At 73.6% G+C, this 55,497-nt stretch carries 53 protein-coding genes (2 of these 53 running past the window's edge); 31 read left to right on the plus strand and 22 right to left on the minus strand.

What is annotated here, in order from left to right; genetic code table 11:
* A protein-coding gene (locus tag AC3RJ6_RS01845; RefSeq protein ID WP_491425157.1) for a hypothetical protein crosses the window boundary here: on the minus strand, positions 1 to 397 show its 5' portion. 335 nt of this gene lie to the left of the window's left edge; only the first 397 of its 732 coding nucleotides appear in the window; it begins with the start codon at positions 395 to 397; its stop codon lies beyond the left edge, outside the window.
* Positions 398 to 654: 257 nt separating this feature from the next.
* On the opposite strand from AC3RJ6_RS01845, the gene hemE reads away from it, so the two are divergent.
* Both hemE and AC3RJ6_RS01855 read left to right on the plus strand, forming a co-directional pair.
* The gene (gene hemE / locus AC3RJ6_RS01850) at positions 655 to 1,830 is read left to right on the plus strand and encodes a uroporphyrinogen decarboxylase (RefSeq protein WP_491425158.1); all 1,176 of its coding nucleotides are present in this window, start codon (positions 655 to 657) and stop codon (positions 1,828 to 1,830) included.
* The gene (locus AC3RJ6_RS01855; protein ID WP_491425159.1) at positions 1,827 to 3,374 is read left to right on the plus strand and encodes a protoporphyrinogen/coproporphyrinogen oxidase; all 1,548 of its coding nucleotides are present in this window, start codon (positions 1,827 to 1,829) and stop codon (positions 3,372 to 3,374) included. Before hemE ends, AC3RJ6_RS01855 begins: the two co-directional genes overlap by 4 nt.
* A 54-nt stretch (positions 3,375 to 3,428) precedes the next feature.
* On the opposite strand, the gene AC3RJ6_RS01860 is transcribed toward AC3RJ6_RS01855, so the two are convergent.
* A complete protein-coding gene (locus AC3RJ6_RS01860) occupies positions 3,429 to 3,989 on the minus strand; it encodes a GNAT family N-acetyltransferase (protein WP_491425160.1) in 561 nt (186 codons plus the stop codon).
* Positions 3,990 to 4,147: 158 nt separating this feature from the next.
* On the opposite strand from AC3RJ6_RS01860, the gene AC3RJ6_RS01865 reads away from it, so the two are divergent.
* Genes AC3RJ6_RS01865 through AC3RJ6_RS01880 form a run of 4 tightly spaced genes read left to right on the plus strand, consistent with a single transcriptional unit; the run spans position 4,148 to position 6,037 of the window.
* The gene (locus AC3RJ6_RS01865; protein WP_491425162.1) at positions 4,148 to 4,606 is read left to right on the plus strand and encodes a hypothetical protein; all 459 of its coding nucleotides are present in this window, start codon (positions 4,148 to 4,150) and stop codon (positions 4,604 to 4,606) included.
* A 33-nt stretch (positions 4,607 to 4,639) separates the two neighbouring features.
* The gene (locus AC3RJ6_RS01870; protein ID WP_491425163.1) at positions 4,640 to 5,047 is read left to right on the plus strand and encodes a phage holin family protein; all 408 of its coding nucleotides are present in this window, start codon (positions 4,640 to 4,642) and stop codon (positions 5,045 to 5,047) included.
* Positions 5,031 to 5,339, plus strand: a complete 309-nt coding sequence (locus AC3RJ6_RS01875) for a DUF3618 domain-containing protein (protein ID WP_491425164.1) — start codon at positions 5,031 to 5,033, stop codon at positions 5,337 to 5,339. Before AC3RJ6_RS01870 ends, AC3RJ6_RS01875 begins: the two co-directional genes overlap by 17 nt.
* A gap of 26 nt (positions 5,340 to 5,365) precedes the next feature.
* Complete coding sequence (locus tag AC3RJ6_RS01880) at positions 5,366 to 6,037, plus strand: GntR family transcriptional regulator (protein ID WP_491425165.1); 672 nt, start codon at positions 5,366 to 5,368, stop codon at positions 6,035 to 6,037.
* On the opposite strand, the gene AC3RJ6_RS01885 is transcribed toward AC3RJ6_RS01880, so the two are convergent.
* Genes AC3RJ6_RS01885 through idi form a run of 7 tightly spaced genes read right to left on the minus strand, consistent with a single transcriptional unit; the run spans position 6,027 to position 11,668 of the window.
* Positions 6,027 to 6,914 carry a prenyltransferase gene (locus AC3RJ6_RS01885; protein ID WP_491425166.1) on the minus strand — a complete coding sequence of 296 codons (888 nt, stop codon included), beginning with the start codon at positions 6,912 to 6,914 and terminating at the stop codon, positions 6,027 to 6,029. The two genes, AC3RJ6_RS01880 and AC3RJ6_RS01885, sit on opposite strands and share 11 nt — an antisense overlap.
* Positions 6,904 to 7,209 (minus strand): lycopene cyclase domain-containing protein, encoded by a 306-nt coding sequence (locus tag AC3RJ6_RS01890; protein ID WP_491425167.1) that lies wholly within the window; start codon positions 7,207 to 7,209, stop codon positions 6,904 to 6,906. Before AC3RJ6_RS01890 ends, AC3RJ6_RS01885 begins: the two co-directional genes overlap by 11 nt.
* Positions 7,206 to 7,538: a lycopene cyclase domain-containing protein gene (locus AC3RJ6_RS01895; protein WP_491425168.1), complete on the minus strand. Its 333-nt coding sequence runs from the start codon at positions 7,536 to 7,538 to the stop codon at positions 7,206 to 7,208. The genes AC3RJ6_RS01890 and AC3RJ6_RS01895 overlap by 4 nt, the downstream gene beginning before the upstream one ends.
* The gene (gene crtI / locus AC3RJ6_RS01900) at positions 7,535 to 9,127 is read right to left on the minus strand and encodes a phytoene desaturase family protein (RefSeq protein ID WP_491425169.1); all 1,593 of its coding nucleotides are present in this window, start codon (positions 9,125 to 9,127) and stop codon (positions 7,535 to 7,537) included. The genes AC3RJ6_RS01895 and crtI overlap by 4 nt, the downstream gene beginning before the upstream one ends.
* Positions 9,124 to 10,050: a phytoene/squalene synthase family protein gene (locus tag AC3RJ6_RS01905; protein WP_491425170.1), complete on the minus strand. Its 927-nt coding sequence runs from the start codon at positions 10,048 to 10,050 to the stop codon at positions 9,124 to 9,126. The genes crtI and AC3RJ6_RS01905 overlap by 4 nt, the downstream gene beginning before the upstream one ends.
* Positions 10,047 to 11,099: a polyprenyl synthetase family protein gene (locus AC3RJ6_RS01910; protein WP_491425171.1), complete on the minus strand. Its 1,053-nt coding sequence runs from the start codon at positions 11,097 to 11,099 to the stop codon at positions 10,047 to 10,049. The genes AC3RJ6_RS01905 and AC3RJ6_RS01910 overlap by 4 nt, the downstream gene beginning before the upstream one ends.
* A gap of 8 nt (positions 11,100 to 11,107) precedes the next feature.
* A complete protein-coding gene (idi, locus tag AC3RJ6_RS01915) occupies positions 11,108 to 11,668 on the minus strand; it encodes an isopentenyl-diphosphate Delta-isomerase (protein WP_491425172.1) in 561 nt (186 codons plus the stop codon).
* A 77-nt stretch (positions 11,669 to 11,745) separates the two neighbouring features.
* On the opposite strand from idi, the gene AC3RJ6_RS01920 reads away from it, so the two are divergent.
* The gene (locus AC3RJ6_RS01920; RefSeq protein ID WP_491425173.1) at positions 11,746 to 12,348 is read left to right on the plus strand and encodes a MarR family winged helix-turn-helix transcriptional regulator; all 603 of its coding nucleotides are present in this window, start codon (positions 11,746 to 11,748) and stop codon (positions 12,346 to 12,348) included.
* On the opposite strand, the gene AC3RJ6_RS01925 is transcribed toward AC3RJ6_RS01920, so the two are convergent.
* On the minus strand, positions 12,339 to 12,797 hold the full coding sequence (locus AC3RJ6_RS01925; protein ID WP_491425174.1) for a pyrimidine dimer DNA glycosylase/endonuclease V: 459 nt from the start codon (positions 12,795 to 12,797) through the stop codon (positions 12,339 to 12,341). The genes AC3RJ6_RS01920 and AC3RJ6_RS01925 overlap by 10 nt on opposite strands.
* A 73-nt stretch (positions 12,798 to 12,870) precedes the next feature.
* On the opposite strand from AC3RJ6_RS01925, the gene hemQ reads away from it, so the two are divergent.
* The 16 genes from hemQ to AC3RJ6_RS02005 all read left to right on the plus strand — a co-directional run bounded on the left by hemQ (position 12,871) and on the right by AC3RJ6_RS02005 (position 35,626).
* Complete coding sequence (hemQ, locus tag AC3RJ6_RS01930; protein ID WP_491425176.1) at positions 12,871 to 13,608, plus strand: hydrogen peroxide-dependent heme synthase; 738 nt, start codon at positions 12,871 to 12,873, stop codon at positions 13,606 to 13,608.
* Complete coding sequence (locus AC3RJ6_RS01935; RefSeq protein WP_491425177.1) at positions 13,608 to 14,690, plus strand: ferrochelatase; 1,083 nt, start codon at positions 13,608 to 13,610, stop codon at positions 14,688 to 14,690. Before hemQ ends, AC3RJ6_RS01935 begins: the two co-directional genes overlap by 1 nt.
* Positions 14,687 to 15,643, plus strand: a complete 957-nt coding sequence (gene hemC / locus AC3RJ6_RS01940; protein ID WP_491425178.1) for a hydroxymethylbilane synthase — start codon at positions 14,687 to 14,689, stop codon at positions 15,641 to 15,643. The genes AC3RJ6_RS01935 and hemC overlap by 4 nt, the downstream gene beginning before the upstream one ends.
* 14 nt (positions 15,644 to 15,657) lie before the next feature.
* Positions 15,658 to 16,458, plus strand: coding sequence for a uroporphyrinogen-III synthase (locus AC3RJ6_RS01945; protein WP_491426208.1), 801 nt, complete (start codon positions 15,658 to 15,660; stop codon positions 16,456 to 16,458).
* On the plus strand, positions 16,455 to 17,468 hold the full coding sequence (locus tag AC3RJ6_RS01950) for a DMT family transporter (protein ID WP_491425179.1): 1,014 nt from the start codon (positions 16,455 to 16,457) through the stop codon (positions 17,466 to 17,468). The genes AC3RJ6_RS01945 and AC3RJ6_RS01950 overlap by 4 nt, the downstream gene beginning before the upstream one ends.
* A gap of 9 nt (positions 17,469 to 17,477) precedes the next feature.
* Positions 17,478 to 18,473 (plus strand): porphobilinogen synthase, encoded by a 996-nt coding sequence (hemB, locus tag AC3RJ6_RS01955; RefSeq protein ID WP_491425180.1) that lies wholly within the window; start codon positions 17,478 to 17,480, stop codon positions 18,471 to 18,473.
* Positions 18,470 to 19,849 (plus strand): glutamate-1-semialdehyde 2,1-aminomutase, encoded by a 1,380-nt coding sequence (gene hemL / locus AC3RJ6_RS01960; RefSeq protein WP_491425181.1) that lies wholly within the window; start codon positions 18,470 to 18,472, stop codon positions 19,847 to 19,849. Before hemB ends, hemL begins: the two co-directional genes overlap by 4 nt.
* 137 nt (positions 19,850 to 19,986) lie before the next feature.
* A complete protein-coding gene (locus AC3RJ6_RS01965; RefSeq protein ID WP_491425182.1) occupies positions 19,987 to 20,367 on the plus strand; it encodes a hypothetical protein in 381 nt (126 codons plus the stop codon).
* Between the two features lie 204 nt (positions 20,368 to 20,571).
* Positions 20,572 to 21,708: a serine/threonine-protein kinase gene (locus tag AC3RJ6_RS01970; RefSeq protein ID WP_491425183.1), complete on the plus strand. Its 1,137-nt coding sequence runs from the start codon at positions 20,572 to 20,574 to the stop codon at positions 21,706 to 21,708.
* Positions 21,708 to 27,701 (plus strand): Ig-like domain-containing protein, encoded by a 5,994-nt coding sequence (locus AC3RJ6_RS01975; protein WP_491425184.1) that lies wholly within the window; start codon positions 21,708 to 21,710, stop codon positions 27,699 to 27,701. The genes AC3RJ6_RS01970 and AC3RJ6_RS01975 overlap by 1 nt, the downstream gene beginning before the upstream one ends.
* Positions 27,702 to 27,759: 58 nt before the next feature.
* Positions 27,760 to 28,725 (plus strand): AAA family ATPase, encoded by a 966-nt coding sequence (locus AC3RJ6_RS01980; RefSeq protein WP_491425185.1) that lies wholly within the window; start codon positions 27,760 to 27,762, stop codon positions 28,723 to 28,725.
* Positions 28,722 to 30,110 (plus strand): DUF58 domain-containing protein, encoded by a 1,389-nt coding sequence (locus AC3RJ6_RS01985; protein ID WP_491425186.1) that lies wholly within the window; start codon positions 28,722 to 28,724, stop codon positions 30,108 to 30,110. The genes AC3RJ6_RS01980 and AC3RJ6_RS01985 overlap by 4 nt, the downstream gene beginning before the upstream one ends.
* Positions 30,107 to 32,689, plus strand: a complete 2,583-nt coding sequence (locus tag AC3RJ6_RS01990) for a transglutaminase-like domain-containing protein (protein WP_491425187.1) — start codon at positions 30,107 to 30,109, stop codon at positions 32,687 to 32,689. The genes AC3RJ6_RS01985 and AC3RJ6_RS01990 overlap by 4 nt, the downstream gene beginning before the upstream one ends.
* Entirely contained in the window at positions 32,686 to 34,155 is a 1,470-nt protein-coding gene (locus tag AC3RJ6_RS01995; protein WP_491425188.1) for a DUF5684 domain-containing protein, read from the plus strand. Before AC3RJ6_RS01990 ends, AC3RJ6_RS01995 begins: the two co-directional genes overlap by 4 nt.
* Positions 34,152 to 34,991: a PP2C family protein-serine/threonine phosphatase gene (locus tag AC3RJ6_RS02000; protein WP_491425189.1), complete on the plus strand. Its 840-nt coding sequence runs from the start codon at positions 34,152 to 34,154 to the stop codon at positions 34,989 to 34,991. Before AC3RJ6_RS01995 ends, AC3RJ6_RS02000 begins: the two co-directional genes overlap by 4 nt.
* Positions 34,988 to 35,626: a hypothetical protein gene (locus AC3RJ6_RS02005; protein ID WP_491425190.1), complete on the plus strand. Its 639-nt coding sequence runs from the start codon at positions 34,988 to 34,990 to the stop codon at positions 35,624 to 35,626. The genes AC3RJ6_RS02000 and AC3RJ6_RS02005 overlap by 4 nt, the downstream gene beginning before the upstream one ends.
* A 7-nt stretch (positions 35,627 to 35,633) precedes the next feature.
* Here AC3RJ6_RS02005 and AC3RJ6_RS02010 read toward each other — a convergent pair whose 3' ends face one another.
* The 6 genes from AC3RJ6_RS02010 to AC3RJ6_RS02035 form a co-directional block, all read right to left on the minus strand.
* Positions 35,634 to 36,017 (minus strand): DUF1304 domain-containing protein, encoded by a 384-nt coding sequence (locus tag AC3RJ6_RS02010; RefSeq protein ID WP_491425191.1) that lies wholly within the window; start codon positions 36,015 to 36,017, stop codon positions 35,634 to 35,636.
* Between the two features lie 197 nt (positions 36,018 to 36,214).
* The gene (locus AC3RJ6_RS02015; protein WP_491425192.1) at positions 36,215 to 37,669 is read right to left on the minus strand and encodes an HNH endonuclease signature motif containing protein; all 1,455 of its coding nucleotides are present in this window, start codon (positions 37,667 to 37,669) and stop codon (positions 36,215 to 36,217) included.
* A 171-nt stretch (positions 37,670 to 37,840) separates the two neighbouring features.
* The gene (locus tag AC3RJ6_RS02020; RefSeq protein ID WP_491425193.1) at positions 37,841 to 39,007 is read right to left on the minus strand and encodes a winged helix DNA-binding domain-containing protein; all 1,167 of its coding nucleotides are present in this window, start codon (positions 39,005 to 39,007) and stop codon (positions 37,841 to 37,843) included.
* Positions 39,008 to 39,856 carry an ABC transporter permease gene (locus AC3RJ6_RS02025; protein ID WP_491425195.1) on the minus strand — a complete coding sequence of 283 codons (849 nt, stop codon included), beginning with the start codon at positions 39,854 to 39,856 and terminating at the stop codon, positions 39,008 to 39,010.
* A complete protein-coding gene (locus AC3RJ6_RS02030) occupies positions 39,853 to 40,752 on the minus strand; it encodes an ATP-binding cassette domain-containing protein (protein WP_491425196.1) in 900 nt (299 codons plus the stop codon). The genes AC3RJ6_RS02025 and AC3RJ6_RS02030 overlap by 4 nt, the downstream gene beginning before the upstream one ends.
* A 175-nt stretch (positions 40,753 to 40,927) precedes the next feature.
* The gene (locus tag AC3RJ6_RS02035; protein WP_491425197.1) at positions 40,928 to 41,698 is read right to left on the minus strand and encodes an isocitrate lyase/PEP mutase family protein; all 771 of its coding nucleotides are present in this window, start codon (positions 41,696 to 41,698) and stop codon (positions 40,928 to 40,930) included.
* A 116-nt stretch (positions 41,699 to 41,814) separates the two neighbouring features.
* On the opposite strand from AC3RJ6_RS02035, the gene AC3RJ6_RS02040 reads away from it, so the two are divergent.
* On the plus strand, positions 41,815 to 42,957 hold the full coding sequence (locus AC3RJ6_RS02040; RefSeq protein WP_491425198.1) for a serine hydrolase domain-containing protein: 1,143 nt from the start codon (positions 41,815 to 41,817) through the stop codon (positions 42,955 to 42,957).
* A 56-nt stretch (positions 42,958 to 43,013) separates the two neighbouring features.
* Entirely contained in the window at positions 43,014 to 44,456 is a 1,443-nt protein-coding gene (locus tag AC3RJ6_RS02045) for an LssY C-terminal domain-containing protein (RefSeq protein WP_491425200.1), read from the plus strand.
* A 21-nt stretch (positions 44,457 to 44,477) separates the two neighbouring features.
* Here AC3RJ6_RS02045 and AC3RJ6_RS02050 read toward each other — a convergent pair whose 3' ends face one another.
* Positions 44,478 to 45,731, minus strand: a complete 1,254-nt coding sequence (locus tag AC3RJ6_RS02050) for an FAD-dependent monooxygenase (RefSeq protein WP_491425201.1) — start codon at positions 45,729 to 45,731, stop codon at positions 44,478 to 44,480.
* 107 nt (positions 45,732 to 45,838) lie between these two features.
* Here AC3RJ6_RS02050 and AC3RJ6_RS02055 point away from each other — a divergent pair, with 107 nt between their 5' ends.
* Positions 45,839 to 46,426, plus strand: coding sequence for a TetR/AcrR family transcriptional regulator (locus tag AC3RJ6_RS02055; RefSeq protein ID WP_491425202.1), 588 nt, complete (start codon positions 45,839 to 45,841; stop codon positions 46,424 to 46,426).
* Positions 46,427 to 46,596: 170 nt separating this feature from the next.
* Here AC3RJ6_RS02055 and trhO read toward each other — a convergent pair whose 3' ends face one another.
* A complete protein-coding gene (gene trhO, locus AC3RJ6_RS02060) occupies positions 46,597 to 47,496 on the minus strand; it encodes an oxygen-dependent tRNA uridine(34) hydroxylase TrhO (protein ID WP_491425203.1) in 900 nt (299 codons plus the stop codon).
* Between the two features lie 69 nt (positions 47,497 to 47,565).
* On the opposite strand from trhO, the gene AC3RJ6_RS02065 reads away from it, so the two are divergent.
* Positions 47,566 to 48,123, plus strand: a complete 558-nt coding sequence (locus AC3RJ6_RS02065; RefSeq protein ID WP_491425204.1) for a YbhB/YbcL family Raf kinase inhibitor-like protein — start codon at positions 47,566 to 47,568, stop codon at positions 48,121 to 48,123.
* 191 nt (positions 48,124 to 48,314) lie between these two features.
* Here the strand turns inward: AC3RJ6_RS02065 and AC3RJ6_RS02070 are convergent, their stop codons facing one another.
* Positions 48,315 to 48,953, minus strand: a complete 639-nt coding sequence (locus AC3RJ6_RS02070; RefSeq protein WP_491425205.1) for a LysE family translocator — start codon at positions 48,951 to 48,953, stop codon at positions 48,315 to 48,317.
* A gap of 92 nt (positions 48,954 to 49,045) precedes the next feature.
* Positions 49,046 to 49,579, minus strand: coding sequence for an ArsR/SmtB family transcription factor (locus tag AC3RJ6_RS02075; RefSeq protein WP_491425206.1), 534 nt, complete (start codon positions 49,577 to 49,579; stop codon positions 49,046 to 49,048).
* Between the two features lie 113 nt (positions 49,580 to 49,692).
* Between AC3RJ6_RS02075 and AC3RJ6_RS02080 the strand changes: the two genes are divergently transcribed.
* Complete coding sequence (locus tag AC3RJ6_RS02080) at positions 49,693 to 50,742, plus strand: enoyl-CoA hydratase/isomerase family protein (RefSeq protein ID WP_491425207.1); 1,050 nt, start codon at positions 49,693 to 49,695, stop codon at positions 50,740 to 50,742.
* Positions 50,743 to 50,885: 143 nt separating this feature from the next.
* Here the strand turns inward: AC3RJ6_RS02080 and sufU are convergent, their stop codons facing one another.
* Positions 50,886 to 51,350 carry a Fe-S cluster assembly sulfur transfer protein SufU gene (gene sufU, locus AC3RJ6_RS02085; RefSeq protein WP_491425208.1) on the minus strand — a complete coding sequence of 155 codons (465 nt, stop codon included), beginning with the start codon at positions 51,348 to 51,350 and terminating at the stop codon, positions 50,886 to 50,888.
* Entirely contained in the window at positions 51,347 to 52,660 is a 1,314-nt protein-coding gene (locus AC3RJ6_RS02090) for an aminotransferase class V-fold PLP-dependent enzyme (RefSeq protein ID WP_491425209.1), read from the minus strand. Before AC3RJ6_RS02090 ends, sufU begins: the two co-directional genes overlap by 4 nt.
* Positions 52,661 to 52,785: 125 nt before the next feature.
* Here AC3RJ6_RS02090 and AC3RJ6_RS02095 point away from each other — a divergent pair, with 125 nt between their 5' ends.
* The 3 genes in view from AC3RJ6_RS02095 to prpB are tightly spaced (at most 55 nt apart) and all read left to right on the plus strand, a layout consistent with a single transcriptional unit that may run on beyond the window.
* The gene (locus tag AC3RJ6_RS02095) at positions 52,786 to 53,457 is read left to right on the plus strand and encodes a GntR family transcriptional regulator (RefSeq protein WP_491425210.1); all 672 of its coding nucleotides are present in this window, start codon (positions 52,786 to 52,788) and stop codon (positions 53,455 to 53,457) included.
* 35 nt (positions 53,458 to 53,492) lie between these two features.
* On the plus strand, positions 53,493 to 55,028 hold the full coding sequence (locus tag AC3RJ6_RS02100; RefSeq protein WP_491426209.1) for an MmgE/PrpD family protein: 1,536 nt from the start codon (positions 53,493 to 53,495) through the stop codon (positions 55,026 to 55,028).
* Between the two features lie 55 nt (positions 55,029 to 55,083).
* A protein-coding gene (gene prpB, locus AC3RJ6_RS02105; RefSeq protein WP_491425211.1) for a methylisocitrate lyase crosses the window boundary here: on the plus strand, positions 55,084 to 55,497 show its 5' portion. It continues 486 nt past the right edge of the window; 414 of the gene's 900 nt are visible here — the first part of the coding sequence; its start codon is at positions 55,084 to 55,086; the stop codon falls past the right edge of the window.

A 55,497-nucleotide genomic window follows, 5' to 3' on the forward strand; every position in this document is an offset into this window, starting at 1 on the left:
ACGCGACCCCGAGCTCGTCGGCGACGATCGAGTAGCGGCCGGCGAGGCGGATCGCACGCGGCTCGTCGACGCGCACCTCGTTGAGCAGCCCGACGAGCACACGGGTGCGGATGCCGCAGCTGACCCGGCCGCGCACGCTGGCCTCGAGGGCACGACGGCGCGCCCGGCCGCGGCCGGCTCGGGCGAGTCGCACGAGCAACCAGACGGCGCAGACCGCGGCGGCGGCGGCGATCACGGCGAGGGTCGCGTCACCCCCGGGAACGGCGGGCAGCCGCGGGACGAGCTCGTCGACGCGGGCGGCGCCGAAGACCAGCGCCGCCACGACGATCACCGCGAGGAACGCGATGAGGGCGGTCAGCTTGCGGCGGTGGGGCGCTTCGGACAGGGGGGACGACATCGTTCGGGACCTGCTCACTCCGTGGGGGCGGAGGCGCGCCGCGCTTCGGTGGTGGCGCGTCGTCGTGCGTGGGGGGCGCACAACGCCACCGACCTTACCCCCCTCGCAGCGGCGAACGGAAGAGACGGTGAGGGTTCCTTCGAATCCGCGGGCCGCGGCGATCGTTCTCCCCGCGAGGTGCTCACCGAGATCGACGACGCGCTTCGCTTCCACCTCTCGCTGGAGACACCGCAGCCCTCCCAGCCGGGTGCGAGACAATGTCGGGCGTGATCCTCTCCCCGCAGCATCCCCTCTCTGCCGGCCTCACCAGCGAATCGCGCCTCGTGCGCGCCTACCGGGGCGAGCGCGCCGACACGACCCCCGTCTGGTTCATGCGCCAGGCAGGCCGCTCGCTGCCCGAGTACCGCGACCTGCGGGTCGGCACCCGCATGCTCGACGCGTGCCTCGACCCGGCGATGGCGAGCGAGATCACCCTCCAGCCGGTGCGCCGCCACGGGGTCGACGCGGGCATCTTCTTCAGCGACATCGTCGTGCCGCTCAGGCTCGTCGGCGTCGACGTCGAGATCCAGCCGGGGCGCGGCCCCGTCTTCTCGAAGGGCTATGCGGATGCCGCGGCCGTCGCCGAGCTCACGGCGATCGACCCGGCCGGGCTCGACGCGGCCTCGGGCCCGATCGCCGAGGCGGTGGCGCTGACGATCGCCGAGCTGAACGCGACCGACCCTTCGGCCGGCTCAGGGCAGGTTCGTTCCGGAACAGCCACGCCGCTCATCGGCTTCGCGGGCGCCCCCTTCACGCTCGCCGCCTACCTCGCGGAGGGCGGCCCCTCGAAGGACCACCTCGCCGCCCGCACCCTCATGCACGCCGACCCCGGCGCCTGGCGCGCGCTCATGGAGTGGACCGCCGAGCTCACCGGCCGCTTCCTCCGCACGCAGATCGTCGCGGGCGCCTCGGCCGCGCAGCTCTTCGACTCGTGGGCCGGTGCGCTCTCGCTCGCCGACTACACGACCCACGTCGCCCCGGCGTCGGCACGGGCGCTGAGCTTCGTGCACGACCTCGAGTACGCGACGACGGACACCTCGGGGCAGGCGCAGCCCGCCCGCGCCGTGCCCGTCGTGCACTTCGGCGTCGGCACGGGCGAGCTGCTCGGCGCCATGAAGGAGGTCGGGGTCGACGTCGTCGGCGTCGACTACCGCGTGCCGCTCGATGTCGCCGCCGAGCGCGTCGGCGCGGGCGTGCCGCTGCAGGGCAACCTCGACCCGGCGCTGCTCGCGGCACCGTGGCCCGTGCTCGAGGCGGCCGTTCGCGACGTGCTGCGCGCGGGCCGGGTCGCGCCCGCGCACGTCTTCAACCTCGGCCACGGGGTGCCGCCCGAGACCGACCCGACCGTGCTGACCCGCGTCGTCGAGCTCGTGCACGAGGCAGGCGCGGCATGACCGACGGGGCCGAGCGCATCGAGGTCGAGACCGCCGACGTCGTCGTGATCGGCGGCGGCGTCGCCGGCATGGTGGCCGCGCTCGAGTGCGCCAAGATCGGCCTGCGCGTCACGCTGCTCGAGCGCCGCGACGCGCTCGGCGGATGCGTCGGCCGGATCGAGCTCGACGGGCTCACCCTCGATTCGGGCGCCGAGTCGTTCGCGACGCGCGGCGACACGGTCGCCGAGCTCGTCACCGCGCTCGGGCTCGACGACGAGGTCGTCGACCCGAACCGCGCCGGGGCCTGGCTCGTGTGGGGCAGCGCGCCGGGTGCGAAGGGTGCGGCCGATGCGCTCGACGCCGCCCCGCTCCCGAAGACCGGCATGCTCGGCATCCCCGCCAACCCGCTCGGCGACGACGTGCGCCGCATCATCGGGTGGAACGGCGCGATCCGGGCGTATGCCGATCGGCTCATGCCGATCCTGCGCATCGGCCGGGCGCACAGCCTCGGCGAGCTGGTGCGCTCGCGCATGGGGTCGGCGGTGCTCGACAAGCTCGTGACCCCTATCTCGGCGGGCGTCTACTCCGCCGACCCGAACCTGCTCGACCTCGACGTCGTCGCCCCCGGCCTCAACGAGGCGATGACCCGCATGGGCTCGCTCTCGGGCGGCGTCGGCCAGCTCGTCGAGCAGCGCCGGGCCGGCGGGGCGGTGCGCGGCCTCCGCGGCGGCATGCACACGCTCGTCGACGCGCTCGCGCGCGAGCTCGCGCGGTTCGAGGTGACCGTGCTCACGGGCGCCGAGGCGACCGCGCTCGAGCGCGTCGGCGACGCCGGGTGGCGTGTGCGCGCGACCCTGCCCGGCGACCAGGGCGCCCTCGCCGCGGGCGGCGCCGTCGCCGGTGGCGTCGCCGGCGACGAGTCGGCCGCCGAGCTCGACCTGATCGCCCCCGAGGTCGTGCTCGCCGCGCCGGCGCACACCTCGCTGCGCCTGCTCGACGACGCCGTCGAGGGCTGGGAGTCGACGAGCGACTGGCCGTCCGCGGCATCCGTCGAGCTCGTGACCCTCGTGCTCGACGCGCCGGCCCTCGACGACGCACCGCGCGGCACGGGCGTGCTCGTCGCCGCCGACACGGCCGGGGTCGCCGCGAAGGCGCTCACCCACTCGACGGCGAAGTGGTCGTGGCTCGCCGACCGGTCGGGCGGGCGCCATGTCGTGCGCCTCTCGTACGGTCGCGCCGGACAGCCGAACCCGCTCGACGGCCTCACCGACGACGCGGTCGCGGAGCTCGCGCTCGCCGATGCCTCCCACCTGCTGGGCGTGCCGCTCGACGCGACGATGCTGCGCGCGTCGGGCCGCACCGAATGGCGTGACGCGGTCTCACATGCGGCCATCGGCCAGCGCGACCGGGTGCGAGCGCTCGAGGACGCCGTCGCGGCGGAGCCCGGCATCGAGGTCACCGGGTCGTGGGTCGCCGGCACCGGGCTCGCCTCGGTCGTGCCCCACGCGCGCGAGGCCGCGGCGCGAATCCGCCATCGTGCGGTGGGCCGCCGCGAGCAGGGCTGACCGCTCGGCGGCTCGGCGGCTCGTCTGCTCAGCCGTCAGCCGCTCGGCGGCTCGTCAGGCGAGCGTCGCGGCGAGCTGCTCGCCCGTGAGCTCGCGGTCGGCGTAGACGAGCCGGATCGCCGCGGGGTCGGGGTTGCCGGCATCGGGTGCGCGGTGGCGCAGCTCGAGCCCGACCTTCTCGGCGACCCGCGCCGAGGCGCGATTGTGCTCGAGCAGGTAGGCGACCACGGGCAGCTCGGGGCGGCGCGCCCGCGCCTCGTCGATCGCGGCGACCGAGAGCTCGGTCGCGTAGCCGCGGCCGTGCGCCTCGGGGCGGAACCGGTAGCCGAGGTTCCAGAACGCACGGGCGTTCGTCGCCCCTCCGCGGATCGCGCAGCCGCCGTGGCCGATCACGGTCGCCGGGTCGTCGATCGTGCGCACCGTCCAGGCGGCGAACCCGGAGTCGCGCCAGTCGGCCAGCCACCGGCCGAGCACCGTGCGCGTGTCGTCGAGCCCGGCGTGCCGGCCAGACGGCAGGTGCCGCCACGTGCGGGCATCGCCGTAGATCTCGTGGAGCGGCTCGAGGTCGGACGCGACGGTCTCGTCGAGCAGCAGGCGGGCGGTGCGTCGGGTCATGCGAGGGAGTCTAGGTGCGACCGCCGACGCCGTCGTCGCGGCCGCCGCATCGCATAGCCGAAACGGAATATTTCGCCGCAACCCCCTTGCGCGCCTCGGCGCGGGGTCTACGCTGGAAAGGTCGCTGTGGCTCAGCAGCGGGGGAAGACGGGGTGCACATGAAGGGCAAGATCCTCTTCGTCGTGGGGCTCGGCGTCGGCTACGTGCTCGGCACGCGGGCCGGTCGCGAGCGCTACGAGCAGATCAAGCGCGCCGCCGAGGGCGTGTGGAACACGCCAGCCGTGCAGCAGGGCGTCGACCAGGTCAAGGGCTTCGCCGCCTCGAAGGTGGGCGACCTCTCCGACTCGGTGCTCGACGGCGTGAAGTCGTTCATCGGCAACGCGACGCGCGGCTCGGGCGCGACCAAGGGCGACGTCACCGATGCGGCCGCCAAGGCCAAGCGCGGCGTGTCCGACGGTGCGAGGGCCGCGAAGTCGGCGGTCGACGGCGTCGCCGACACGCTGAGCGACGCGATCGACTCCGCCGCCGAGGTCGCCGAGGGCGCGGCGAAGCCGTCGAAGCCCGCGCCGAAGCGCTCCACGTCGCGCGGCGCGAAGCCCGCGGCATCCGATTCCTAGCACGCTCAGGCACAGACGGGAGGCGACCGCGCGATGGCCGCACCGACCAACGACGACCGCTCGCTGTTCACGCTGATCGGCGAGCTGCCCGACACGATCTCGAACCTCGTGCGGGCCGAGATCGACCAGATCAAGGCCGAGATCACCTACAAGGTGAAGCACTTCGGCATCGGCTCGGGATTCTTCGTGGTGGCGCTCATCGTGCTGCCGTTCCTCATCTTCACCCTGCTCGCCTCGGCGATCTTCGCGCTCGCGCTCGTGATGCCGGCCTGGGCGGCAGCCCTCGTCGTGTCCGGCGTGCTCGTGCTCGTCATCGCCATCCTCGTCTGGATCGGCATCGTGAACTTCCAGCGGGGCTCCGAGCCCCTCGAATCGGTCGAGAGCCTCAAGGCCGACCTCGACGCCCTGAAGGGAACGGGTGACTATGACCGCCGCTACTGACGCGCCCCGTCCCTCGAAGCGCGAGTCGGCGCAGCGCGAGCGCAACCTCACCCGGGTGCAGGCGCGGGCCGCGTCGCGCCAGGCGCGCGACGAGTTCGCCCGCACGCTCGACGCCCTCGAAGACAAGCTCAACGTGCCGAAGCAGGTCGGCATCCGCGTCGACCGCGCGAAGGTCTCGCTCAAGCGGTTCTACGACGAGCAGCCGGGCGTCGCGATCGCGGCCGCCGTCGGCGTGGCCGCCGCCGTCGGCGGGCTCGTGTGGCTCGTCGTGCGATCGAAGCTCGGCGACTGAGCGGGCCGAAGCGAGGGGATGCCCCGGTGTCGACGTCCTCCACGGACACCGCCGTCGAACGGGTGACCGATGCCATCCGCTCGGAGATCCTGAGCGGCGCGATCGCACTCGGCTCGCCGCTGCGAGAAGAGGCGCAGGCGGCGCGGCACGGCGTGTCGAGGCACACCGTGCGCTCGGCGTTCCAGCGGCTCGTGGCCGAGCGGCTCGCCGAGGCCGAGCCGTACCGCGGCGTGCGCGTCGTGAGCTTCGACCGAGACGAGATCCGGGCGCTGCAGCAGCTGCGGGCGGCGCTCGAGGGCGAGGCCGTGCGCATCGTCGCCGAACGGCACGGCGACGCGTGGCCCGGGGAGGTGCTCGCGCCGGCAGAGGAGGTGCTCGCCGCGCTGAGCGGGCTGCAGAGCGAGCACGCCGAGGCCGACTGGCTCGAGGTCGAGCGGTTGCACGCCGACTTCCACCGCGCGATCGTCGCGGCATCGGCGAGCCCCCGCATCGTCGAGGCGCACGACGCGCTCGGCAGCGAGCTGCTGCTGTTCCTGCTGCACGTGCGGCCGCACTACACGCTCGAGTCGATCATCGACGAGCACCGGCAACTGCTCGCCGACGTGCAGACCCGCGGACCCGAGGCGATGCGCGAGCATCTCGGACACTCGACCGACCTGCTGCTCGACGAGGCGGCCGGCGACGCCCTCACGCCGTGATCGCGGCGTACCAGATGAGCAGCAGCGTCACGACGAACCCGACCGCGTAGTTGATGGCGAGGAACCGCTTCCAGCCGGCGTTGGCCCGGCCCGACGTCGCGTCGGTGACGTCGATGAACGGCGCCGCCGCCACGATGTAGGGCACGACGAGCACGGCGGCGAGGGGACCGGGCCACGAGGTGGCGAACATGAGCACACCGGCGACCGCCCAGAGCGCGATCGCCAGGCGCACGGTGCGTCGCGCGCCCATCGCCGTCGCGATCGACGCGATGCCGCCGGCCCGGTCGGGCACGATGTCCTGCACGGCGCCGAACGCATGGCTCGCCACACCCCAGGCGAAGAACGCGAGGAGCAGGGCGATGAGCGGCGGCGTGAACGCGGCGCCGGCGAGCACGAGCCCGTACACCGCGGGACCCACGAAGTGCGCGCTCGACGTGATCGAGTCGAGCCCGGGCACCTCCTTGAAGCGCAGGCCGGGCACCGAGTAGGCGGCGACCGCGAACAGGCACGCCGCGAGCACCGCCGACGCCGCGGCACCGCCGAGGAGCACGAGCACGACGACGAACGGCACGCAGGCCGCGATCGCGGAGACGATCGTCAGCCGGTGGCGTCCGGGCACGAGCAGTGCGCCCTCGGCCCCGCCCTTGCGCGGGTTCGCGGCATCCGAGGCGTAGTCGAAGACGTCGTTCACGCCGTACATCGCGAGGTTGTAGGGCACGAGGAAGAACAGCGTGCCGACGACGAGGGCGATGTCGACCTCGCGCGTCGTGAGCAGGTACGCCGCGGCGAACGGGAAGGCCGTGTTCACCCAGCTCAGCGGACGCGACGCCGTGATGAGATCGGCGAACGCGCTCCGTCGGCGCACGTCAGTCGGCATGGCGTCGTCCGTCGAACAGGTTCCAGAGCCCGCTGAGCAGCAGGACGCCGGCGATCGGGTAGGCGACGTCCTCCACGGGGGCGAGCCAGAGGCGCACGCCCCAGATGTGCGCGTCGCCGTACCCGAAGAGCCCCGCGGCGATCATGATCGAGTCGAAGACCACGGTGAGCACGACGAGGATGCCGCCGCTCGCGAGCACGGCCGCCCAGTGCCCCCGGGGCGCGCGCCGTGCTCCGGCCGCTCCGACGGCGATCGCCACGGCCAGGAACACCGCCGAGAGCACGAGGTAGGTCATCGGTCCACCTCCCGCCTCGACGCGAGGCGCAGCGCGGCCGTGTAGAGCACGAGGGTGAGGTAGCCGAGGAAGGCGAGGAACACGAGCTCCTCGACGGGCAGCTCGGGCGCGAGCAGGAGTCCCGTGCTGATCGCGTTCTCGGTGCGGTGGAAGATGCCGAGGGCGATGCCGGCGAGGTCCCACACGACGAAGAACACGACACCGGCCGCGAGCACGATGCCGGCGCGTCGCGCACGACCCGGTGCGGCGAAGACGAGGCGAAACCGCACGTCGACGAGCACCACGCACGCGATCGTGACGACGAGCGCTCCGAGGTAGAGGAGGCTCATCTCGTGAGCCCCTCGGGTTCGTGACGCGGCTCGGGGCGCGGCTCGGGCGCCGGCTCCGCCAGTCGAGCGGCGCCCCGCTCGCCGCGCACGGCCTTCGCCACGAGCTCGGCGCTGATGAGGCACATCGGCAGCCCGATGCCGGGCACCGTCGTCGCACCGGCGGAGTAGAGCCCGCGCACGGTCCTCGACCTCGTCCGACCGCGCAGGAATGCGCTCTGCCGCAGCACGTGGGCCGGGCCGAGCGCCGAGCCCTGCCACGAGCCGAACTCGGCGGCGAAGTCGCCCGGCCCGACGGTGCGGCGCACGACGACGCGGTCGGCGAGGTCGGCGATGCCCGCCCACGCGGCGATCTGGGCGATCGCGGCATCGGCGATCCGCTCGATCTGCGGATCCCCCCTCCCGTCGACGCCGCCGCGGCCGAGCTGCGGGTCGGCCGGCACGGGCACGAGCACGAACAGGTTCTCGTACCCCGGCGGGGCGACCCCGGCGTCGGTCGCGCTCGGCATGCACACGTAGAGCGACGCGGGGTCGGGCACCGAACGGTCGCGGCCGAGGATGCGCGCGAAGTTCTCGCGCCAGTCGGCGGTGAAGAGCAGGTTGTGGTGCAGCAGTCGCGGCAGGCGCCCCCGGATGCCGAGCATCACGAGCACGGCACCCGGGCCGGGGTCGACGCGGCGCCACGACGACTCCGATCGGCTCCGGTGCGCGCGGGGCAGCAGGTCGGCGTCGGTGTGGTGCTGGTCCGCCGCGGAGACGACGAGGTCGGCGGCGACGGTGCGGGCGACGCCGTCGCCGCCGCGCACGCGGATGCCTCGCGCCGACCCCTCCTCGACGAGGATGCCGGTCACGCGCTCGCCCGTCAGGATGCGTGCGCCGGCGTCTTCGGCGAGCCGGCGGATGCGGTCGACGAGCTCGCCGAAGCCACCGCGCGGGTAGCGCACGCCGTCGTCGAGGTCGAAGTGGCTCATCAGGTGGTAGAGGCTCGGCGCGGCGTACGGCGAGGTGCCGAGGAACACGGCCGGGTAGCCGAGCACCTGGCGCAGTCGCAGATCGTCGAATCGGCGCGCGATCAGCCGGTCGAGCGGTTCGAACAGCAGCCGGGCCAGCCGGCCGGCCTGCTCGAGCAGCGGGCGGCCGAGGAGCGACGACGGCGACGAGAAGTCGTTGTAGAGGAAGTGGTCGAGCGCGAGCCGCGCCGTCGACCCGGCCGAGTCGAGGTAGCGCTCGAGCTCGGCGCCCGCTCCCGGCTCGACGCGCTCGAAGGTGCGCGCCGCCCGCTCGCGGTCGGCGTGGAGATCGAGCGGCGCGTGCTGCTCGAAGAACACGCGATACGCGGGGTCGAGCGCGACGAGGTCGAGCTGCGCCGCGGCGCTCGTGCCCATGAGCCGGAAGAAGTGCTCGAACACCTCGGGCATGAGGTACCACGAGGGGCCGGTGTCGAAGCGGAAGCCGTCGACCTCCCAGCGCCCCGCGCGGCCGCCGACCTCGTCGCGGGCCTCGTGCACCGTCACGTCGTGGCCGTCGCGCGCGAGGAGCGCAGCCGTGGCGAGCCCCGCGACGCCCGCTCCGATGACGACGGCGCGGCTCACGGACGAGCCTCCCCGACGAGCGGGGCGGCCGGTGCGGTCGGCCCGGGGCGCGGCATCCGCCGGCCCGGTGCCACTGTCGCGCGGAGGAGCAGGCCCGCCTTCGTGGCGGCGGGAACCCTGATCCGTGCGGCGAGGAGCTGCTCGGCCGGCGTGCGCCGGAGTCTCGCCGAGAGCTCGGCGAAGAGCCCGTGCGCCGCGGCCACCGCTCGCCGGCACCCCGAGGGCAGCTCGCCGATCACCTCGCCCGCGATCGCGAGGTCGTGATCGATGTCGTCGAGCAGCCGTGCCGTCTGCGACTCGGTGAGGTGCTCGGGGTCGATGCCCGGCAGGTAGCGTCGGCCCCGGCCCTCGACGTCGTCGCGGAGGTCGCGCAGGAAGTTCAGCTTCTGGAAGGCGGCGCCGAGGTGGCGGGCTCCGCGCTGCCAGCGCGCGTCGCGCTCGGCGTCGGCCGGGAGTCCCTCGCTGAACGCGCGCAGGCACATGAGCCCGACGACCTCGGCCGAGCCGTAGACGTACTCGCGCAACTCGTCGTCGTCGAAGTCGACGGCATCGAGGTCGCGTCGCATCGAGGCGAAGAACGGGCGAGTCGACTCCTCGCCGAACCCGGTCGCGCGCGCCGTCTGCGCGAAGGCGTCGACCACGAGGTTCGCGCTGTAGCCGCAGCGCATCGCCTGCTCGGTCTCGGCCTCGAGCGCGTCGAGCATCCGGCGGCGCTCGGCGCGGTCGAGGCCGGCCGCCTCGGCGGGGCCGTCGACGACCTCGTCGGCGACGCGCACGAGCGCGTAGATCGCCGCGACGTGCGTGCGCACCCGGCGCGAGCAGAGCCGGCTCGCGAGTCCGAACGAGGTCGAGTACTCGGTGATGACCGTGGCCGCGCCGAGGCGCGCCGTGCGGTGGTACAGCTCGAGTCCCGTCGCCGTCATCGGACCCGCTCCACGCATCGCCGGGTCGTCGCGGTGAGCGCATCGCGCAACGGCGCGGGGAATCCGGCCGCCTCGATCTCGGCGACCGCCTCGTCGCAGCGCTCCTCGATGATCGACTCGACCCGGTCGAGCGCGCCGCTCGCCGTGATCGCCGCACGCAGGCGCAGGGCGGCCGGCTCGTCGAGGTCGGGCCGGCCGAACTCGTCGGCGACCACCGACCAGCCCGCGTGCTCGCGGGCGAACGCGATGAGCAGCGTCTGCTTGCCCTCCCGCAGGTCTCCCAGCACGGTCTTGCCCGTGACGGCGCTGCTGCCGAACACCCCGAGCACGTCGTCGCGCAACTGGAACGCGACGCCGAGGTGCCGGCCGACCTCGCCGAGTCGTGCGACCGCCCGCCCCGATGCCCCGCCGAGCAGCGCGCCCGATTGCAGCGGGGCGCTGAACGAGTACGCGGCGGTCTTGTGCTCGACCATCGCGATGATCTCGTGCGGTGTCGGCGCGCCGGTCGCCTGCCGGACGTCGGCGAGCTCGCCCGCGGCGGTCAGGAACACGCAGTCGTCGAGCACGTCGAGGAGCGCGACGCGGACCCGGCCCGGCGCGTCGATCCCGGCGACGATCCGATGCGCCGAGCTGATCAGCAGGTCGCCCGCCAGGACGGCGGCCGCCTCGCCGTACTCGCGGGAACGCGCTTCGCCGACGCCGCGCCCGCGGGCCTCGACCATGAAGCGACCCGTCACGTTCGGCACGCCGCGGCGCACGAGATCGTGGTCGATGACGTCGTCGTGCATGAGGAACGCGGTGTGCAGGAGCTCGAACGCGGCGGCGAGCCGGACCGCCTCGGCGTGCCCGGCCCCCGCGTACGCCGAGTACGCGGCGAGCACGAGCTCGGGCCGGAGGCGCTTGCCGCCCGTCGCGCTCTCGTGCGCCGCCGACCACAGCCGGGCGTACCCGTCGTCGCGCGCGGCCGCGCTCGCGATCCTGGCGGCGAAGAACGCATCGAGGAACGCGTCGACCTCGGCGGTGCCGAGCAGCGACGGACGATCGAGCACGGCGCCGATCATGAGGCGAGCACCCGCGGTTCGGTCGAACCGCCCAGGAACGGCAGCAGCCGTGCCTGGAGCACGAGCCACGGGCTGAACGCCCACGGGGCGACCTCGATCGCCGAGGAGAGGTCGGCCGGGTCGACCCACGCGACCTCCATCACCTCGTTCGGATGGGGATCGGGGATCGAGTGCGTCCGGGCCGTGTAGACGGGGCACAGCTCGTTCTCGACGATGCCCGACGCATCGACGGCGCGGTAGTGGAAGAACGGCAGCACGGGCTCGACGTCGTCGAGCTCGAGGCCGAGCTCGAAGTCGCCGCGCCGGCGGATCGCGTGGAGCAGCGTCTCCGACGGCGCGGGGTGCCCGCAGAACGAGTTCGTCCAGACGCCCGGCCAGGCCTGCTTCGCGAGCGCCCTGCGCGTCACGAGCAGTCGGCCGGCGGCGTCGAACACGTGGCACGAGAAGGCGAGGTGCCGGGCGGTGTCGGCGCCGTGGACGCTCGCCTTCGGTGCGCGCCCGACGGGGCGGTCGTCGGCGTCGAGCAGCACGACTTCTTCGATCGATGCGGCGGTCATGGAGAACTCCCGGTTCTTACTGCCTTGGCAAGAAACTAGCTTAGCGAACTATATGCCGCGTTGGCTAGAATCACGACATGGCAGATGAGCCCGCCTCGTGGCAGGACGTCGCGCGCGGCATGCACGATCCCCGCATCTCCGACCGCGACGGCCAGCTCGTCGACCGGTCGGGGCTCGACGACGCGGGGCTCGACCAGGTCGTGCGGGTCATGCAGAGCCTGCGCGGCTGGCACGAGACGCAGCGGCGCATGAGCGAGGCATCCCGTCGCTACATGAAGCTCAACGAGACCGACATGCGGGCGATCCGGTACCTCGTCGCGGCCCGCAACCAGGGCGAGATCGCCACGCCGGGGGCGCTCAGCGCCTACCTCGGCATCTCGAGCGCCTCCACGACGAAGCTGCTCGACCGGCTCGAGCACGGCGGCCACATCGTGCGCTCGCCGCATCCGACCGACCGCCGGGCGCTCGCGATCACGGTGACCGACGCGACCCGGGTCGCCGCCCGCGAGTCGGTCGGCCGGCTGCACGCCCGGCGGTTCGCCGTCGCCGCGGCGCTCAGCCCCGCCGAACGCGAGACCGTGATCAGGTTCCTCGACGCGCTGAGCGCGACCGAGTCCGACGACGGGCCCGACGGGGCCGACGACGGAGCGGCATCCTCCGACGGGCCCGCTCAGCCCTGACGGCCGCCGACCGAGTCGGCGACGGCCCGCTCCCACGGCGCGATCGGCCCGTCGACCACGACGAACAGCGGATGCGGTTGGGGCCGCGCGACGCCCGACCACCGTGCGGCGACGTCGGGGCTCCGCGCCGCGAGCTTCGCGCGGAGGTGCCGCCACTCGAGGTCGAGCTGGCCGCTCGCGACCTCGAGCCGCTCGCCGGCCCCGCGCCGGTGCACCTTCGTCGCGTCGAAACGGTAGCCCCTGGCCGCCGCCTCGTCGGCGACCGCGGCGAGGTAGTCGCCGATCGCCTCGAGCGGTCGCGGCGCCTCGCGGAAGCGCTCGAGCTGCGGATGCCGCGTGTAGCCGCGCGTCGCGCCCTCGAGCACCGCCTGCGCGAGCAGCGTCTCCCGCCAGCAGGCGGTGAGGCCCTGCCGATCGAGGTACCGGGGGTGCACCGACCAGATCCGCATGGCAGGCAGCCTATGCGCGAACGGGCGAGGTCCCGCTTTTGGCCGTTCGCCTCCGAGGGGGGAGACTGGAGGCATGTCTTCCCCCGCTGCCGAAGCGGCAGCCGACGCGTTCCAGACCGATTCCGACGCAGCGCAGACGCTCGAGGGGTACACGGTTTTCGCCGTGCTCCGCCGCGACCCCGCTCGTCCCGACGACCTCGACGGCCACGACGTCCCCCGCGTCGTGTCCGAGCTCGACGGCGTGATCTCGCTGATCGAGAACGAGGGCGTGACCCTCCGCGGCATCTACGACGTCTCGGGCCTGCGCGCCGATGCCGACGTCATGCTGTGGCTGCACGGCCCGACCGCCGAGGGCCTGCAGTGGGCGCTCCGCGAGCTGCGCCGCGCGCGCCTCCTCAAGGCCCTGCTGCCGACGTGGAACGCCATGGGCGTGCACCGCGACGCCGAGTTCAACAAGGCGCACGTGCCCGGGTTCCTGCGCGGGCTCGAGCCCAAGGGCTGGCTGACGGTCTACCCGTTCGTGCGCAGCTACGACTGGTACCTGCTCGACCCCGCCGAGCGCAGCCGCATGCTCGCCGAGCACGGCCGCAAGGGCGCCTCGTTCCGCGGCGCCATCGCCAACACGGTCGCCGCGTTCGCCCTCGGCGACTACGAGTGGCTGCTGCCGATCGAGTCCGACGAGCTCACCGAGCTCGTCGACATGATGCGCGAGCTCCGCGCGACCGACGCCCGCATGCACGTGCGCGAAGAGGTGCCGTTCTACACCGGTCGACGCATCACGACCGCCGAACTCGTGGAGGTCCTGCAGTAATGACGCACTACGACGCGATCCTGCTGTCGTCGTTCGGCGGCCCCGAGGGCCAGGACGACGTGATCCCGTTCCTGCGCAACGTGACCGCGGGCCGGGGCATCCCCGACGAGCGCCTCGAAGAGGTCGCCCACCACTACCGCCACTTCGGCGGCGTGAGCCCGATCAACGAGCAGAACCGGCAGCTGAAGGCCGCCCTCGAGGCCGAGCTCGCGAAGCGCGGCATCGACCTGCCCGTCTACTGGGGCAACCGCAACTGGGCCCCGTACTTCGGCGACGTCGTCGCCGAGGCGGAGCGCAACGGTCACACCGAGCTGCTCGGGCTCGTCACGAGCGCCTACACGAGCTACTCGGGCGTCGGCCAGTACCGCGAGGACTTCCAGAAGGCGACCGCGGGCACCGGCGTCGCGATCGACCGCGTGCGGGAGTACTTCGATCACCCCGGTTTCGTGCAGCCCTTCATCGAGGGCGTGCGGGATGCCACGGCCGAGCTCGCCGCGGAGGGCGTCGCCGCCGACCGCACCCACATCATGTACGTCACCCACTCGATCCCGACGCGCGCGTCGCAGGAGTCGGGCGTCGGCTTCGAGGACCGCGTGGGCACGGGCGAGGGCGGCGCGTACGTCGCGCAGCACCTGGCCGTCGCGCAGGCCATCAACGAGGCCCTCGAGTCGTCGTCGCCGTGGTCGCTCGTGTACCAGTCGCGCTCGGGCGCCCCGACCACGCCGTGGCTCGAGCCCGACATCAACGACGCCATCGAGGAGCTCGCGGTCGGCGGCCTCACCGACGCGATCGTGATCGTGCCGTTCGGCTTCGTCTCCGACCACATGGAGGTCATGTGGGACCTCGACAACGAGGCCGTCGAGACCGCGGGCGAGCACGGGCTCAAGGTGCGCCGCGTGCCCACCCCGGGCGTGCACCCCGCGTACGTCGCGGGCCTCGTCGACCTCGTGCTCGAGCGCGTCGACGACGTGCCCGACGCCGAGCGGCCCCACCTGACGGCGCTCGGACCGTGGCCCGACCACGCGCGCATCGCCGGCGGCGCGGTGCTCGAGGCTCCCGCCCAGGAGGCGACGACGCGATGACCGTCATCCGGGTCGGCACGCGCGGCAGCGCCCTCGCGATGGCGCAGACGCGCCAGATCTCCGAGCGCATCGCCAAAGCCGCGAAGGCCGAGATCGAGCTCGTGCCGATCACGACGCAGGGCGACACCTCGCGGGCGTCGCTCTCGTCGATCGGCGGCACGGGCGTGTTCGCGGCCGCACTGCGCGAGGCGCTGCTGGCGGGGGAGTGCGACCTCGTCGTGCACTCGCTCAAGGACCTGCCGACCGCCGAGCACCCCGGGCTGCGCCTCGGGGCCGTGCCGAAGCGGGTCGACGCCCGCGACGTGCTCTGCGCGCGCGACGGGCTCACGCTCGCCGAGCTGCCCGAGGGCGCCCGCGTCGGCACCGGTTCGCCGCGCCGCATCGCCCAGCTCCGCGCCGCCCGTCCCGACATCGAGGCGGTCGACCTGCGCGGCAACGTCGACACCCGGCTCGGCCGGGTGCACGGCGACGACGCCGATCTCGACGCGGTCATCCTGGCCGCCGCGGGCCTCGGGCGCCTCGGCCGGCTGGATGCCGCCACCGAGCACTTCTCGCTGAGCGACTGGCCGACCGCGCCGGGCCAGGGCGCCCTCGCGATCGAGGTGCGCCGCGAACGCGGCGACCGCGACCTCGAGCGGGCGCTCGAGACGATCGACCACCGCTCCTCGCGGGCGACCGCGCTCGCCGAGCGCCTCGTGCTCGCCGGGCTCGAGGCGGGCTGCGCCGCACCGGTCGGGGCCACGGCCCTCGTCGAGGACGAACTTCTGTTCCTGACCGCGAGCGTGTACAGTGCCGACGGGACGCGGCGACTCACGAGCTCGCACGCGGCCACACCTGACAGTCACTCGGCCGCAGATCTGGCGGTCGCAGCCCACGACGTCGCCGACCGCGTCGTCGCAGAACTCCTCGGCAACGGCGCCGCAACCCTCGTTCCCCCAGAGGAGCAGCCGTGAGCGAATTCGAACCGATGACGGGCGCGATCCACCTGCCCGCGTCGGCCGGCGGTGCCAAGCCGCTCGCCGGGTGGCGCGTGCTCGTGCCGCGCGGCGGCCCGTGGGGCGACGGCGTCGCCGCCGCGCTCCGCGACCGCGGCGCATCGCCCATGATCGCCCCGCTCATCAACTTCGCGCCCGCCGACGACCAGCCGGCGCTCGAGGCCGCGCTCGCGAAGCTCGCCTCGGGCGGCTTCGACTGGCTGACCGTCACGAGCGCGACGACGGTCGACGTGCTCTCGTCGTACGGCGCCGTGATCCCCGAGACGACGAAGGTCGCAGCGGTCGGCGAGACGACCGCTGCCGCGCTCGTCGCCGCGGGGTACCACGCCGACATCGTGCCGTCGGAGGACAACTCGGCACGCGGCATGCTCGAGGAGTGGGAGGCCGCGACGGGCGGCGCCACCGGGCTGCGCGTGCTCGCGCTGCGGTCGGCGATCGCGAAGCAGGTGCTCTCGATCGGCCTCGAGCGCATGGGCCACCACGTCGAGGCCGTCGTCGCCTATCGCACCGTCGGCGTGCCGGTGTCGGCGAAGGTCGCCGACGACGTGCGCGCGGGCCGCGTCAACGCCGTGCTGGTCACCTCGGGCAGCGTCGCCGAGCAGGTGCAGGAGCAGCTCGGGCCGCTTCCCGAGTCCACGCTCGTCGCGGCGATCGGCCCCCAGACGAAGAAGGACGCCGCGAAGGTGGGCCTGCGCGTCGACGTCATCGCGCGCGAGCGCACGGCCGAGTCGCTCATCGACGCCGTCGTCGACGCCGCGACCGCGCTGGCGTGACGCGGACCGACTCGTCCGAGGCATCCGCCTCAGCCTCGACCGCGCCCGCCCGCCGACGCCGCGTGCCCGTCGTCGGCACCGTCGGCATCGCGCTCGCGATCGTCGGGGCCGCCGCATTCGCCACGAAGGGCATCGTCGTCAAGCTCGCGCTCGCCGAGGGCGTCGACTCGCTCACCACGCTGACCTGGCGCATGATCGTCGCCGTGCCGGTGTTCGCCGCCGTCGGCCTGACCGGGGTGCTGCGGCACCGCGACGCCCGCACCGCGACGGGCGAGCGCGTGCTCGCGCCGGGTGCGGTGCTGCAGGCGGCCGGGGTCGGCATGATCGGCTACTACCTCGCGAGCCTGCTCGACTTCACGGCGCTCGAGTACATCTCGGCGCAGCTCGACCGGCTGATCCTGCTGCTCTACCCGTTCTTCGTGGTGCTGTTCGGCGTCGTGTTCTTCCGCCGCCGGGTGACCCGCGTGATGATCGTCGGGCAGGTGCTCAGCTACCTCGGCATCGCCGTCATCTTCTGGCGAGACCTGAGCTTCGCGGGCGAGCACGTGCTGCTCGGCGCGACGCTCGTGCTCGGGGCTGCGATCGCGTACGCCGTGTACCAGATCCTCGCGAAGCCCCTCATCGACCGCCTGGGTGCGGGGCTCTTCACCTCGATCGCGATGAGCGGGGCGGGCGTCGCGATCCTCGTGCACTTCGCGATCACGCACCCGGTCTCCGACCTCGCGGTGCCGGCCGAGGCGTGGCCGCTCGTCATCGCGATCGGGCTCGTCTCGACGGTACTGCCCGCGTACTGCATCTCGGGCGCGATCGGCATGATCGGCTCCGAGCGGACCGCCGTGATCGGCAACGTGTCGCCCGTCATCACGATCGTGTTCGCCGTGTGGCTGCTCGGCGAGCCGTTCACGATCTGGCACGCCGTCGGCACCGCCCTCGTGCTCGTCGGCGCCTGGATCTTCGCGATGCCGCGGCCGGAACGCGCTCCCGGACTGCGCCCAGCCGGGCGCGCGTAGGCTGGTCCGGTGAGTTCCGCGCCCCTTCCCCGCGTCCGACCGCGCCGGCTCCGCGAGACCCCGGCCCTGCGCCGCCTCGTCTCCGAGACCCGCCTCGACCCCGCCGACCTCGTGCTGCCGATCTTCGTGCGCGAGGGGGCGACCGCCCCCGTGCCGATCGGCTCGATGCCGGGCGTCGTGCAGCACTCGCTCGAGAGCCTGCCCGAGGCGGTCGACGAGGCCGCAGCGGCCGGGCTCGGCGGCGTGATGCTGTTCGGCGTCCCCGCGGTTCGCGACGCGCGCGGCTCGGGCGCGACCGACCCCGACGGCATCCTCAACGTCGCGACCGGCGTCGCCGCCGAGGCATCCGCCGGCCGCCTGGTGGTGCAGACCGACCTCTGCCTCGACGAGTTCACCGACCACGGGCACTGCGGCGTGCTCGACGAGCGCGGCCGCGTCGACAACGACGCGACGCTCGAGCGGTACACCGCAATGGCGCTCGCGCAGGCGCGCGCCGGCTCCGAGCTGCTCGGCCTCAGCGGCATGATGGACGGCCAGGTCGCCGCCGTGCGCGAGGCGCTCGACGACGCCGGCCGCCACGACGTCGCGATCCTCGCCTACTCGGCGAAGTACGCATCGGCGTTCTACGGCCCGTTCCGCGACGCGGTCGAGTCGACCCTCGAGGGCGACCGCCGCAGCTACCAGCTCGACCCCGGCAACCGTCGTGAGGGCCTGCGCGAGGCGATGATCGACATCGACGAGGGCGCCGACGTCGTCATGGTGAAGCCCGCGGGCGGCTACCTCGACGTGCTCGCCGACGTCGCCGCCGCGAGCGAGGTGCCCGTCTGGGCCTACCAGGTCTCGGGGGAGTACGCGATGATCGAGGCCGCCGCCGCGCACGGCTGGATCGACCGCAAGCGCGCCGTCGTCGAGTCGGTGCGCTCGATCAAGCGGGCCGGCGCCGACGCCGTGCTCACCTACTGGGCCACGGAGCTGGCCGACTGGATCCGCAAGGGAGACGCATGAGTGACGCGACGGGTTTCGAGACGGCTCCTTCGTCGCCTCCTCAACCCGCTCATACGAACGCCGAACTGTTCGCCCGTGCGCAGGCCGCGATCCCCGGCGGGGTGAACTCGCCCGTGCGCGCGTTCCACTCGGTCGGCGGCACGCCGCGCTTCTACGTCTCGGCGAAGGGCGCCTATCTGACCGACGCCGAGGGGCGCGAGTACGTCGACCTCGTCGCCGGGTGGGGGCCCGCGATCCTGGGCCACGCCGACCCGCGGGTCGTCGAGGCGGTGCAGGATGCCGCGGCGAAGGGCCTCTCGTTCGGCTCGTCGACGCCCGCCGAGACCGAGCTGGCCGAGCTCGTCGAGGGGCGCGTCGCCCCCGTCGAGCAGCTGCGCCTCGTGTCGACGGGCACCGAGGCGACGATGAGCGCGATCCGCCTCGCCCGCGGCTTCACCGGCCGCGACCTGCTCGTGAAGTTCGCCGGGCACTACCACGGCCACTCCGACGGGCTGCTCGCCGAGGCCGGCTCGGGTCTCGCGACGTTCGCCCTGCCCGGCTCGGCCGGCGTACCCGCCGGGATCGCCGCGCTCACGCTCGTCGTGCCGTACAACGACCTCGACGCGCTCGGTGCCGTGTTCGCCGAGCACGGTGCCCGCATCGCGGCCGTCATCGTCGAGGCGTCGGCCGCGAACATGGGCGTCGTGCCGCCCGCGCCGGGCTTCAACCGCGCGCTCGTCGAGCTCGCCCACGCCAACGGCGCGCTCGTCATCAGCGACGAGGTGCTCACGGGCTTCCGCGTCTCGGAGGCCGGCTGGTGGGGGCTCGAGGCCCGCGACGAGGCATCCGCCTACACCCCCGACCTCATGACCTTCGGCAAGGTCATCGGCGGCGGCATGCCCGTCGCCGCGCTCGGCGGCCGCGCCGAGATCATGCAGCGGCTCGCCCCCCTCGGCCCCGTTTACCAGGCCGGCACCCTCTCAGGGAACCCCGTCGCCGTCGCCGCGGGCATCGCGACGCTGCGCGCCGCCGACGCGGACGTGTACGCGAAGCTGGATGCCGCGGCCGAGACGATCTCGGGCGCCGTCTCCGCGGCGCTCGACGCCGAGGGCGTCGCCCACCGCGTGCAGCGCGCGGGCAACCTGTTCAGCTTCGTGTTCGGCGAGGCGCTCGCGGGCGCCGAGGTGCGCGACTACGCGACGGTGCAGCGGCAGGAGGCGTGGCGCTACGCGCCGTTCTTCCACGCGATGCTCGACGCGGGCATCTCACTGCCGCCGAGCGTGTTCGAGGCGTGGTTCGTGACGGCGGCGCACGACGACGCGGCGATCGGCCGCATCGTCGACGCGTTGCCGGCGGCGGCGAAGGCCGCGGCGGCGGCGACACCACCCGCTGGTTGAGGAGCGCCGACGCGGAGCGGCGACGCGTCTCGAAACCCGGTGAGACGGTCTCGAGAATCGGTCACCGGGTTTCGAGACGCGTCCTCCTTCGTCGGGCGCTCCTCAACCGGCAGGCAGTTTTCGGGCAGGATGGGTACATGGCGAAGCTCCGCGTGCATCACGACCGGGTCGAGGTCCACCTCACCGCGGCCGAGAAGTCGCTCGCGCTCCGTGCCGACGACCTCGTGGTGCAGCGCGACGACATCCGGTCGGCGACCATCACCGACGACCCGTGGATCTGGATCCGCGGCATCCGGCGGCGCGGCACCGAGGTGCCCCTCGTCGTCGCGGTCGGCGTCTGGAAGTACCACGGCGGCAGCGACTTCGTGATCGTCAAGGGCAAGCGCCAGGCCGTCGTGCTCGAGCTCGCGGGCGGCGAGTTCGCCCGCATCATCCTGAGCACGAACCACGCCGCCGAGCTCATCGACCGCCTGCGACTGACCCCGCTCGACGAGCCGGTCGAGGGTTCGGGCGAGTAGCGCGCAGCGGCCGGGCGTCACGATGCAGCCGCTCGATTCGGCGGCGTGACCGGCCTCGTTTAGGATGTCCCCCGGATGCCGCGGCCCGCCCGCGTCGCCGCACGGGGGAGTTCGCCTTCGCCGACGGTCCCGGCGAGGCATCCGTCACCCGAACCCGACCGGCCCCGCCGGCGACCCGATCAGCTGGCAGGAGGGGCGCAGCTCGTGGCGAAACGTCTGCCATCGGCACCACCCGTGCTGTCGGGTTACAGCTACGTGCGCCCGCTCGGCACCGGCGGGTTCGCCGACGTGTTCCTCTACGAGCAGGACCTGCCCCGCCGGGTGACCGCGGTCAAGGTGCTGCTCGTCGACGTCGTCGACGCCGAGGCGCGTCGCGCGTTCACGGTCGAGGCCGACTCGATGGCCCGGCTGAGCGCCCACCCGTCGATCCTGACCATCTACCAGGCCTCGATCTCGGCCGACGGCCGGCCCTACTTCGTCATGGAGTACTGCCCCGAGTCGCTCGGCGCCCGCTCGAAGCGCGGCCCCATGCCCGTGGGCGAGGTGCTCGACATCGGCGTGCGCATGGCCGGTGCGCTCGAGACCGCGCACCGCTCGGGACTCCTGCACCGCGACATCAAGCCGTCGAACCTGCTCGTCAACTCGCTCGGCGCGCCCGTGCTCGCCGACTTCGGCATCGCGGGCACGATCGGCGACGGCGGGGGCGACACCTTCGCGATGTCCATCCCGTGGAGCGCGCCCGAGGTGCTGGGCGAACGCACGACCGGCACCGTCGCGACCGAGATCTGGAGCCTCGGCGCGACCCTCTACACCCTGCTCGCGGGGCACAGCCCCTTCGAGCTCCCCGACCGCAGCCGCAACACCGTCGACCAGCTGTCGCGGCGCGTGCTCGGCGCGAAGTACACGCCGCTCGCCCCGCGCGGCGTGCCCGCCCGCATCGACACCGTGCTCTCGACGGCGATGCAGCGCGACCCCGCGCGACGCTACGGTTCGATGGCCGAGTTCGGCGAGGCGCTGCGCTGGGCGCAGTACGAGCTGGGCGTCGCGCCCACGAGCCTCGAGGTCGCGTCGCCCGAGTGGGCGGCCGCCGCCCCGCTCGATTTCACGGATACCTCGGAGCGCGGCCCGGTCGTCACGACCGTGAACCCCGACTCGCGCCGGGCGACCCGCGCGGCCGCGGTGGCCGCGGCGCGACCCGCCGGCCCCCGCATCGACGACGGCGGGCTCGCCCCCGCCCGCACCCGCGGCGGCGTGCTCAAGCCCCTGCTGATCGGCGTCGGCTCGGCCGTCGTCGTGATCGCGCTCGCCGCCGCCGGTCTCCTCATGTCGGGGGTGATCTGATGGCGCGGCGCCGGGGAGCGATCGTCGGCGCCATCGCGGGCGTCGCCGCCGTCGCGACCGTCGTCACCCTCGCGGTCACCGCGAACGGCTACGAGGCCCAGGAGGTGCCCCAGCTCGAGACCGCGATCTGGGTCACGCGCGACTCGGGCCAGTACGCCCGCGTCAACACCGACCTCGCCGAGATCGACCTCGTGCGCGACGTCGACGACCCGAGCACCGTCGTGCAGGCGGGGGCGACGGCGGCGGTCTACAGCCAGGGCCTGCGGCAGCGCTGGGCGATCGACCCGGCCGACCCCGTCGACCTCGTCTCGGAGGACGGCGGCGGCTCGGTGCCGACGCCCACGGGCACCCGCGACGTCGTCACGGCCGGCGACTGGATCGCCTACCGCACCGACACGGGCACCGTGCACGCCGGCCGCGTCGACATCGACGACGCCTTCCCCGTCGACCCGTACGCCGAGGAGCGCGGCGAGGGCGGCGACGACGAGACCTATGCGGCGACCGCGGTGGGCGTGTCGTCGGCCGGGCTCATCGCGATGTACTCGGCGCGTGAGGAGGCCGTGCGGCTGTTCGATGCGTCGACCGGGGAGTTCACGGGCGGCGAGGTCGCCGTGCCCGAGCCCCCGGCGGCCGACGCCCGCCTCGAGCTCACCGTCGTCGGCGAGCGGTGGGTCATGCTCGACCCCGCCGACGGGCGGGTCTGGGTGGCCGGGCGCGACGCGCCGCTGACCCTCGACGTGGCGGCCGACGCCCGCCTGCAGCAGGGCTCTGGCCCCGAGGCATCCGTGCACGTCGCCGACTCGGCCGGCCTCGTCGAGCTGCCGCTCGACGGAGGCGAGGCCGACCGCATCGTGGACGCGACGGGCGCGCCCGCCCAGCCGGTCCTCGTCGGCGACGAGCTCGTCGCGGCCTGGCTGTCGACCGACGGCGGCGCCGTCTGGACGTCGGACGGCGGCGAGCCCGTGCCGCTCGAGGTGCCCCAGGGGGCGGGCTCGGGCGACGGGCCCCAGTCGCTCACGCCCGTGCTGCGCGGCAACGGCGACCGCGCCGTGCTCAACGAGACCTCGTCGGGCCTCGTCTGGACGGTGCCCGACGGCCGCATGGTGCCGCTCGAGCAGTGGGAGCTCGACGACGAGATCGAAGACCGGGTGGGCACCGAGGAGGTCGAGGACCTCGCCCGGCAGGAGCCGCCCGTCGCCGTCGCCGACAGCTTCGGGGTGCGCGCGGGCCAGCAGGTCGAACTGCCCGTGCTCTACAACGACCACGACCCGAACTCGAAGGACGTGCTGACCGTCGACCCGGCGTCGGTCACGGGCGGCCTCGCCGACCCGGCGTTCGGCGAGCTCGCGCTCACGTCGAACGACCAGACGCCGACCGTGCGCGTGCACGCGAAGTCGGGGTCGACGACCTTCACGTACGCGGTGACCGACGGGTCGGCGAGCTCGGCGCCCGTGACCGTCACACTCACCGTCGTCCCCGCCGACGTGAACACCGCTCCGGTCTGGTGCGGCGTCGACGACTGCCTGCAGGAGTGGCCCGAGCCGCAGCTCATGCCGGGCGGCACGGCCCTCGTGTCGGTGCTGCCGGGCTGGGTCGACCCTGAGGGCGACGCGTTCGTGCTCGCCGACGCCCAGCCGGTCGATCCGAGCGCCCCCGTGAGCGTCGTGCCGATGGCCGACGGCCGCGTCGCGATCCGCCACACCGACCCCAACGCCGCGGCCGAGAAGGTGCAGGTGCGCCTCACCGTCGCCGACGTGAACGGCGCGACGGCCGAGGCGACCCTCGACGTGCGCGTCACCACGAGCGCGTCGCTCGAGGTCGCACCGGTCGCGGTCACCGCGGGCGCCGGCGAGACCGCGATCGTCGACATCGCCGAGCACGTGAGCGGCGGCTCCGGATCGCTGCGCCTGCTCGACGCCGTGCCGACCGCCGCCGCCGCGAGCGCCGGCCTCGTCGTCGTGCCGAACGCCGCCGCCGGCGAGGTCGAGCTCACGGCCGAGAAGCCCGGCGCGTACCTCGCGACGTTCACCGTGCAAGACCTGGTGACCCGTGCCGAGCAGACCGCGACGATCCGCATGACGGTCGCGGCGGCCGGCGCACCCATCGCGCTCGCACCGATGACGGCGTTCGTGCGCGCGGGCGAGGACACCATGGTCGACGTGCTCGGCGCCGCGCAGAACACGAGCGGACGCGTGCTCGTCGTGACCGGCGCCGTCTCGGCCACCCCCGAGCTCGGCGTCGGCGTCGTCGCCCAGTCGCAGGTGCGCGTGACGGGGGTCACCCGCAACGGCGAGCCCGGACTCGTCGGCCGCGCGAAGGTGACCGTCGCCGACGGCGCTGGTGCGACCGCCACGGGCGACCTGAGCGTGTTCCTCGTCGCGCCGTCGGCGGGGCTCAGCCCGATCGCCATGCCCGACACCGTGACGATGCGCGTGGGCGAGCTCATCTCGATCCCCGTGACCGACAACGACGTGAGCCCGCGCGCCGAGGCGCTCGTCGTGCATCCCGAGGTGACGAACTCGGGGGCCGACGGCGAGCTCGCGTTCGCGTCGGGCGACGAGGTGCGCTACCTCGCGCCGAAGACCCCGGGCACCTACGAGCTCGGCTACGCGGTCGGCCTCGCGCAGGCGCCCGAGCGGCTCGACCACTCGACCGTCACCGTGACGGTGCTGCCCGACGGTGCGAACCGCGCGCCCGAGCCGCACCCGCTCGTGGCACGCGTGCTGAGCGGCCAGAGCGTGCGCATCCCCGTGCCGTCGACCGGCATGGACCCCGACGGCGACCGCACGGTGCTCGTCGGGGTCGCCCAGCCGAAGCCCGGCCTCGGCATCGCGACCATCTCGGCCGAGGGCGACGCGATCGTCTACACGGCGCCCGAGAACGGCACGGGCGACGGGCAGCCCTCGTTCGAGTACACCGTGCGCGACGCCTCGGGCTCGGAGGGCAAGGGCCGCGTTCGCGTGGGCGTGCTCACCGCGGCCGTCACCGACGCCGCGCCCGTCACGTTCAGCGACTACGTGCGCGTGCAGCAGTCGGCGCCCACGCCCGTCACGGTCGAGCCCGCGGGCAACGACCTCGACCCCGCGCAGGGCGAGCTCGAGCTCGTCGACGTCGTGCCGAACGCCCCCGAGGGAACCCCCGCGTACGACCGGCTCGCGAAGCTCATCGACTCGTCGACCGATCCAGCGACCGGTCGCGTCGTGCTGCATCCCGGCGACGTCGCCGGATCGAACTCGTACCGCTACACCGTGCGCTCGGTGAAGACCTCGTCGACGGCCGAGGGGCTCATCGTCGTGAAGGTCACCGAGGGCGAGTCGCCCGACGCCCCGGTCGTGAGCGACACCGTCGTCACCGCCCGGTCGCGCGCCGACCTGCCCGAGAAGGGCCTCGACGTCGTCGCCGGTCACGTCACCTGGGCGTCGGGCGACCTCTCGGCGCTCGAGCTCGAGCTGTGGGGGGCGGCGCCGTCGGGCTTCCGCGTCGAGGGGCACCGCATCATCGGCCCGCTCGACGACGGCGGCGCCCTCGTGCCGTTCCGGGTCCACGGCACCGACCGGGCCGGGCGCGACGCCGAGGCGTTCGGATTCCTCGTGGTGCCCGCGACCGACGACCTGCGCGTGCAACTGCGGAGCGACCTCGACGAGCTCGAGGTCAAGGAGGACCAGAAGGTCGCGTTCGACGTGCGCGACCTGCTCGACCTCGCATCGGGCGACTCGGCCGAGGTCGGCACCGAGGGCTACACGGTGCAGCGCGCGAACGCGACCTGCCGCCCGGTCTCCGGCGGCGAGGCCGAGTACGCGGCCGGACGCGACGCCCCGTGGAGCGACCACTGCCTCGTGCCGGTCAGGCTCGACGGCCAGAAGAGCTGGTCGTGGGTCGGCGTGCCGATCTCGATCGTGCCGCGCGACCCGCAGGCGATCCTGTCGGCGGTCAGCCGCACGGTCGCGCCGGGCGCCTCCGAGAGCGTGAAGCTCTACGACGAGATGACGACCTGGGAGGGCGGTCGCGAGGGCGATCGGGCCAAGCTCGACTACTCCGTCTCGTACTCGGGCAGCGCGTTCACCGTCGAGCAGAAGGGCGACACGGTCACCTTCGTCGCGCACGCCGACGCACGCCCCGGCACGCGCGAGACCGCGACCATCGGCGTCAGCGCCTTCGGCGGGCTCACCTCCGCCATCACCCTCGTCGTCGGCCAGGCGCCGCCCGACACGCCGCGCGGCGCGGTCTTCACGCAGCAGTGCTCCGTCGGCGAGGGGGCCTCGTGCACGATCGCCGTCGTCGGCGTGGCGGGCGAGTACGACCCGTTCGCGGGCAAGACGGGTGCGGGCCTCAAGCTCGCGGGCCTCTCGGCCGGGGCGAACAGCTGCCAGGTCGCGAGCATCCGCGCCGTCGACGACAAGTCGGTCACGGTCACGTGGCCGACCGGCAAGAACGCGTTCGGCGGCGAGTGCGTCGTGCCGTTCACCGTGACCGACGCGCAGGGCCGCTCGGGCGACGGGCGGCTGACCGTCGACCTGCTCGGGCTCCCGCAACCGCCCGCATCGGTGTCGACGGCCGACTACACGGCGAACTCGGTGACCCTCGAGGTGTCGCTCGGCGAGGCGCTGCGCGCACACCCGGCCGTCACCGGCATCGAGATCCTCGAGGGCGAGCGCAAGGTCGGCGCCGACTGCCGCCCGCGCGGCCCGGGCGCCTGGTGGTGCACGGTCGCCGGCCTGACCCCCGGTGAACGGCACCGCTACGCGGCCCGCGCCGTCAACAGCGTCGGCGTCTCGACGCCGACGAGCCCCGTCGAGACGTGGAGCTACAAGGCCCCCGTGATCGCCTCGGCCTCGGCCGAGCCGATCTACCGCGAGGGCACGACCGGTCCGAACACGGGCGTCGTGGAGCTGCGCATCTCGGCCGAGCGCGATGCACGCTCGTTCCGCATCCAGGAGACGGGCCAGGTCATCGACCGCCGCGGCGCGACCACGACGGCGGAGCTCTCGCTCGTGCCGGGGCCGCAGATGCTCACGCTCGTGCCGATCAGCATCTACGAACCGCCGACCGGGCGCGGCGGCAACGAGGGCGGCAACGCCGTCGTGCCGGTGACCGCGGCGGGCTCGCCGATCCTGAACCCGCCCGCGAACGCGATCTCGGCCGCGGCGGCGTCGAACACCTCGATCCTCGTCACGGGCGTGGGCCTCGACGACAACCACAGCACCCGGCCGTCGGAGCTCGTCTACCTCGCCTGGCAGCGCGGCAACGCGAGCTGCTGGGCCGACGCCGACGGGTCGCTGCAGACCTCGGGCGCCGACGTCGTCTCGACCTCGTCGACGATCTCCGGGCTCGCCGACAGCCAGCGCTTCTACGTGAAGGCCTGCGCCTCGAACGGCTACGGCGTCGTCGAGACCGACACGGTCCGCGCCGACACGATCCACGACGTCGATCCGCCCAGCGGCACGCTGACGTACACCGTCGCCACGACGCCCGCCGGTGGTGGCGACCACTTCGAGTACCGGCTCGCACAGGCCCCCGTCGTCGAGGCCGAGAACGGGTTCACGCCGTACTACTACCTGTACGACCAGTGGCGCGAGGACTTCGCGCTCGAGACGTGGGGCACCCCCGGCGCCGTCAAGGTCAAGACCTGCAAGCGCTCGTGGTTCGACAACAAGTGCTCGGGCGAGGTCGCCGTCACCGCGTCGAACGGCGTGCCCACCGAGGTGACCGTCGACTTCGCGACCGGCTGCATCCCGAGCGAGTCCGAGATCGGCGTGACGGTCTCCGAGGCGGCCCGCGGCTCGTACGAGATCCGCAACTGGCGCCAGACCGACCCGACGAACGCCCCGCTCGCCGTCGCGTACGACCTCGTGTTCACGGGCGCGTTCACGGCGCTCGACGTGATCCCGCGCACGGGCCAGCTGTGCCCGCCGCCGACCGAGACGCCGACGCCGACACCGACGCCGACCGATCCCCCCGCGGCGACCGCCCCGGCCGTGCCGCCGGCCGGCTGACCGCCCCCAGCCACCCAGCCCCGAGACATCCACCCCGCCCTTCGAGAGGACCACCACCGTGACGATCGCACCGGAGCAGTCCGCCTGGTTCGCCGAGACCTTCTCGCTCGTCGCCGACAACGTCGAGCAGGCCGTGCTCGGCAAGCGCCACGTCGTCGAGCTCGTGCTCGCGACCGCGATCTCGGGCGGCCACGTGCTGCTCGAGGACGCGCCCGGCACCGGCAAGACGGCGCTCGCCCGCGCGATCGCGCAGACGATCCACGGCACGAGCTCGCGCATCCAGTTCACCCCCGACCTGCTGCCCGGCGACGTCACGGGCATCACGGTGTACGACCAGAAGGCCGGCCAGTTCGAGTTCCACGCGGGCCCCGTCTTCGCGAACATCGTGCTCGCCGACGAGATCAACCGCGCGAGCCCGAAGACCCAGTCGGCGCTGCTCGAGGTCATGGAGGAGGGCAACGTCACGATCGACGGCGTCACCCGCCCCGTCGGCAACCCGTTCATGGTCATCGCGACGCAGAACCCGATCGAGCAGGGCGGCACGTACCGCCTGCCCGAGGCGCAGCTCGACCGCTTCACCGTGAAGACCTCGATCGGCTACCCCGACGAGGCCTCGACGATGCGCATCCTGCAGGCGGTCGGCGCCCCGAAGCCGCGCCTCGACGGCATCGTCGGCACCGACACGATCGTCGCCATGACCGAGCTGAGTCGCGGCGTGTACGTCAACCCGCTCGTCTCCGACTACATCATGCGACTCGTCGACGCGACGCGTCGCGCGAGCGAGGTGCGCCTCGGCGTGAGCGTGCGCGGCGCGATCGCGCTCTCGCGCCTCGCGATGACGTGGGCCGCCGCCGCCGGACGCACGTATGCGACGCCCGACGACGTGCGCGAGCTCGCCGTCGCCGCGCTCGCGCACCGCCTCGTGCTCGAGCCCGAGGCCGAGTTCGACGGCGTGACCGCGGTGGCCGTCGTCAACCAGATCCTGCTCGACGTGCCGGCGCCCCGGGAGAACGGCGTGGCGTGACCGAGCCGACCGACCTCCTCCACAAGCCCGCGACCGCCGACACGCTCACCTCGACGCGTGGCGCGACGGTCACGCGGCTGTCGCGCACGCGCCGCGGCCCCATGGCCGAGGGCGCCGCCCGGCTGCGCCGCGGTGCGCGGGCGGCCGGCGGCGCGCTCCGGCGCGCGGTCGCGTGGGTGCGGGAGACGGTCTCACCGGCCGGGATGCTGCTCGCGGGGCTCGTGGTCGTCGGCATCGTCTGCGGTGCCGTATTCGGATGGTTCGAGGCGTGGGTGGTCGCGGCGATGGCGGCGACCCTGCTCCTCGTGTGCGTGCCGTTCCTGCTCGGCGCGCACGACTACCGGGTGAAGCTCGACCTCGACCGCGACCGGGTGGTCGCGGGCTCCGAGATCCATGGCACGCTCGACCTCGTCAACAGCGGGTCGCGCGCCTCGCTGCCGGGCGTCGTCGACATCCCGGTCGGCAAGGGGCTCGTCGAGGCGCACATCCCGCTGCTGCGCGGCGGTGGCCACCACCGGGAGGAGCTCGTGATCGCGGCCCAGCGCCGCGGCATCATCGACGTCGGCCCGATGACGGTGTCGCGCGGCGACCCGCTGCGGGTGCTCCGCCGCGAGATGAGCTGGCCCGAGGTGCAGCGCGTCCACGTGCACCCGGTCACGGTCGCGCTGCCGCCGTCGAGCGCGGGGCTCATCCGCGACCTCGAGGGCGCCCCGTCGAACGATCTCGTCGACGCCGACCTGTCGTTCCACGCGGTGCGCGAGTACGTCGTCGGCGACTCGCAGCGGCACGTGCACTGGAAGTCGACCGCCCGCACGGGCAAGCTCATGGTGCGCCAGTACGAGGAGTCGCGGCACGCCCGCATCGCGGTGCTGCTCGACCTCGACCTCGACGGCTACTCGAGCGACGACGAGTTCGAGACCGCCGTCAGCGCGGCCGCCTCGCTCGGCGTGCAGGGCGTGCACGAGGGGCGCGACGTGCTCGTCGGCGTGAGCGCGTGGCTCGACACCGCCGACCGCGGCGCCGTGCAGTCGATGCGGTCGCTGCCGACCGTCACGCCCCGCGTGCTGCTCGACGGCATGTCGGGTCTCGAGGGCGGGTCGGCCGCGGGAACGGGCGCCCGCGTCATCCGCCTCGAATCGGTCGCCGCGCTCGTCTCGCAGTCGTTCGGCGACCTCTCGATCGCCTTCCTCGTCACGGGCTCGCAGGTGCCGTTGCAGCGACTGCGCCGCGCCGCGATCACCCTGCCGCCGGGCATCACCGTCGTCGCGGTGCGCTGCGAGCCGGGCGCCGAGCCCGGTGCGCGCCGGTCGAAGGAGCTGACGGTGCTCACGCTCGGCGAGCTCGGCGACCTGCCGCAGCTGCTCGCGAGGGGAGCCGTGCGATGAGCGCCGCGAACGAACGCCCCGTGCACGCGCCGAACGACGCTTCCGTCGCAGCTCCGGCCGGCGGGGTCGCCCCGACCGCCCCGGCCGCCCGCTCGCGCGCGGGCGACGGGTCGTCGACGCGCACCGCGCTCGGCATCGGCTACGTCGTCGTCGCGGGCGTGCTCGCGACCGTCGCGGCGTGGCCGGTCTACGCGTCGTTGCGCATGCTCGTCGTGGCGGCGGCCGCGATCGTCGCGGGTCTCGGAATCGCCGCGCTCGCCCGGGCCCTCCCGCTGCGCGGGACACTCCGGGTGCTCGTCGTCGTGCTCGCGACGGCCGCGGCGTACGCGCTCCTCGTGGTGCCGGTGGCGATCCCGTCGGCCATGGCGGATGCGCCGACCTGGCTGCGGGGCATCCGCGACGGGTTCGTCGGCGTCGTCGTCGGCTGGAAGCAGCTGCTCACCCTGTCGCTGCCGCTCGGCGAGTACCAGGCGGTGCTCGTGCCCTTCCTCATCGTCATGCTCGTCGGCACGCTCGTCGCGACGCTCCTGGTCGTACCCGACCGGCGTGCCTCTCCGCTCGCGGTGATCGTCGGCTTCGCGATGTCGGGCTTCGGGCTCGCGTTCGGCTCGTCGACGCTGAGCGACCCCCTCGTCATCGGCCCCGTCGTCGTGCCCGCGCCGCGCGAGCTCCTCGTCGGCATCGGCGGACTCGCGGCCGCACTCGTGTGGCTGCTGCTGCGATCACGGTCGATCCGCGCGGTCGCCCTGCGTCGGGCGACGGCCGGCACCGTGCAGCGCGCGGGCCTCCGGGGCTGGCCAGCGTGGCGCCGGCGCTCGCTCGCCGGCGTGCTCGTCGTGCTCGCGGTCGTGGCCGGCGCGGTCGCGACCCCGGCCGCGGCCTCGTTCGCCGAGCGCACGGCGCTGCGCGATCGGGTCGAGCCCGAGGTCGTCGTGCGCCAGACCGCCACCCCGCTCGCGAGCTACCGCGCCGCGTTCGGCGCCGACCGGGTCGACGAGACCTGGCTCGAGCTCTCGGGAGACCTGAAGGGCGTGCAGCGCCTGCGCCTCGCGACGCTCGACGACTACGACGGCGAGACCTTCCACGTCGCGACGACGGGTCCCTCGTCGCAGTTCAGCCGGCTGCCGCGGGCGGCCGTGCGCGCACCCGGCGACGTCGCCTTCGAGGTCGGTGTCGGTGACGGCTATGCCGGCATCTGGGTGCCGGCGCCGGTCGGCCTGCGCGCCGCGCCCGACTTCGGCGGGCCCCGCCGGTCGGCGCTCGACGACGGCTTCCACCGGTCCGCCGACGGTGCGACCTCCATCAGCATCGCGAAGATCCCGGATGCCTCGGGCGCGCCGCCGAGCGTCGAGCGAGGCCTCGCCCCGGGCGACGTGTACGACGTCGTCTCGGCGCCCGACACGGCGACGAAGCTCGCCGAGCCGGGCGCGAACCCCGAGCTCGATCCCGAGGAGTACCCGGCCCTGTCGGCATGGCTCGAGCTGCAGGAGCAGCCCAGCTCGGCCGCCGGGCTCACCGAGCTCGTGCAGCGGCTGCGCGCCCGCGGCTACCTGAGCCACGCCGCGGTCGACGGTCCCGACGCGGCGGGCTGGATCGCGCAACTCGGCGGCGGCTACTCGTTCCTGCCGAGCTACTCGGGCCACTCGAAGGCGCGCATCGAGGCGCTCTTCACGCAGCTCGTCGACCAGCAGCGCCTCGCCGGGCCCAAGGCGTCCGACGCGGCGCTCGTCGCGGGTGTCGGCGACGACGAGCAGTTCGCGGTCGCGATCGCGCTGATCGCCCGCGCGCTCGGCTACGACTCCCGCGTCGTGCTCGGCTTCCGGCTGCCCGGCGCGGGCGACCTGCCGGGCGTCGCCACGTGCGCCGACGTGTGCACCGGCGGATCGCTCACGGTGTGGACCGAGGTGGCGGGTGGCGACGGCGCGTGGGTGCCGATCGATGCGACGCCCCAGTTCGAGGTCGCGCCGAGCCTCATCGAGGAGGGCGAGCAGCTGCCGCAGCATCCGACCACGCCCGACCGCCCCGACACGGCGACCGTCGACCCGCCGTCCGCGCAGAGCGAGTCGAGCGATGCGGCGGCGGCGCCGCCGCAGGAGGGCCCCGTCGTCGGCTCGTCGCTCTTCGCGGTGCTGCGCTGGGTCGCGCTCGGCTTCGCCGCGGCGCTGTGCCTCGTGCTGCCGCTGCTCGCGCTGCTCGTCGCGAAGGGCGCACGGTCGCGCCGCCGCCGGCACGACCCGGTGCCCGAGCTGCGCGTCGTCGGCGCGTGGGACGAGCTCGTCGACCTGTACGTCGACCACGGCGTGGTCGACGGCGAGCGCCCCGCCCGGGCCGACACCGCGCGTGCCTCCGGTCGCCCGGCGGCGGCCGCGCTCGCCGCGCTCGTCGACCGCGCGGTCTTCGCCGGCGATCCGCCGTCGCCCGCCGACGCCGACGCGGCGTGGGCGATCGTCGATGCCGAACGACACGAACTCCGCGCGGCGGCCCGCGCGAGGCGCCGACTTTCCGCGAGGCTGTCCTTCGCCTCACTCGTCCGTCCATTCCGCCCTGCTCGCGCATCACTCGAGGAGCCCGCACGATGACCACCGCCGACACGCAGCAGCTCGCCGCGCTCTCGCTCATGATGATGGGCATCTCGTTGCTCGTCGGCATCGGCGTGTACGTCTGGTACGCCCTGATGTTCGCCAAGGTGCTGAAGCGCTTCGGCCAGCCCGCCTGGTCGGCGTGGGTGCCCGTCTGCAACGAGATGCAGCTGTTCAAGATCGGCGGCCAGCAGCCGTGGCTCGCGCTGCTGCTGTTCGTGCCGCTCGCCCAGATCGTGGGCCTCGTCTTCAAGGTGTTCGCCCTGCATCGCATCAGCCAGCAGAGCTGGCGCGGCCTCGGCACGACCGTCCTCGGCCTGGTGCTGCCGCCGGTGTGGGCGACGGTGCTCGCCTTCGGCCCGTCGCCCGACCCCGAGCAGGGCCGCATGCCCGTGCGGGGAACGCCGGCCGGCGACATCCCGCCCGTCGCCCCGACCGGCCCGCTCGCGGGCGGGGCTCCGGCCGTGCCCGCCGCGCCCGCCGCCGACGGCTGGTTCCTCGCGCAGCAGCAGGGGGCGCCGGCGCCCATCTCGGCGCCGCCCGCACCGGCCGCCGCGGTGGCCGCAGAGGCCGCGCCCGCCGTCGCTCCGGCACCCGGTGCGCAGCCCGGCTGGGCGCCCGCCCCGGCGCAGGCCTGGTCGGCCCCGACCGCCGGGGGTTCGGGCGAGGCGCCCGTGTCCGCGGCGGTACCGCCCGCGTCGTCGGAGCCCGGCGGCATCGGCACGACGGGCGGCGCGTCGGCGCTCGCCTCGCTGTTCGCCCCGCCGAGCGACGCCCCGCCCGCCGCGCCAGCCGAGCAGCCCGCCCGCATCCCCGGTCGCATCGAACCGCTGCCGCCCGTTCCGGTGACGCCGCCGCCCGCGGCGGGTCCCGCGGCTCCCGTCGCGGCTCCCGCGGCCCCCGCGGCCGCTCCCGTGGTGGCCGCAGCGGCACCGGTCGTCGCGCCGTCGCCCGGGCTGCCCGTCGCGCCGCCGCCCGGCTTCGCGCCGCCCGCGCCGCCCACGGCCGCCGCCGCGGCCGCGCCGGTGGCCGGCTACGACCCCGCCGACGCCGAGACGATCGTCACCGGCGACGGCGACGACGACCCGTTCGACCGCACCGTCGTCGTCAGCCGTCGCCCGGTCGTGCCCTGGCGCCTCGCGCTCGACGACGGCACGACGCTCGCCCTCGACGCCGTCGTGGTCGTGCTCGGCCGCAACCCGCGCCAGGCGCTCACGGGCGAGCAGCGGCTCGTCGTGCCCGACCCGAGCCGCACGCTCTCGAAGACGCACGCCGTGCTGCGACTCGAGGGCGACCAGTGGGCGATCACCGACCTCGACTCGACGAACGGCGTGATGGTGCCCGACGCATCCGGTGTCGACCAGCTCGTCGACGCCGGCGTCCCGACACCCGTGCGCGACCGCTTCGTGCTCGGCACGCTCGGCGTGCGGCTCGAGCGCACCGGCGAGACCCCGGGCGGCCGATGACCGACGCCGCCGCCGTGAACCTCTCCGCCGCCGCCGCGACCGACGTCGGACTCGTCCGTCGCGCCAACGAGGATGCGGCGCTCGCCGAGTGGCCGATCTACGTCGTGGCCGACGGCATGGGCGGCTACGAGGCCGGCGACCGGGCGAGCGCCGCCGTGGTCGCCGCGTTCCGCGAGCACGTCGCCGGGCAACCGGTCGCGACCGTCGCCGGCGTGCGCACGGCCCTCGCGACCGCGAGCGACGCCGTCGCCGCCGTGGCGGCCACGACCGATCGCGGCGCCGGATCGACCGTCGCGGGCATCGCGCTCGTCGACGACGAGGGCGAGCCGGCCTGGCTCGTCTTCAACGTCGGCGACTCCCGCGTCTACCGCCACCACGGCACCGTGCTCGAACAGCTCACGGTCGACCACTCGCTCGGCCAGGAGCTCGTCGACAGCGGGGCGCTCGCCCCCGAGGATCTCGCGACCTTCGAGCGGCGCAACGTGATCACGCGGGCCATCGGCGCCCCCGACTCGACGGCCGACAGCTGGCTGCTGCCGGTCGTGAACGGCGAGCGGCTGCTCATCTGCAGCGATGGGCTCACCTCGGAGGTCAGCGACGAGGGCATCCGGGCGACGCTCACGATGAGCGGGCGCCCCGAGTCGGCGGCGGCCGCCCTCGTGCAGCGCGCGCGCCAGGCCGGCGGCCGCGACAACATCACGGTCGTCGTGGTCGACGTCGTCTCGGGCGGCATCGACGAGCAGGGCGACGCGACGACGGGACTGCCGCGTCCGACGCCGCCGTCCGAGCCCGAGGTCGACGACGAGACCACCATCCCCGTGCGAGGCCGGTCATGAGCGACGAATCCGTGCTGAGCGGAGAACGCGGCGTGCGCGACGACGTCGTGCCCGACGTCGATGCGACCGTCGTGGTGCGCCGCGACGACGACGCGACGGTCGTGAGCGCCGCGGTCGCCGATCCCGACGCGACGATCGTCGTCGAGCGAGGGCAGTCGCAGGCGGCATCGATGCCCGAGGAGGCCGCGCCCGGCGCCGACGATGCGACGGTCGTCGTCGCCCGCCCGGCTGCCCCCGACGACGCCACGCGCGTCGTGGAGCGCGGCGAGCAGGCCGACCGGCGGTTCACGCACGGCGAGCCGATCATGAACGCCCCGCGTCGCCGCGACCGCCGCAGGCCGGCCCCGGCGCCCGTCTCCGACGAGGTGCTGCGCACCGCGGAGCCCGCCGCCGGCCCCGGGCCGCTCGAGCGCTACGAGGTGCGCGAGCTCGAGGCATCCGCCCCGTCCGCGCCGCCCCGGTTCGCCGACGGTGCGCCGCCGACCCGCGACCCCGCCGCGGCCCTGCCGTCGGTCGCACGACGCAGCCGCCGCAGCGCCGCCGTCTCGATCGCGGTGTTCGCGGGCGCCTGCGTCGTCGCGGTCGGCGGGCTCGCCGCGGTCGCGGTCGTCGTGCTCGGCGAGGTGCTCGGCTGACCCTCGCTCAGGCGAAGGCGAACAGCACGAAGCCGATGAGCGGCAGCGTGCCCTGGATGAGCGCCGGCTTCAGGTAGCCGCGGCCGGTGGTCGTGAGCACGGCCGCCGCGAGGAACATGCACGCGGTGGTGAACAGCACGAGCGTCTTGCCGACGGGCAGCGCGCCGGCCCACCAGAGCACGAGCCCGAGTGCCGCACCGATGCCGAGGAACAGGTTGTAGAAGCCCTGGTTGTACGCCATCGGCCGGGTGGCGTCGGCCTGCGCCTGGTCGGCGACGCCGAATCGCTTCCAGGTCGCCGGGCGCGTCCACCAGACGCTCTCCATCAGGAAGATGTAGCCGTGCAGCAGCGCGGCGAGGGCGACGACGACGGTTCCGATGAGGGCGGCCATGCGGTGATCGTACGCGCCGGGGATGCCGCGGGGCGGGCGCCGCGCGCGACGGGCGCGCCGGTCGGTGCAGTGGAGCCGCTCGGGCGCCCGCCGACCCACCGGTGTGGCGAGGTCGTACCCGCTCGGTATCGCTCGGCTCGTCATCGGGCGGACTCGGCCGATTCAGGTCGCGGCGGCGGGCGTGCAGGCGCGCGCGCTCACGCTGCCGCGGCAGTGAGGAATGCGGAGATGTCGGGTGGTGGTGGGGCGATCGTGGGGAGTCGTCGGTTGCCGGGGCGTGGTCGGCGGGTGGGGTCGAGGTGTGCGGGTGGGATGAACCAGGTGTGCCCGTGGTCGATGATGATGGTCCATCCGTCGTCGTGGATGCGGTGGTGGTGATGCGAACACAGCATGATGCCGTTGTCGAGGTCGGTGCGGCCGTTGTGTCGTGTCCACCATCGGAGGTGGTGCGCTTGGGTGTGGGACGGGGGTCTGGTGCAGCCGGGCCAGGCGCAGCCGCCGTCGCGGTCGGTGAGGACGAGTTTCTGGGCTTGGGTGAACAGGCGGCGGGATCGGCCGAGTTGGAGGTTCTCGTGCCCGTCGCCGAGGTAGAGGGGTGCGATGCCGGCGGACATCGCGAGTTCTTGGATCGTGGCGGCCGAGACGGGTTGGTCGATGCCGTCGATGGTGCCGTGCCCGCGCCCGGTCTGCAGTGCGGTGGCGTCGATGCGGGCGACGACGGTCGCCTGCCGGAGGGGTGCGGGGCCGTCGGCGGCGGTGAGGGAGTGGCGTGCGAGGTCGGCGAGGGCGTCGAGGTTCATCTGCGCGATCGTGCGCTGCTCGGCGAACACGTCATCGGGGCTGCCGGTGGTTGCGGGCGCGGGTCGTTTCGCGTCGCGGGCTTGGTGGAGTTCGGCGGCGACGAGGGGCTCGATCGCGAGTTTGATGGGGGCGCCGTTGGCGGGGTCGGCGGCGCCGGTGAACCGGATCATGCCGTGCTCGTCTTCCCAGATGCGGAGCTCGCGGGCGGCCCGCAACTCGTCTTCGCGGGGTTTCACACCGTCGGGGTCGAGGCGGGCTTCGAGGAGTTTCACGAGCCGGTGCAACCCGTCGGCCCCGACGGTCGGGGCGCGTTCGACGAGGAATCGTTCGGCGTCGGAGAGTTCGGCCCGGTCGGCGCGGGGTGCGACGCGGTCGCAGAACCGGCGGATCACGTCGGCCGCGTCGACGCAGATCGTGCCCGAGGCGAGTGCGTCGGCGAGGTGCGGGTGCCTGGGCGGCAGCAGTTCACCGGTGAACGAAGCGCGGGGTGCGGTCGCCTGCCCCACGGCGACGAGTTTCACCGCGTCTTGGTAGCGGCCGCCGGTCGCGGACGCGATCAATCGTTCCGCGGAGGCGAACCCGTGCTTGCGGGCGACCTCGTCGGTGCCGGGCTTGGAGCGGGCGGCGAGTTCGGCCGCGACGGGCGCCTGCAACGCCTGCACCTGCCGCACGAGTTCGCCGAGGGCTTCGGTCGCCCGGACCAGCCCGTCGTCACTCATCAGGCGCACGTCGGCGGCCGCGTCGACCGAGCCCGGCGTGCCCGCGAGCCGGGCACCGGCCCACACCTCAGCAAGCCCGTTGATGGCGGCTGAAACCCCGGTCAGGGCGGGTATTCCGGCGGGTTCGGGCATGTTCCGAGTCTACCCGGAACCACCCGGGATTCGAAGAGATGTTCGAGGCTTGTGGAGAACTTTTGCCGACCCGGACCCGGATGCTGGAGACCCTCGCGAACGTGGTCTCGATACGCGCCCTCCACCGTCGGGCGCTACTCGACCGACTCACCCGACCGGTCGATGCGAGCATCAGATCGCGGTGACGGACTCGATCTCGATCTCGACCGACCCGCCGAGGAACGCGGCGACCTCGGCGAGGCGTTCATCGAGCGAGCGCCGCTCGACGTGCGAGAACTCCCGCCACGGCAGGACCCGCAGCGTCGCCCGGTCGCCGCGAACGACCGGCGCCCACCTGCCGGCCATCACCCCGCCCGCGAACATCGCGTGCAGCGGGAACTCGGGGATGATCGGCGCCGCCACGCCGGGTGGCTGCAGGTAGTCGCGCGGCGACGCATAGCCCATGACGTACTCGTCGTAGCCCTGCAGCAGGTCGATGCGGGAGGGGTCGTCGTCGCGCGCCGCGCGTTCCGCCGTCCGCGACGACCACGCGGCCGCGACCGCGCCGTCGTGCCAGAGCTCCTCGTCGTCGTCGAGCCGCTCGATGCGTCCGTCGGTGATCTCGGATGCCGCGGCCAGCGCGTCACGCACGTCGCCGAGCGTGAAGCCCGACCACGCCGACAGGTCGCGCACCGTCACCGGCCCACGGGTCGCGACCGCCCGCTCGGCGAGCTCGGCGAGCGCCTCCGAGCGGTCTCGCGCCGGAGAGGCGGGCACGCGCTCGTCGAACGCCGCATAGGTACGCTGCTTGCCGGCGCTCGCGCCAGAGATCGCCACGAGCTCCAGCTCGGCGAGCAGCAGCACGAACAGCAGGCCCGTCGTCGGGAGGCCGGCGCGCTCGAGCGCCTCGGCGAGCTCGCCCCTCGTGCGGTGCCCGCCGTCGAGCGCACGCGCCACGACGTCGACGGCCCTCGCGCCGGCTTCGCCGTCCCACCCGGCCTTGCGGATCGTCCCCGCCATCTGGCGGCGCACCCGCGGCACCGACACTTCGAGCAGCCAGCGCGCGTCCTCTGGCACGACGAAGTGCCAGGTGGGGCGCAGCACGTGCGTGCGCAGGATCTCGCCCCGATCGATCGCCGCGGCGACCGAAGCCGCGTCGGGGCGCGACGCCGGAGCGATGCGCTGCGCGAGCCCCCACTGCGCGGGCAGGTACTCCTGCGCCTGGACTGCGAGCGCCCGCCGCACGACGGCGGCCGGGGTCGCGGACGGCGCCGGCCCCGCGGCATCCGCATCACCGCCGACCCGCGCGCGCAGGCCCTGCGCGAACAGCCGACGTGAGCGAAGCTCGGCGGCGAGCACCTACGACACGTCCCTCCGCCAGGTCGTCGCACCGCCGATCACGGTCGCGACGACCGCGATCCCGAGCAGCACGAGGCCGCCCTGCCACCACTCGAGCGACTGCACGGCCGCCCCGGCCGGGGTCGCCATCGTGTAGAACGACGCCCCGACGAGCGCGTCGCTCGCGGCGCCGGGCAGGTACTGGCCGATCGCCGCCGTGACGTCGCTGAGCGAGGCCACGAGCCGCAGGATGGGCTCGATGAACTGCGCGAACACGATGACGATCACGATCGCCGCGACCTGGTTCACGACGAGCACGCCGAGGCCGACGCCGATGCCGCCCCAGAGTGCGAGGGCGAGCACGCCGCGGCCGATGAGCGCCCACGTGTCGGACGAGTCGAGTCCGGTGTCGAGCCCGAAGCCCGCGAGCGCCGCGGCGCCCGCACCGACCGAGGCGGCGAAGGCGAGCACGCCGAGCCCGGCGCCGACGACGAGCTGCGAGGCGAACTTCGACCACAGCACCACCTGGCGGTGCGGCGCGGCGAGGAACGTCGGGGTGAGCGTCTTGTGCCGGTACTCGCTCGTGACCGCGAGCGCGCCCAGCAGCACCGGGAAGACGTAGCCGATCGACGACGCGAAGCTGTAGATGAGCGGCGCGAGCTCGGTGCCCGGCGGCACGACCTGGCCGCCGCCGCCGCCACCGCTCGCCGCGGCCGCTGCTTCGGGATTCGCGGACGCCCAGCCGAGGAACGCGCCGAGTCCGCCGGCCATGAGCCCGACGTACGCGACGAGGATGATCGCGAGCAGCCACCACATGCGGGTGGTGAAGACCTTGCGGAACTCCGCGGCGAGCGCATTCCAGGGGTTCACGACTCGTCACCCCCGCCCACGAGCGACAGGAACGAATCCTCGAGGCCCGATTTCAGCCGATGCAGCGCGCTGAGCTCGACGCCGCCGACGAACGCCGCATGGCCGACGACCGCGGGGTCGGGCTCGGCGACGATGAACCCGCCGCGGCCCTCGGTGTGCTCGAGGCCGGCGGCATCGAGCGCTGACGCGAGCGCCGCCCGGTCGGGGGAGTCGACGATCGTGCGCGGTGCCGCCTCCAGCTCGAGGCTCGCGAGGGTGCCGCGCTTGACGAGCCGTCCCCTCGAGATGATCACGACGTCGTCGACCGATTGCTGCACCTCGCTCAGCAGGTGCGACGAGACCAGCACGGTGCGGCCCTCCCGGGCGAGCGCCTGCAAGAACCCGCGGATCCACTTGATCCCCTCGGGGTCGAGCCCGTTGATGGGCTCGTCGAGCACGAACACCGACGGATCGCCGAGCAGCGTGTAGGCGAGCGCGAGCCGCTGCCGCATGCCGAGCGAATAGCCGCCGACGCGGCGGTCGGCGAACTCCGCGATGCCGACCTGGTCGAGCACCGCCGGCACGCGCGAGCGGTCGATGCCCGCCGCCGTCGCGTACACCAGCAGGTGATTGCGCGCCGAGCGGCCGGGGTGGAAGCTCGCGTCGAGCGAGGCGCCGACCGTCTCGAGCGGGCGGGGCAGCGCCGCGTACGGCGTGCCCCCGAACGTCGCGGTGCCGGCGTCGGGCCGTTCGAGCCCGAGCAGCACGCGAAGCGTCGTCGTCTTGCCCGCGCCGTTCGGCCCGAGAAAGCCGGTCACCCGGCCGGGCTGCACCGTGAACCCGAGATCTTCGACCGCGGTGACCGCGCCGAATCGCTTGGTGAGACCCGTGATCTCGATGGGGATGCCGTCGGCCATGCGCGCTCCTCACGTCGGGGGCCGTTGCCGCCGCGATGGGCTGCGCCCCCGCCCAGCCCGTGTGACGGCCCGGAGGCCGTCACACGTCACCCTAGCGAGCGAGCCCCGCCCGGGGCATCCGACTCGTGGGGGATTCGCAGATCAGCGCGGGGAATCGGCCGAGCCGGCCGACCGCTCAGTTCAGCGGGCGGATGCCGTCGGGCAGCACGCCGCCCGCGTAGAGGTCGGTCGCAAGGTCTTGCAGTGCGCCGAGCGCGACGCGCTGCGTCGTCGGGCCGTACGAGAGGCGGGCGACCCCGAGCGCCTCGAGCCGGCCGGGCGCGGGAATGCCGGGCAGTCCGATGAGCGCGAGCTTCTGCTCGCCGATTCCCGCGACGAGCTCTTCGACCTCGGCCTCGCCGAAGACGCCCGGCACGAACACGCTCGTCGCGCCCGCGTCGAGAAAGGCGCGACCGCGCTCGACGACATCGGCGATCCACACCTCGCGGGGGCGGTCGTGGCCGCGCAGCCAGGCGTCGGTGCGTGCGTTGAGGGCGAACGGCACGTCCTCGGCCTCGGCCGCGGCGACCGCCGCCTCGACGGTGGCAACCGACTCGGCGAGGGGCTTGAATCGGTCTTCGATGTTCGCGCCGACGATGCCCTCGCCGATCGCCCGGCGCACGGTCTCGCCGGCGTCGCCGTAGCCGTCGTCGAGGTCGGCGCTCACGGGCACCTCGACCGCCCGGGCGATGCGCCCCGCCATGTCGAGCATGATCTCGACCGGGATCTCGCCGTCGGGGTAGCCGAACGACGCGGCGATCGAATGGCCCGCGGTGGCGAGCGCACGGGTCTCGGGCAGGGCGGCGACGGCGCGGGCGCTCACCACGTCCCACACGTTCACCACCTGCAGCAGCTCGGGGGCGGCGTAGAGTCGGCGGAGTTCTTCGGCGGTCTCAGCGAGGGTCATGCTCCCAACCTAGGGTGTCGGGCCGACACCCTGGGTCGGTTGGAGTCGGCGTGCGTCGGGCCGACACCCGGTCGGGGGAGTAGTGAGGATTACTCACTACGAGTAGCATCCGAGCGATGGCATCATCGCGCGCGGTCCGGCGCGGTGCCGCGTTCGCCGCGATCGCGATCACCGCCGGACTGCTCGCGGGGTGCATCGCCACGCCGTCGTCGAACTCGGGCACCTCGGCAGCGGAGGGATCGGCGACCGAGTCGGCGGACGCTGCCGGCGCCGCCGGTGAGGTTCGGCGGGCGACCGCCGACGCCGACCTCGTCGACCGGATCGGCTCGACGTTCTCGCAGGACTACCAGCGCGCGGCCGTCGCGGTCATCGACGGGGACGGCGTGCGCACGGCGTTCGTCGACGCCGACGAGTCGACCACCTTCGAGATCGCCTCGATCACGAAGACGCTCACCGGCGAGCTCCTCGCGATCGCGATCGAGCGCGGGGAAGTGTCGCTCGACGACCGCCTCGGAGATCACCTCGACCTCGGTGCGTCTCCAGCGGCCGACGTCACCCTCCGCGGACTCGTCACGCACATGTCGGGACTGCCCGAGTTCCCCGACGATCCGGCGTGGCGCGCCGAGTTCGAGGAACGGATCGCCGCCCGCGAGGACCCATGGGGCGGAGACCTGCCGGAGCTCCTCGCGCTCGCGCGCACCACGGCCGTCGCACCCGACGCGGGGTTCGAGTACAGCAACCTGGGCACGGCCCTGCTCGGGCACGCGCTCGCGTCGGCCGCGGGAATGGAGTACTCGAGCCTGCTGCGGGAGCGCGTCCTCGAACCGCTCGGCATGGATCACGCCGTGGTCGTCGAGACCGACGACGAGGTGCCCGACACGAACGCCGGCGGGTTCAACGCAGCAGGGCAATCGGTCGCACCGATCTCGCCCGGCGCGTTCGCCCCGGCGGCCGGCGTGCATGCGACACTCGGCGACCTGGTGGCGTTCGCGACCGCGGTGCTCGACGGTCCGCTGCAGCACAGCGCGGCGCTCGAGCCGATCGCGGAGATCGAGCCCGGCACGAAGATCGGCTACTTCTGGTGGATCGAGGAGACACCCGCCCGCACGATCACGTGGCACCCGGGCCGAACCGGGGCGGCCGCCTCCGCGCTCATGATCGACCGCGACGCCGGCGTCGCGACGATCGTCCTGAGCAACTCCGACCTGGGCGCCGCCGACACGGTCGCCCGCCGTCTCCTCGTCGACGCCGAGCAGTGAGCGTGGGCCGGATCATCGACCGAGTGGCCGGGGCCGCCCGCGAGTAGCATTCGGACATGGGGGAGCGCTCGCTCGAGGCACCCGCGGCGCCACGCGCCCGCCGGGTGTCGCGTACCGCCGTGCTCGACGGGTTCTTCTTCGTGTACGCGGGCATCGCCTCGATCTGGCTCGCGTGGCTCGTGCTCGAGCAGAGCTTCGACTGGGGCTGGTTCGGGCTGCTCTTCTTCATCGTGTTCTGGGCGCTGCTCGCCTACCTCGTGCTGCCGCGGCTGCACCGCATCCTCACCACGATCTACGTGCCCGACTACTTCATCGGGCGCGCACGCACGAGCGACGGGCTGCTCGGCGACCCGGTGAACCTCGCGCTGCGCGGCGACGAGGCGGCGCTGCACGAGGCGATGGCCGCGGCCGGCTGGACTCGGGCCGATGACGTCGACGCCCGCTCGAGCTGGCGCATCATCGCGTCGACCCTCACACGCAAGAGCTACGACGAGGCCCCCGTGAGCCCGCTCTTCCTGTTCGGCCGCATGCAGGACTTCGCCTACCAGCAGGAGGTCGCGGGCAACCCCGCGAAACGTCACCACGTGCGGTTCTGGCGCACCCCCGACGGCTGGCTGCTGCCGGGCGGGCGCCGGGTCGACTGGCTCGCGGCCGGCACGTTCGACAAGTCGGTCGGCTTCTCGCTGTTCACCCTGCAGATCACGCACAAGATCGACGCCGACACCGACGTCGAGCGCGACCACATCGTGCGCACGCTCGCCGAGTCGGGTGCGCCGGTCGAGGTCGGGGTGATCGACGACTTCTCGACCGGCTACCACTCGCGCAACGGCGGCGGCGACACGATCCGCACCGACGGCGACCTGCCGGTCGTCGTGCTCGGCGACGCGCTCGGAGTGCCCACCGAGGCCGCCGACGCCGCAGCGCGGACACGACGCGACGAACTCGAGGCCGCGCTCGCCGCCGACACCGCGTCGGGCGAGGTCGGCAAGCGCTCGTCGTTCGAGCCCTTCGCCCGGCTCGCCGAGCGCGACGGCGGGATGCCCCGGGCCGAGGCCGTGCGACGGCCCATCGCGATCTCGCTCGGTGCGGGCCTCATCGTCGTCAGGGTGCTGCTCGGCGTGATCTGGCTCATCTCGCTCGCGGTGCAGTGGCCGACGATCGTGAGCGAGGCGGCCGACATCCACATCGAGGACGTGTCCGACGAGGACGCGGCGCAGATCGTGCTGTGGGTGATCGTCGGCGTCGGTGCGGTCGTGCTGCTCGCGGAGCTCGTCTTCGCGTGGCTCGTCTTCCGCGGCAGCAACTGGGCCCGAATCACGGTGATGGTCGTCGCCGTGCTCTCGACGCTGCTGTCGGCCATGGACTACTGGCTGGGCGGCGAGGACATCACGCTCCAGACGACGCTGCTCACGCTCTCGGTCGACATCCTCGTGCTGCTCGCCCTGTCGAGCCGCGCCGCGCGCACCTGGTCGCGCCTGCCGCGGGCCGCCCGCCGGTGAGGAGCCGAGTCTCGAGACCCGTCACACGACCGTCACACGCCCGGCCGGCCGCTCGACGACGGGCAGCGCGAGGTCGGGCGTCCCGGCCGCGAACATGCGCCGCACGAGCGGCAGGAGCGGCTTCGACAGCATCGCGCCCGTCGAGATGCGCGCCATCGTGGCGGCGAACCGGCTGCCCGGCACCATGCGTTCGAGCCCGCCGAACGGGATCGCCTTGCCCGCCTCGCCGAACGGCGCGATGTCGCGCGAGTAGCGCGCCAGCGCGGCGGGCACGTCGTCGGGCCGGGCGGCGAGGTGCTCGGCGAGCAGGTATGCGCCGATGAGCGCGGTCGCCGTGCCCATGCCCGTCAACGGCGACCCGCACGAGGCGGCGTCGCCGAGCAGCACGACCCGGCCGTTCACGGGCTCGTCGAGGTCGATGCGCACGAGCTCGTCGAAATAGAAGTCGGATGCCTCGGCCATCGCCGCGACGATCGTGTCGGCGTGCCACCCGGCGCCCTCGAGGGCTCGGCGCACGAGCGCCTCCTGCGCGGCCCGGTCGCCCCGCAGTGCGGCATCGCGCGGTGCGCGGAGCGTCAGGATCGCCTTCGACGTCGCCGGGTCGCGATCGGGTCGCAGCCCGAACGCGATGCCGGGCACGAAGCGCAGGGCGAACCAGCCGGGTTCGAGATCGGCCGGCGTCGGCAGGGTGAAGAACGCGGCGTACCCGCCGAGCGGCGTCGCGTACCGCTCTTCGGGGCCGAAGGCGAGTCGGCGGGTCGCCGAGTGCACGCCGTCGGCGCCGACGACGAGGTCGAACTCGGCGGGGGCGGCGTGCTCGAACTCGACGGCGACCCGGTCGTCGTGCTGTTCGAGCGCCGTGATGCGGTCGCCGTAGCGCACGTCGACGAGGCCGGGCGCGGCGGCCGCAGCCTCGTCGAGCGCTTCCTGCAGCGCGGCCGCGAGGTCGCCGCGGGCGATCTCGATCTCGGCGACGGCCCCTTCGCCGTCGAAGTCCGCCATCGACATGCGGCCGAACACGCGGCCCCGGCCGTCGACGTACGACATGCCGATCTCGTGCACGCGGCGCGGGTCGATGCCCGGCATGAGGCCCATGCGTTCGGCGACCTCGCGGCTCGCACCGCGGAGGTCGACGGCCTGGCCGCCGGGGCGCGGTGCGTCGGCGCGCTCGACGACGGTCGAACGGATGCCGCTGCGCGTGAGCTGCAGCGCGAGGGCGAGCCCGGCGATGCCGGCGCCGGAGATCAGGACGTGCGGTGCGGTGGTCGTGCTCATCGTCGTGCTCCTTCATCGAATGAGACAGATGTCTGATACAGATGTTCTACACCTGATTCGGACATTTGTCTAATACAAATGTCTGAATCGTTCGATACGATGTCGGCATGGGCAATCGTGAAGACCTCCTCGCGGGGGCGCGCAAGGTGATCCTCGAGCGCGGCGTCGCCAAGGCGACCGCGCGCGACATCGCGGCCGAGGCCGGCGTGAGCCTCGCGGCGATCGGCTACCACTTCGGGTCGAAGGAGCAGCTCATCACCGAGGCGCTCACCGAGTCGCTCGGCTCGGGCATCGGCGACCGCATGGAGGCCGTCATCCGCGAGACCACCGCGCTTCCGCTGCTCGAAGGGTTCGCGGCGTTCTTCGACCGCATGCCCGGGGTGTTCGCCGACAATCGCGAGGCCCTCATCGCGAGCCTCGAGAACACCGTGCGCGTGCTGCGCGGCCCCGGCGGGGGGCACGACCTCGCCGCGGCGACGACCGAGGCCGAACGGGGCATCGCCGAGCACCTCCGCGCAGCCCGCCCCGAACTCGACGACGCACAGGTCGAGGCGATCGCGAAGCTCGACTTCGCGCTCACGCAGAGCCTCGGAATCATGTGGCTCGTCGACCCCGGGCTCGTGCCGACGGGCGACGAGCTCGCGCTCGCGGTCGCCGCGCTCGCGGGTGCGGCGCCGGCCCCATCCGCTGGTTGAGGAGCGAGCGAGGAACGAGCACGCGTCTCGAAACCACACCCCGCTGGTTGAGGAGCGCGCGACGAAGGAGCCCGCGTCTCGAAACCATGGTGAGCCGCTTTCAGAAACCGGCCCACCGGGTTCCGAGACGCGTCGCCGCTGGCGCGTCGGCGCTCCTCAACCAGCGGGTGTCAACCAGCGGAGAGCAGATGCGCCGCGCACGGCGCCGCCCCGCACGGCTCGCACAGCACGAACTCCGCGTCGCACGAGGCATCCGTGCAGTTGGCGGTGCGGTTCGTCGCCGAACCGCAGCGCGCGCACTCGCCGATGACGGCGGCATGGTCGCTGAAGTCGATCGACCCGCGCCCGTCGAAGACGTAGAGCGAGCCCTCCCACAGTCCGTCGTCGCCGAACCGCTCGCCGTAGCGCACGATGCCGCCGTCGAGCTGGTACACCTCGCCGAAGCCGCGGTTCGACATGAGGCTCGAGAGCACCTCGCAGCGGATGCCGCCCGTGCAGTACGTGACGACCGGGCGATCCTTGAGGTGGTCGTACGCGCCCGAGTCGAGCAGGTCGATGAAATCGCGCGTCGTCTCGGTCGGCGGCACGACCGCGCCGCGGAAGCGGCCGATCTCGGCCTCGAGCGCGTTGCGCCCGTCGAAGAAGACGACGTCGTCGCCGCGCTCGCCGACGAGCTCGTGCAGGTCGTCGGGGCTGAGCTTCGTGCCGCCGCCGACCACGCCCGCGTCGTCGACCCGCAGCTCGCCGGGCGCCCCGAACGACACGATCTCGTCGCGCACCTTGACGCTGAGCTTCGGGAAGTCGAGGCTGCGGCCGTCGGCGTCGAGGCCCGTCCCTTCGCTCCACTTGAAGTCGACGTGCTTGAACGGGGGATAGTCGCGGGTCTTTCGCACGTAGCGCTTGAGCGCGCCGAGCTCTCCGCCGAGGGTGCCGTTGAGGCCGTGCTCCGAGATCAGCAGGCGGCCGCGCAGGCCGAGCGACTCGGCGAGGTCGCGCTGCCACAGGCGGATCGCGTCGGGGTCGGCGAGCGGCGTGAAGGCGTAGTAGAGCAGGATCTTCGCGACGGGCACCCGCAGATCTTACGGGCGTAGGCTGACGAACGGCCCGGATGCCTCGACCCGGGCCCGGAGAGGACACCGATGTTCGACCACGATCCCTACGCGCAGCTGCAGGCGCTGAAGCCCATCGGCTCGTTCACCGTCACGAGCGCCGACCTCGAGCCCGGCGGTCAGCTCGCCGCGCCGCAGCGGAGCGCCGGCCGGGGCGGCCAGGACGTGTCGCCGGAGTTGAGCTGGTCGGGGTTCCCCGCCGAGACGAAGAGCTTCGCCGTGACGTGCTTCGACGCCGATGCGCCGAGTGGGGCCGGCTGGTGGCACTGGGCGGTCGCGAACATCCCGGTGACGACCACCTCGCTCGAGACCGGCGCGGGAGCACCGGACGCTCGGTCGCGGGGCCTGCTGCCCGAGGGTGCGACCGTGCTCGACAACGAGTACCGCGAGCCGCGGTACCGGGGTTCGGGTCCGCCTCCCGGAACGGGCGTGCACCGCTACTTCTTCGTCGTGCACGCGCTCGCGGTGCCGCGGCTCGACGTCGACCCGGCCACCACGACGCCGACGGTGCTGAGCGCCCAGTGCTTCTTCAACAGCGTGGCCCGCGGCATCCTCGTCGGAACGGACGTGAACCCGGCCGACGCGTAGCGCGCGTATCGAAACCCGCTCCCGCTGGTTGAGGAGCGCCCGACGGAGTCGGACGCGTCTCGAAACCGGGTGAGCAGCACTCGAGACCGTCTCGCGCGGTTTCGAGACGCGTCGCCGCTGCGCGTCGGCGCTCCTCAACCAGCGGGTGGGGGTCGCCGCTGCGCGTCGGCGCTCCTCAACCAGCGGGTACGTCAGTGCTTGGCGCCACTGAGCGCGAGCACGCCGCCGAGGCCGATCATCATCACGCCGCCCGTCGCGGCGAGGTGCTCGGCGCGCCTCGGCGACTTCGCGAACCAGTCGCGCGCCGACCCGGCCGCGAGCGCCCACACCGAGTCGCACGCGAGCGCGAGCACGACGAAGACGAGACCGAGCTCCGCGAGCTGCAGCGGAATCGCTCCGGCATGGAAGTCGACGAACTGCGGCAGCACGGCGACGAAGAACGCGATCGTCTTGGGGTTCGAGACGCCCACGATGAACCCTTCGACGAGCAGCCGCCACGGCGAACGGCGCGCGACGGTGCCGGTGACGGCAGCCGAGGCGTCCGCCCGGTGCCGGATCGCCTGGATGCCGAGGTAGGCGAGGTACAGCGCGCCCGCGATCTTGATGACGGTGAACAGCACGACCGATTGCGCGACGATCACCCCGACGCCGAGCGCGACCGCGGCGACGAGCGGCAGCATGCCGATCGCGTTGCCGACGACGCTCAGCAGTCCGCCGACGCGTCCGAGCGCGAGCGAGCGCCCGATGACGAACAGCACGCTCGGCCCGGGGATGACGATGAGCACCACCGAGGCGGCGACGAACGCCCAGAGGTTCGATGCGGGGACCATCCCGGAATCGTACGCCTCATCGCCGGATTCGCTCCCCAAGTCGCTCCTGGCCCGGCACGACCGTGTTCCGTTTCACCTCTGCCAGCTCCGCCTCATGATGAGGCGCAACTGGCATAGCTCGAAAGAGAATACCCTGGGTCCCTGGGTCCCTGGGTCCCTGGGTCCCTGGGTCCCTGGGTCTCTGGACTCGCGGTCCGGCAGCCTGCGGGTGGGACGTTTGGGTGCGTGGGACGTACGGGCGCGTGGGATGCGTGGGGCGCGTGCGGGGGCGCCCGGCGCGGGCGGCCGGCGTGCGGAGTGCGTGAGGGCACGGGCGGTCGCAGCGGATCGCCGTCGGTGCCGTAGCCGTACCTGTGGTCCCAGAGCGTGAACAGCTCGCCGACCGCGTGATCGAGCTCGAGCAGGAAGTCCTCCTCGAGGACGTACAACCGCTGTGTGTAGTCGGGGAGCACCTTCACGACCGTGTGCTCGCGCAGGATCTTGAGATGGTGCGAGACCGCCGATCTCGACCCCCCGAACTCGCCGACGAGGACATCGGTCAACATCCCGGCCGGGTGCGATCCGACGGCCAGGACCTCGATGATGCGACGGCGCACCGGCTCGGCCAGGATCTCGAACGGATTCATCGTCGCAGGCTACGACGGCGCTGCCGCCGAAGCTTGGATGGCCCATCGGTTCGACGGAGCACGCAGTGGTTCCGCGCCTGTGGAGGACGGCTCGGGGCGATACGGTGGCAGACGTGAGCGCCCACATCTCCGCGACGGTCGCCGACGGCGTCGGCCACGTCACGCTCGACCGTCCCCAGGCCATCAACGCCCTCTCGTACGAGATGGTGCGCGAGCTCACCGCCGTGTTCGAGGCGTGGCGCGACGACAGCGAGGTCGGCGTCGTCGTGCTCGACGGCGCCGGCGACCGCGGGTTCTGCGCGGGCGGCGACATCCGCGAGCTGTACGGCTACGCGACCAACGGCGGGCACGGCGAGGCGCGCGACTTCTTCCGCACCGAGTACCGGCTGGACGCCGCGATCGCGCGCTACCCGAAGCCCGTCGTCGCGATCATGGACGGCATCACGATGGGCGGCGGCATCGGACTCTCGGGGCACGCCGCGATCCGCGTCGTCACCGAGCGGTCGAAGCTCGCCATGCCCGAGACCCGTATCGGCTTCACCCCCGACGTCGGCGGCACGTGGCTGCTCGCCTCGGCGCCGGGCGAACTGGGCGTGCACCTCGCGCTCAACTCCCGCACCATGAACGCGGCCGATGCGCTCTACGCGGGCTTCGCCGACTCGTACGTGCCCGCGCGAGACGTGCCGCACCTGCTGCAGGCCCTCGCCGAACGCGCCGACCCCGGCAGCCCCGCCGAGATCGTCATGCTCTTCGACGAGACGCCCGCCGAGGCATCCGGGCTCGCGCTCGCCCGCGACTGGATCGACGATTGCTACTCCGCGGCCACCGTGACCGAGATCATCGACCGCCTGCGCGCCCACGCGCATCCCGACGCCGCGGCCGCGGCCGACGAGCTCGAGACCCTCTCGCCGACCGCGATGGCCGTCACCCTCGAGTCGGTGCGCCGGGCGCGCACCCTGCCGAACCTCGAGGCGGCGCTCGAGCAGGAGTTCCGCGCGGTCAGCTGGTTCCTCGGGCAGCACGACCTGCACGAGGGCATCCGGGCGCAGGTCATCGACAAGGACCGCAACCCGCAGTGGAACCCGCCCGAGCTGCGCGACCTGCCGCTCGACCTCGGCGCCCGCGTGCTCGACGACCCGAGCGCCGGTCGCGTCTTCGACTAGGCCCGCTGGTTGAGGAGCGCGCGAGGTACGAGCACGCGTCTCGAAACCCGGTGACCCGGTCTCGGGAGCGGCTCACGAGGTTTCGAGACGCGTCGCCGCTTCGCGTCGGCGCTCCTCAACCAGCGGAAGGGCGTCATCGCTCCTCAACCAGCGGGCTGCGCCTCGGCCTGCGCGAGGCACGCCTCGAGCGCGACCCACGCGAGCATCGCGCACTTCACGCGCATCACGTACTTCGAGACGCCATGGAACGCGATCGCGTCGCCGAGCACCTCTTCGTCGGGCTCGCCCGCGCCCTGCGAGCGCAGCATCGCCCGGAACGCCTCGATGAGCCCGCGCGCCTCGTCGACGGTGCGACCCGTGACGAGCTCCGTGAGCGTCGACGCCGAGGCCATCGAGATCGAGCAGCCGTCGCCCTGCCAGGCGAGCTCGTCGATGCGGTCGCCGCCGTCGGCATCGCGCCCGAGCCTCACCCGCACCGTGATCTCATCGCCGCACGTCGGGTTGTACTCGTGGTGCTCGGCGTCCGCACCCTCGAGCGGCCCGTCGCCGTTGCGACGCTTCGACTGGTCGAGGATGATCTGCTGGTACAGACCCTCGAGCCCGCTCACGCGATCACCGCCGCTGCCTCGGAGGCGACACCGAAGAACCGGCGCACCTCGCCCAGCGCGTCGACGAACCGGTCCATCTCGTCGGCCGTCGTGTAGACATGGGCGCTCGCGCGCGTCGTCGCCGTGACCCCGAGCGCCCGGTGCAGCGGCTGCGCGCAGTGGTGGCCGACCCGCACGACGACGCCGGCCTCGTCGAGGAACTGCCCGACGTCGTGCGCGTGCACGCCTTCGACGGCGACCGCGACGAGCCCGGCGCGCGGCGAGCCGTCCTGCGGGCCGACGACCCGCACCCCGGGCAGCGTCGCGAGCCGGTCGACGACGCGCGACGCGAGCGCCTGCTCGTGGGCGGCGACCGCGTGCATTCCGATCGCCTCGAGGTAGCGCACCGCCTCGGCGAGGGCGACGGCCTGCGACACGGGCTGCGTGCCCGCCTCGAAGCGGTGCGGCGCCGGCAGGAACTCGGCGTGCTCGAGCGTCACGCGCGTGATCGTCGATCCGCCGGTGCGTGCCGGCGGCAGCGCGTCGAGCAGCTCGGCGCGGCCGTAGAGCACGCCGATGCCGTTCGGCCCGAGCATCTTGTGCCCGCTGAACGCGGCGAAGTCGACGCCGAGCGCCGCGAAGTCGGTCGGCCGGTGCGGCACCGACTGGCACGCGTCGAGCACGACGAGCGCGTGCGGTGCGCGCTCGCGCACGAGGGCGACGACGTCGGCGACGGGCGCGAGGTAGCCCGTGACGTTCGACACCTCGGCGAACGCCACGACCTTCGTCCGCGGCGAGAGCACCTCGGCGAGCCCGTCGACCGACCACAGCCCGTGCTCGTCGACGCGCACGCCGCGCAGGTGCGCGCCCGTACGTGCGGCGAGCCGCTGCCAGGGGATGAGGTTCGCGTGGTGCTCGGCCTCGGTCACGACGATCTCGTCGCCGGGTTCGAGCACGAACCGGGATGCCTCGGGGCCGGCGAGCCCCGCCGAGGCGTCGGCCATGCCGAGGGCGACGATGTTGAGTGCGTCGGTCGCGTTCTCCGTCCAGACGATCTCGCGGTCGCCGGCGCCGACGAAGCGGGCGACCGTGGCGCGGGCGTCTTCGAAGAGCGTGGTCGAGCGGCCCACGGCGGCGCTCGCTCCGCGGTGCACCGGAGCGAGATGCCGCTCGAGGTAGTCGCGTTCGGCGTCGAGCACCTGGCGGGGGCGCTGGGCGGTCGCCGCGGAGTCGAGGTACGCGGGCGCCGAGCGGTCGGCGAAGGCGGGGAAGTCGCCGCGGAGGTCTGAGACCGCTCGTACGCCGATGCGGTCGAGGTCTGTGGTGCTCATCCCCTTAATCGTCCCACGCATGAGCGCGGTGTCGGCTGGGAACGCGATGTATACACAAACGGGCTATCCGCTCGCTATTTGCGCAGAGGACCGCACGAGCGTATACATGAGTGGGGGAGGGAAGCATGCGAGCGAGTGATCGCGCCTATCGGGCGCTCCGCGAGGAGATCCTCGACGGCGTGCTCGCGCCCGGCACCGCGCTCGCCGAGGTCGAGCAGGCGAACCGGCTCGGCGTCTCCCGCACCCCGGTGCGCGAGGCGCTCGCGCGGCTCGAGGCCGACGGGCTCGCGACCGCCGCGTCGGCGCGCGTGCTGCAGGTCTCGGCGCTCGACGCGGCGAGCATCGTCTCGCTCTACGAGGTGCGCGAGGCGCTCGAGGGCCAGGCCGCCCGGCTCGCCGCGGCCAGACGCGACCCCGCGCGCTTCGCCGAGCTGCGCCGCCGCATCGCCGCCGCGCCCGCCCTGCTCGACACGGGCGACGACGGCCTGCGCGCCTACTACGAGGTCGTCGACGCGCTCGACGACGAGATCGAGGCGGCGGTCGCCAACCCGATGCTCGCCGCCGCGCTGCAGAGCGCCCGCCTGCACTCCGCCCGCGTGCGCCGGCTCGCGCGCCAGCACCCGGAGCGGCTTCGCGCCGCGGCATCCGAGCACCTGCTCATCGTCGACGCGATCGTCGCCGGCGACGGCGCACTCGCCGCGCACGCCACCCACGTGCACCTGCACCTCAGCCTCCGTCACGCGCTCGCGTCGATCGAGGAGAGATCCGCCCTCGTCAGCCCGACGGGCACCGCGTAGCCTGACCGATGGAACAGTTCAGAAAGGTCCACCCCATGCACAACCACCACGTCCGCACGCACCGCAGCGACGAGAACCTGCAGCGCGAGGGCCAGCTCGCCTGGGCGCTCGCCGGCGTCGCGACCGACCCGGTCGAGCTCGACGACGACGTCGTCGACATGGTGGTGAACCGCGTGATCGACAACGCGGCGGTCGCGGCGGCCGCGATCGCGCGTCGCCCGGTCGTGTCGGCCCGCAGCCAGGCGCTCGCGCACCCCGTCTCGATCGGCGGCGACGGCGCGACCGTCTTCGGCGCCGACGCGGCCCGCCGCACGAGCCCCGAGTGGGCGGCATGGGCCAACGGGGTCGCCGTGCGCGAGCTCGACTACCACGACACGTTCCTCGCGGCCGAGTACTCGCACCCGGGCGACAACATCCCGCCGGTCACCGCGGTCGCCCAGCACCTCGCGCAGCGTCGCGGCCTCTCGGGGCGCGACCTCGTGCGCGGCATCGCGACGGGCTACGAGATCCAGGTCGACCTCGCGAAGGCGATCTCGCTGCACAAGCACAAGATCGACCACGTCGCCCACCTCGGCCCGTCGGCCGCGGCCGGCATCGGCACCCTGCTCGGCCTCGACCGCGAGACGATCTTCCAGGCGATCGGCCAGGCCCTGCACACGACGACCGCGACCCGCCAGTCGCGCAAGGGCGAGATCTCGACGTGGAAGGCGCACGCCCCCGCCTTCGCGGGCAAGATGGCGATCGAGGCCGTCGACCGCGCCATGCGCGGCCAGACCAGCCCCGTGCCGATCTACGAGGGCGAAGACGGGGTGATCGCATGGCTGCTCGACGGGCCGGATGCCTCGTACGAGGTGCCCCTGCCCGACGAGGGCGAGGCCAAGCGCGCGATCCTCGACTCGTACACGAAGGAGCACTCGGCCGAGTACCAGGCGCAGGCGTGGATCGACCTCGCCCGCAAGCTGCACGACGAGTACCCGCTCATCCTCGACGCCGAGCACATCGAGTCGATCACGCTGCACACCTCGCACCACACGCACTACGTCATCGGCTCGGGCGCGAACGACCCGCAGAAGTACGACCCCGACGCGTCGCGCGAGACGCTCGACCACTCGATCCCGTACATCTTCACGGTCGCCCTGCAAGACGGGGCGTGGGACCACGAGACCTCGTACTCGCCCGAGCGCGCGCACCGCCCCGAGACGATCGCCCTGTGGAAGAAGGTGTCGACCGTCGAGGACCCCGAGTGGACGCGCCGCTACCACTCGCTCGACATCGCCGAGAAGGCGTTCGGCGGCCGCGTCGTGATCAAGCTCGCCGACGGCGGCGAGATCGTCGACGAGATCGCCGTGGCCGACGCGCACCCGCTCGGCGCCCGGCCGTTCGCCCGCGAGCAGTACGTGCACAAGTTCCGCACGCTCGCCGAGTGGGCGCTCACCCCCGACGAGATCGAGCGGTTCCTCGACGTCGCCCAGCGCCTGCCCGAGCTCGGCCCCGACGAGCTCGGCGGCCTCACCTTCACCGTCGCGCCCGGCGCCCTCACGGGCGTCGAGATCCCCGAGGGGCTGTTCTGATGCTGGGTCTCGATACGGCGCTGCGCGCCTACTCGACCGACGGAGAGGTCTTCTGATGCTGTACTCCCAGACCCCGGCCCACGAGAAGCGCCGGCTGTTCCGCGAGCGGCTCGCGACGGGCGAGATCATGCGGTTCCCCGGCGCGTTCAACCCGCTGTCGGCGAAGCTCATCGGCGAACGCGGCTTCGAGGGCGTCTACATCTCGGGCGCGGTGCTCTCGGCCGACCTCGGCCTGCCCGACATCGGGCTCACGACGCTCAGTGAGGTCGCCGGTCGCGGCCGCCAGATCGCCCGCATGACCGACCTGCCCGCGATCATCGACGCCGACACCGGCTTCGGCGAGCCGATGAACGTCGCCCGCACCGTGCAGGAGATGGAGGACGCGGGGCTCGCGGGACTCCACATCGAGGACCAGGTCAACCCGAAGCGCTGCGGCCACCTCGACGGCAAGCAGGTCGTCGACGACGAG

It is taken from the genome of Agromyces cucurbitae (assembly GCF_058349945.1).

Coding starts and splice junctions, on each gene's coding strand:
- AC3RJ6_RS01905 (WP_491425170.1), bottom strand. CDS start 10,050: ATGACGGCGACGGGACTCGAGCTGTACCACCGCACGGCGCGCCTCGGC.
- AC3RJ6_RS02070 (WP_491425205.1), bottom strand. CDS start 48,953: ATGGTCCCCGCATCGAACCTCTGGGCGTTCGTCGCCGCCTCGGTGGTG.
- AC3RJ6_RS02005 (WP_491425190.1), top strand. CDS start 34,988: ATGAGCGACGAATCCGTGCTGAGCGGAGAACGCGGCGTGCGCGACGAC.
- AC3RJ6_RS01995 (WP_491425188.1), top strand. CDS start 32,686: ATGACCACCGCCGACACGCAGCAGCTCGCCGCGCTCTCGCTCATGATG.
- AC3RJ6_RS02100 (WP_491426209.1), top strand. CDS start 53,493: ATGCACAACCACCACGTCCGCACGCACCGCAGCGACGAGAACCTGCAG.
- AC3RJ6_RS01965 (WP_491425182.1), top strand. CDS start 19,987: ATGGCGAAGCTCCGCGTGCATCACGACCGGGTCGAGGTCCACCTCACC.
- AC3RJ6_RS02035 (WP_491425197.1), bottom strand. CDS start 41,698: ATGACCCTCGCTGAGACCGCCGAAGAACTCCGCCGACTCTACGCCGCC.
- AC3RJ6_RS01855 (WP_491425159.1), top strand. CDS start 1,827: ATGACCGACGGGGCCGAGCGCATCGAGGTCGAGACCGCCGACGTCGTC.
- AC3RJ6_RS01885 (WP_491425166.1), bottom strand. CDS start 6,914: ATGCCGACTGACGTGCGCCGACGGAGCGCGTTCGCCGATCTCATCACG.
- hemC (WP_491425178.1), top strand. CDS start 14,687: ATGACCGTCATCCGGGTCGGCACGCGCGGCAGCGCCCTCGCGATGGCG.
- hemE (WP_491425158.1), top strand. CDS start 655: ATGTCGGGCGTGATCCTCTCCCCGCAGCATCCCCTCTCTGCCGGCCTC.
- AC3RJ6_RS01890 (WP_491425167.1), bottom strand. CDS start 7,209: ATGACCTACCTCGTGCTCTCGGCGGTGTTCCTGGCCGTGGCGATCGCC.
- AC3RJ6_RS01870 (WP_491425163.1), top strand. CDS start 4,640: ATGGCCGCACCGACCAACGACGACCGCTCGCTGTTCACGCTGATCGGC.
- AC3RJ6_RS01895 (WP_491425168.1), bottom strand. CDS start 7,538: ATGAGCCTCCTCTACCTCGGAGCGCTCGTCGTCACGATCGCGTGCGTG.
- hemL (WP_491425181.1), top strand. CDS start 18,470: ATGAGTGACGCGACGGGTTTCGAGACGGCTCCTTCGTCGCCTCCTCAA.
- AC3RJ6_RS02040 (WP_491425198.1), top strand. CDS start 41,815: ATGGCATCATCGCGCGCGGTCCGGCGCGGTGCCGCGTTCGCCGCGATC.
- AC3RJ6_RS02030 (WP_491425196.1), bottom strand. CDS start 40,752: ATGGCCGACGGCATCCCCATCGAGATCACGGGTCTCACCAAGCGATTC.
- AC3RJ6_RS01925 (WP_491425174.1), bottom strand. CDS start 12,797: ATGCGGATCTGGTCGGTGCACCCCCGGTACCTCGATCGGCAGGGCCTC.
- AC3RJ6_RS01935 (WP_491425177.1), top strand. CDS start 13,608: ATGACGCACTACGACGCGATCCTGCTGTCGTCGTTCGGCGGCCCCGAG.
- AC3RJ6_RS01945 (WP_491426208.1), top strand. CDS start 15,658: ATGACGGGCGCGATCCACCTGCCCGCGTCGGCCGGCGGTGCCAAGCCG.
- AC3RJ6_RS01875 (WP_491425164.1), top strand. CDS start 5,031: ATGACCGCCGCTACTGACGCGCCCCGTCCCTCGAAGCGCGAGTCGGCG.
- AC3RJ6_RS02055 (WP_491425202.1), top strand. CDS start 45,839: ATGGGCAATCGTGAAGACCTCCTCGCGGGGGCGCGCAAGGTGATCCTC.
- AC3RJ6_RS01975 (WP_491425184.1), top strand. CDS start 21,708: ATGGCGCGGCGCCGGGGAGCGATCGTCGGCGCCATCGCGGGCGTCGCC.
- AC3RJ6_RS01920 (WP_491425173.1), top strand. CDS start 11,746: ATGGCAGATGAGCCCGCCTCGTGGCAGGACGTCGCGCGCGGCATGCAC.
- AC3RJ6_RS02075 (WP_491425206.1), bottom strand. CDS start 49,579: ATGAATCCGTTCGAGATCCTGGCCGAGCCGGTGCGCCGTCGCATCATC.
- AC3RJ6_RS02065 (WP_491425204.1), top strand. CDS start 47,566: ATGTTCGACCACGATCCCTACGCGCAGCTGCAGGCGCTGAAGCCCATC.
- AC3RJ6_RS01865 (WP_491425162.1), top strand. CDS start 4,148: ATGAAGGGCAAGATCCTCTTCGTCGTGGGGCTCGGCGTCGGCTACGTG.
- AC3RJ6_RS01860 (WP_491425160.1), bottom strand. CDS start 3,989: ATGACCCGACGCACCGCCCGCCTGCTGCTCGACGAGACCGTCGCGTCC.
- AC3RJ6_RS02095 (WP_491425210.1), top strand. CDS start 52,786: ATGCGAGCGAGTGATCGCGCCTATCGGGCGCTCCGCGAGGAGATCCTC.
- AC3RJ6_RS02050 (WP_491425201.1), bottom strand. CDS start 45,731: ATGAGCACGACCACCGCACCGCACGTCCTGATCTCCGGCGCCGGCATC.
- AC3RJ6_RS02000 (WP_491425189.1), top strand. CDS start 34,152: ATGACCGACGCCGCCGCCGTGAACCTCTCCGCCGCCGCCGCGACCGAC.
- AC3RJ6_RS02010 (WP_491425191.1), bottom strand. CDS start 36,017: ATGGCCGCCCTCATCGGAACCGTCGTCGTCGCCCTCGCCGCGCTGCTG.
- AC3RJ6_RS02015 (WP_491425192.1), bottom strand. CDS start 37,669: ATGCCCGAACCCGCCGGAATACCCGCCCTGACCGGGGTTTCAGCCGCC.
- AC3RJ6_RS02090 (WP_491425209.1), bottom strand. CDS start 52,660: ATGAGCACCACAGACCTCGACCGCATCGGCGTACGAGCGGTCTCAGAC.
- idi (WP_491425172.1), bottom strand. CDS start 11,668: ATGACCGCCGCATCGATCGAAGAAGTCGTGCTGCTCGACGCCGACGAC.
- hemQ (WP_491425176.1), top strand. CDS start 12,871: ATGTCTTCCCCCGCTGCCGAAGCGGCAGCCGACGCGTTCCAGACCGAT.
- AC3RJ6_RS02045 (WP_491425200.1), top strand. CDS start 43,014: ATGGGGGAGCGCTCGCTCGAGGCACCCGCGGCGCCACGCGCCCGCCGG.
- AC3RJ6_RS01990 (WP_491425187.1), top strand. CDS start 30,107: ATGAGCGCCGCGAACGAACGCCCCGTGCACGCGCCGAACGACGCTTCC.